This is a genomic window from Mesorhizobium sp. WSM4830 (genome assembly GCF_055811495.1).
Genome location: NZ_JBVVQI010000002.1, coordinates 168661 through 223918, shown reverse-complemented (window position 1 = coordinate 223918; position 55258 = coordinate 168661). Strand labels below are relative to the sequence as shown.

The 55258-nt window shown below is 62.8% G+C and carries 58 protein-coding genes and 1 tRNA gene (1 of these 59 cut by a window edge); 25 read left to right on the top strand and 34 right to left on the bottom strand.

Annotated elements, in window-relative coordinates:
• From AC0L2Y_RS03920 to AC0L2Y_RS03905, 4 genes are all read left to right on the top strand, one after another.
• Nucleotides 1–564 carry the end of an ABC transporter ATP-binding protein gene (locus AC0L2Y_RS03920; protein WP_473553963.1) on the top strand. Its footprint begins 1296 nt before the window's first position, so the window shows 564 of its 1860 coding nt (coding positions 1297–1860); its start codon lies off the left edge, out of view; its stop codon occupies nt 562–564.
• A gap of 20 nt (nt 565–584) precedes the next feature.
• Nucleotides 585–1409: a 4-hydroxy-tetrahydrodipicolinate reductase gene (gene dapB / locus AC0L2Y_RS03915; RefSeq protein WP_473554193.1), complete on the top strand. Its 825-nt coding sequence runs from the start codon at nt 585–587 to the stop codon at nt 1407–1409.
• Between the two features lie 72 nt (nt 1410–1481).
• On the top strand, nt 1482–2102 hold the full coding sequence (locus tag AC0L2Y_RS03910) for a 2,3-bisphosphoglycerate-dependent phosphoglycerate mutase (protein WP_352491217.1): 621 nt from the start codon (nt 1482–1484) through the stop codon (nt 2100–2102).
• Between the two features lie 73 nt (nt 2103–2175).
• Nucleotides 2176–2260 (top strand) — tRNA-Leu (locus AC0L2Y_RS03905).
• Nucleotides 2261–2388: 128 nt separating this feature from the next.
• On the opposite strand, the gene AC0L2Y_RS03900 is transcribed toward AC0L2Y_RS03905, so the two are convergent.
• The 11 genes from AC0L2Y_RS03900 to AC0L2Y_RS03850 all read right to left on the bottom strand — a co-directional run bounded on the left by AC0L2Y_RS03900 (nt 2389) and on the right by AC0L2Y_RS03850 (nt 12105).
• Complete coding sequence (locus AC0L2Y_RS03900; protein WP_473553961.1) at nt 2389–2760, bottom strand: DUF4087 domain-containing protein; 372 nt, start codon at nt 2758–2760, stop codon at nt 2389–2391.
• A gap of 88 nt (nt 2761–2848) precedes the next feature.
• Nucleotides 2849–3349 carry a hypothetical protein gene (locus AC0L2Y_RS03895; RefSeq protein WP_473553960.1) on the bottom strand — a complete coding sequence of 167 codons (501 nt, stop codon included), beginning with the start codon at nt 3347–3349 and terminating at the stop codon, nt 2849–2851.
• Between the two features lie 92 nt (nt 3350–3441).
• Nucleotides 3442–5319 (bottom strand): M60 family metallopeptidase, encoded by a 1878-nt coding sequence (locus AC0L2Y_RS03890; protein ID WP_473553958.1) that lies wholly within the window; start codon nt 5317–5319, stop codon nt 3442–3444.
• 15 nt (nt 5320–5334) lie between these two features.
• Nucleotides 5335–5751: a lysozyme inhibitor LprI family protein gene (locus AC0L2Y_RS03885; RefSeq protein WP_352491221.1), complete on the bottom strand. Its 417-nt coding sequence runs from the start codon at nt 5749–5751 to the stop codon at nt 5335–5337.
• 90 nt (nt 5752–5841) lie between these two features.
• On the bottom strand, nt 5842–6828 hold the full coding sequence (locus tag AC0L2Y_RS03880) for a hypothetical protein (RefSeq protein ID WP_473553956.1): 987 nt from the start codon (nt 6826–6828) through the stop codon (nt 5842–5844).
• 209 nt (nt 6829–7037) lie between these two features.
• Nucleotides 7038–7556, bottom strand: coding sequence for a hypothetical protein (locus AC0L2Y_RS03875; protein WP_352517663.1), 519 nt, complete (start codon nt 7554–7556; stop codon nt 7038–7040).
• A 61-nt stretch (nt 7557–7617) separates the two neighbouring features.
• The gene (locus AC0L2Y_RS03870) at nt 7618–7983 is read right to left on the bottom strand and encodes a hypothetical protein (RefSeq protein WP_473553954.1); all 366 of its coding nucleotides are present in this window, start codon (nt 7981–7983) and stop codon (nt 7618–7620) included.
• A gap of 106 nt (nt 7984–8089) precedes the next feature.
• The gene (locus tag AC0L2Y_RS03865) at nt 8090–8500 is read right to left on the bottom strand and encodes a hypothetical protein (protein WP_352491225.1); all 411 of its coding nucleotides are present in this window, start codon (nt 8498–8500) and stop codon (nt 8090–8092) included.
• A 51-nt stretch (nt 8501–8551) separates the two neighbouring features.
• Nucleotides 8552–8899 (bottom strand): EF-hand domain-containing protein, encoded by a 348-nt coding sequence (locus AC0L2Y_RS03860; protein ID WP_473553952.1) that lies wholly within the window; start codon nt 8897–8899, stop codon nt 8552–8554.
• A gap of 23 nt (nt 8900–8922) precedes the next feature.
• Nucleotides 8923–9168 (bottom strand): hypothetical protein, encoded by a 246-nt coding sequence (locus tag AC0L2Y_RS03855; RefSeq protein WP_292658193.1) that lies wholly within the window; start codon nt 9166–9168, stop codon nt 8923–8925.
• A 939-nt stretch (nt 9169–10107) separates the two neighbouring features.
• A complete protein-coding gene (locus AC0L2Y_RS03850) occupies nt 10108–12105 on the bottom strand; it encodes a transcriptional regulator (RefSeq protein ID WP_473554191.1) in 1998 nt (665 codons plus the stop codon).
• 247 nt (nt 12106–12352) lie between these two features.
• On the opposite strand from AC0L2Y_RS03850, the gene AC0L2Y_RS03845 reads away from it, so the two are divergent.
• Both AC0L2Y_RS03845 and AC0L2Y_RS03840 read left to right on the top strand, forming a co-directional pair.
• Nucleotides 12353–13438, top strand: coding sequence for a PLP-dependent cysteine synthase family protein (locus tag AC0L2Y_RS03845; RefSeq protein ID WP_473553950.1), 1086 nt, complete (start codon nt 12353–12355; stop codon nt 13436–13438).
• A 25-nt stretch (nt 13439–13463) separates the two neighbouring features.
• Nucleotides 13464–14993 carry a pyridoxal phosphate-dependent decarboxylase family protein gene (locus AC0L2Y_RS03840; protein ID WP_473553948.1) on the top strand — a complete coding sequence of 510 codons (1530 nt, stop codon included), beginning with the start codon at nt 13464–13466 and terminating at the stop codon, nt 14991–14993.
• Between the two features lie 144 nt (nt 14994–15137).
• On the opposite strand, the gene AC0L2Y_RS03835 is transcribed toward AC0L2Y_RS03840, so the two are convergent.
• From AC0L2Y_RS03835 to AC0L2Y_RS03800, 8 genes are all read right to left on the bottom strand, one after another.
• A complete protein-coding gene (locus AC0L2Y_RS03835; protein WP_473553946.1) occupies nt 15138–16778 on the bottom strand; it encodes an ABC transporter substrate-binding protein in 1641 nt (546 codons plus the stop codon).
• A 179-nt stretch (nt 16779–16957) separates the two neighbouring features.
• Nucleotides 16958–17950: an alpha/beta hydrolase gene (locus AC0L2Y_RS03830; RefSeq protein WP_473553944.1), complete on the bottom strand. Its 993-nt coding sequence runs from the start codon at nt 17948–17950 to the stop codon at nt 16958–16960.
• Nucleotides 17951–17966: 16 nt separating this feature from the next.
• Nucleotides 17967–18644 carry an isochorismatase family protein gene (locus tag AC0L2Y_RS03825; RefSeq protein WP_352491231.1) on the bottom strand — a complete coding sequence of 226 codons (678 nt, stop codon included), beginning with the start codon at nt 18642–18644 and terminating at the stop codon, nt 17967–17969.
• 301 nt (nt 18645–18945) lie between these two features.
• On the bottom strand, nt 18946–20250 hold the full coding sequence (locus AC0L2Y_RS03820; RefSeq protein WP_473553942.1) for a M24 family metallopeptidase: 1305 nt from the start codon (nt 20248–20250) through the stop codon (nt 18946–18948).
• 146 nt (nt 20251–20396) lie between these two features.
• Nucleotides 20397–21374: a GlxA family transcriptional regulator gene (locus tag AC0L2Y_RS03815; protein ID WP_473553940.1), complete on the bottom strand. Its 978-nt coding sequence runs from the start codon at nt 21372–21374 to the stop codon at nt 20397–20399.
• 328 nt (nt 21375–21702) lie between these two features.
• The gene (locus AC0L2Y_RS03810; RefSeq protein WP_473553938.1) at nt 21703–22884 is read right to left on the bottom strand and encodes a cystathionine gamma-synthase; all 1182 of its coding nucleotides are present in this window, start codon (nt 22882–22884) and stop codon (nt 21703–21705) included.
• Nucleotides 22881–24305 (bottom strand): pyridoxal-phosphate dependent enzyme, encoded by a 1425-nt coding sequence (locus AC0L2Y_RS03805; protein WP_352491235.1) that lies wholly within the window; start codon nt 24303–24305, stop codon nt 22881–22883. Before AC0L2Y_RS03805 ends, AC0L2Y_RS03810 begins: the two co-directional genes overlap by 4 nt.
• 186 nt (nt 24306–24491) lie before the next feature.
• Complete coding sequence (locus AC0L2Y_RS03800; RefSeq protein WP_473553936.1) at nt 24492–24890, bottom strand: RidA family protein; 399 nt, start codon at nt 24888–24890, stop codon at nt 24492–24494.
• 176 nt (nt 24891–25066) lie between these two features.
• Between AC0L2Y_RS03800 and AC0L2Y_RS03795 the strand changes: the two genes are divergently transcribed.
• Both AC0L2Y_RS03795 and AC0L2Y_RS03790 read left to right on the top strand, forming a co-directional pair.
• A complete protein-coding gene (locus tag AC0L2Y_RS03795) occupies nt 25067–25396 on the top strand; it encodes a hypothetical protein (protein WP_352491237.1) in 330 nt (109 codons plus the stop codon).
• Nucleotides 25393–26040 carry a cysteine hydrolase family protein gene (locus AC0L2Y_RS03790; RefSeq protein WP_473553934.1) on the top strand — a complete coding sequence of 216 codons (648 nt, stop codon included), beginning with the start codon at nt 25393–25395 and terminating at the stop codon, nt 26038–26040. Before AC0L2Y_RS03795 ends, AC0L2Y_RS03790 begins: the two co-directional genes overlap by 4 nt.
• A gap of 113 nt (nt 26041–26153) precedes the next feature.
• Here the strand turns inward: AC0L2Y_RS03790 and AC0L2Y_RS03785 are convergent, their stop codons facing one another.
• From AC0L2Y_RS03785 to AC0L2Y_RS03770, 4 genes are all read right to left on the bottom strand, one after another.
• Complete coding sequence (locus AC0L2Y_RS03785; RefSeq protein WP_473553932.1) at nt 26154–26507, bottom strand: winged helix-turn-helix transcriptional regulator; 354 nt, start codon at nt 26505–26507, stop codon at nt 26154–26156.
• 151 nt (nt 26508–26658) lie between these two features.
• Nucleotides 26659–28005, bottom strand: coding sequence for an FAD/NAD(P)-binding protein (locus tag AC0L2Y_RS03780; protein ID WP_473553930.1), 1347 nt, complete (start codon nt 28003–28005; stop codon nt 26659–26661).
• A 49-nt stretch (nt 28006–28054) separates the two neighbouring features.
• The gene (locus AC0L2Y_RS03775) at nt 28055–28507 is read right to left on the bottom strand and encodes an RrF2 family transcriptional regulator (protein ID WP_352565527.1); all 453 of its coding nucleotides are present in this window, start codon (nt 28505–28507) and stop codon (nt 28055–28057) included.
• 147 nt (nt 28508–28654) lie between these two features.
• The gene (locus AC0L2Y_RS03770) at nt 28655–28846 is read right to left on the bottom strand and encodes a hypothetical protein (protein WP_473553928.1); all 192 of its coding nucleotides are present in this window, start codon (nt 28844–28846) and stop codon (nt 28655–28657) included.
• 341 nt (nt 28847–29187) lie between these two features.
• Here AC0L2Y_RS03770 and tauA point away from each other — a divergent pair, with 341 nt between their 5' ends.
• The 4 genes from tauA (at nt 29188) to AC0L2Y_RS03750 (ending at nt 32145) form a co-directional block, all read left to right on the top strand.
• Nucleotides 29188–30201, top strand: coding sequence for a taurine ABC transporter substrate-binding protein (gene tauA / locus AC0L2Y_RS03765; protein ID WP_473553926.1), 1014 nt, complete (start codon nt 29188–29190; stop codon nt 30199–30201).
• Between the two features lie 112 nt (nt 30202–30313).
• Nucleotides 30314–31087: a taurine ABC transporter ATP-binding protein gene (locus AC0L2Y_RS03760; protein WP_473553924.1), complete on the top strand. Its 774-nt coding sequence runs from the start codon at nt 30314–30316 to the stop codon at nt 31085–31087.
• Nucleotides 31084–31950 carry an ABC transporter permease subunit gene (locus tag AC0L2Y_RS03755; RefSeq protein WP_473553923.1) on the top strand — a complete coding sequence of 289 codons (867 nt, stop codon included), beginning with the start codon at nt 31084–31086 and terminating at the stop codon, nt 31948–31950. Before AC0L2Y_RS03760 ends, AC0L2Y_RS03755 begins: the two co-directional genes overlap by 4 nt.
• 6 nt (nt 31951–31956) lie before the next feature.
• Nucleotides 31957–32145, top strand: coding sequence for a hypothetical protein (locus AC0L2Y_RS03750; protein WP_352565536.1), 189 nt, complete (start codon nt 31957–31959; stop codon nt 32143–32145).
• Nucleotides 32146–32204: 59 nt separating this feature from the next.
• Here AC0L2Y_RS03750 and AC0L2Y_RS03745 read toward each other — a convergent pair whose 3' ends face one another.
• Nucleotides 32205–32390, bottom strand: a complete 186-nt coding sequence (locus AC0L2Y_RS03745) for a hypothetical protein (RefSeq protein ID WP_292659638.1) — start codon at nt 32388–32390, stop codon at nt 32205–32207.
• A gap of 305 nt (nt 32391–32695) precedes the next feature.
• Here AC0L2Y_RS03745 and AC0L2Y_RS03740 point away from each other — a divergent pair, with 305 nt between their 5' ends.
• The 3 genes from AC0L2Y_RS03740 (at nt 32696) to AC0L2Y_RS03730 (ending at nt 35416) form a co-directional block, all read left to right on the top strand.
• On the top strand, nt 32696–33055 hold the full coding sequence (locus AC0L2Y_RS03740) for a septal ring lytic transglycosylase RlpA family protein (RefSeq protein ID WP_473553921.1): 360 nt from the start codon (nt 32696–32698) through the stop codon (nt 33053–33055).
• Between the two features lie 253 nt (nt 33056–33308).
• A complete protein-coding gene (locus AC0L2Y_RS03735) occupies nt 33309–34586 on the top strand; it encodes a polyhydroxyalkanoate depolymerase (protein WP_352565542.1) in 1278 nt (425 codons plus the stop codon).
• A 212-nt stretch (nt 34587–34798) separates the two neighbouring features.
• Nucleotides 34799–35416, top strand: coding sequence for a transglutaminase-like cysteine peptidase (locus AC0L2Y_RS03730; RefSeq protein WP_473553919.1), 618 nt, complete (start codon nt 34799–34801; stop codon nt 35414–35416).
• Between the two features lie 9 nt (nt 35417–35425).
• Here the strand turns inward: AC0L2Y_RS03730 and AC0L2Y_RS03725 are convergent, their stop codons facing one another.
• From AC0L2Y_RS03725 to AC0L2Y_RS03710, 4 genes are read right to left on the bottom strand one after another with little or no spacing between them, the layout of a single operon-like run.
• Nucleotides 35426–35794: a helix-turn-helix domain-containing protein gene (locus tag AC0L2Y_RS03725; protein WP_352473989.1), complete on the bottom strand. Its 369-nt coding sequence runs from the start codon at nt 35792–35794 to the stop codon at nt 35426–35428.
• Nucleotides 35795–35832: 38 nt separating this feature from the next.
• On the bottom strand, nt 35833–36369 hold the full coding sequence (locus AC0L2Y_RS03720; RefSeq protein WP_473553918.1) for a Smr/MutS family protein: 537 nt from the start codon (nt 36367–36369) through the stop codon (nt 35833–35835).
• Complete coding sequence (mltA, locus tag AC0L2Y_RS03715; protein WP_473553916.1) at nt 36366–37472, bottom strand: murein transglycosylase A; 1107 nt, start codon at nt 37470–37472, stop codon at nt 36366–36368. The genes AC0L2Y_RS03720 and mltA overlap by 4 nt, the downstream gene beginning before the upstream one ends.
• Before the next feature lie 23 nt (nt 37473–37495).
• Nucleotides 37496–38203, bottom strand: coding sequence for a Tim44/TimA family putative adaptor protein (locus AC0L2Y_RS03710; protein WP_473554189.1), 708 nt, complete (start codon nt 38201–38203; stop codon nt 37496–37498).
• Nucleotides 38204–38402: 199 nt separating this feature from the next.
• On the opposite strand from AC0L2Y_RS03710, the gene AC0L2Y_RS03705 reads away from it, so the two are divergent.
• Both AC0L2Y_RS03705 and secB read left to right on the top strand, forming a co-directional pair.
• Entirely contained in the window at nt 38403–38894 is a 492-nt protein-coding gene (locus tag AC0L2Y_RS03705) for an FxsA family protein (protein ID WP_473553915.1), read from the top strand.
• 113 nt (nt 38895–39007) lie between these two features.
• On the top strand, nt 39008–39511 hold the full coding sequence (gene secB, locus AC0L2Y_RS03700) for a protein-export chaperone SecB (protein WP_292659655.1): 504 nt from the start codon (nt 39008–39010) through the stop codon (nt 39509–39511).
• Nucleotides 39512–39695: 184 nt separating this feature from the next.
• On the opposite strand, the gene dnaQ is transcribed toward secB, so the two are convergent.
• The 5 genes from dnaQ to AC0L2Y_RS03675 form a co-directional block, all read right to left on the bottom strand.
• Entirely contained in the window at nt 39696–40415 is a 720-nt protein-coding gene (dnaQ, locus tag AC0L2Y_RS03695) for a DNA polymerase III subunit epsilon (RefSeq protein ID WP_473553913.1), read from the bottom strand.
• A gap of 85 nt (nt 40416–40500) precedes the next feature.
• A complete protein-coding gene (gene coaE, locus AC0L2Y_RS03690; RefSeq protein WP_473553911.1) occupies nt 40501–41103 on the bottom strand; it encodes a dephospho-CoA kinase in 603 nt (200 codons plus the stop codon).
• On the bottom strand, nt 41100–41942 hold the full coding sequence (locus AC0L2Y_RS03685; RefSeq protein ID WP_473553908.1) for a shikimate dehydrogenase: 843 nt from the start codon (nt 41940–41942) through the stop codon (nt 41100–41102). The genes coaE and AC0L2Y_RS03685 overlap by 4 nt, the downstream gene beginning before the upstream one ends.
• Entirely contained in the window at nt 41935–42534 is a 600-nt protein-coding gene (locus AC0L2Y_RS03680; protein ID WP_473553906.1) for a Maf-like protein, read from the bottom strand. The genes AC0L2Y_RS03685 and AC0L2Y_RS03680 overlap by 8 nt, the downstream gene beginning before the upstream one ends.
• 195 nt (nt 42535–42729) lie before the next feature.
• Complete coding sequence (locus AC0L2Y_RS03675; protein ID WP_352458816.1) at nt 42730–43548, bottom strand: pyruvate, water dikinase regulatory protein; 819 nt, start codon at nt 43546–43548, stop codon at nt 42730–42732.
• A gap of 401 nt (nt 43549–43949) precedes the next feature.
• On the opposite strand from AC0L2Y_RS03675, the gene hemE reads away from it, so the two are divergent.
• The 3 genes from hemE (at nt 43950) to rho (ending at nt 46958) form a co-directional block, all read left to right on the top strand.
• Nucleotides 43950–44978, top strand: coding sequence for a uroporphyrinogen decarboxylase (gene hemE, locus AC0L2Y_RS03670; protein ID WP_473553904.1), 1029 nt, complete (start codon nt 43950–43952; stop codon nt 44976–44978).
• 50 nt (nt 44979–45028) lie between these two features.
• Nucleotides 45029–45526, top strand: a complete 498-nt coding sequence (hemJ, locus tag AC0L2Y_RS03665) for a protoporphyrinogen oxidase HemJ (protein WP_473553902.1) — start codon at nt 45029–45031, stop codon at nt 45524–45526.
• A 166-nt stretch (nt 45527–45692) separates the two neighbouring features.
• Nucleotides 45693–46958, top strand: coding sequence for a transcription termination factor Rho (gene rho / locus AC0L2Y_RS03660; RefSeq protein ID WP_023675925.1), 1266 nt, complete (start codon nt 45693–45695; stop codon nt 46956–46958).
• A 173-nt stretch (nt 46959–47131) separates the two neighbouring features.
• Here the strand turns inward: rho and AC0L2Y_RS03655 are convergent, their stop codons facing one another.
• Nucleotides 47132–49147 carry a thioredoxin domain-containing protein gene (locus AC0L2Y_RS03655; protein ID WP_473553900.1) on the bottom strand — a complete coding sequence of 672 codons (2016 nt, stop codon included), beginning with the start codon at nt 49145–49147 and terminating at the stop codon, nt 47132–47134.
• Nucleotides 49148–49207: 60 nt separating this feature from the next.
• Between AC0L2Y_RS03655 and mnmE the strand changes: the two genes are divergently transcribed.
• From mnmE to AC0L2Y_RS03630, 5 genes are all read left to right on the top strand, one after another.
• On the top strand, nt 49208–50536 hold the full coding sequence (gene mnmE, locus AC0L2Y_RS03650; protein ID WP_473553898.1) for a tRNA uridine-5-carboxymethylaminomethyl(34) synthesis GTPase MnmE: 1329 nt from the start codon (nt 49208–49210) through the stop codon (nt 50534–50536).
• A gap of 329 nt (nt 50537–50865) precedes the next feature.
• Entirely contained in the window at nt 50866–52749 is a 1884-nt protein-coding gene (gene mnmG / locus AC0L2Y_RS03645) for a tRNA uridine-5-carboxymethylaminomethyl(34) synthesis enzyme MnmG (RefSeq protein WP_473553896.1), read from the top strand.
• On the top strand, nt 52746–53387 hold the full coding sequence (gene rsmG / locus AC0L2Y_RS03640) for a 16S rRNA (guanine(527)-N(7))-methyltransferase RsmG (protein ID WP_473553894.1): 642 nt from the start codon (nt 52746–52748) through the stop codon (nt 53385–53387). Before mnmG ends, rsmG begins: the two co-directional genes overlap by 4 nt.
• Before the next feature lie 33 nt (nt 53388–53420).
• Nucleotides 53421–54221, top strand: coding sequence for a ParA family protein (locus AC0L2Y_RS03635; RefSeq protein ID WP_084642633.1), 801 nt, complete (start codon nt 53421–53423; stop codon nt 54219–54221).
• A gap of 40 nt (nt 54222–54261) precedes the next feature.
• Entirely contained in the window at nt 54262–55143 is an 882-nt protein-coding gene (locus tag AC0L2Y_RS03630) for a ParB/RepB/Spo0J family partition protein (RefSeq protein WP_292659678.1), read from the top strand.
• The last annotated feature ends 115 nt before the right edge of the window (nt 55144–55258 follow it).

Below are 55258 nucleotides of genomic sequence, written 5' to 3'. Positions count from 1 at the left end.
CAGCAGCCCTATCTGTTCGAAGGCACCATCCGCGACAACATCCGCTACGGGCGGCTGAGCGCCACCGACGCCGAGATTGAACGCGCCGCGCAACAGGCTGCGGCAGACGATTTCATCCGCCAGCAGCCGCAAGGCTACGACACGCCCGTCGGCGAGAACGGCGTGACGCTGTCGGGTGGCCAGCGCCAGCGCGTATCGATTGCCCGCGCTATCGTTCGGCAGGCGCCGATCCTGCTGCTCGATGAAGCCACCTCGGCGCTCGACAACGAGGCCGAGGCCCGCGTCCAGGAAGCGCTGACCCATGTCATGGAAGGGCGCACCACCATCGTCATCGCGCACCGGCTGTCGACGGTGGTCAATGCCGACCATATCATCGTGCTGGAGCAGGGCCGGCTGGTCGAACAGGGCACGCATGCCTCGCTGATGGCCGACCCGCACAGCGTCTATGCGCGGTTCCACCGGGTGCAGGGCAGGAAAGGGCTGGGGCTTGTCGATGACGCCAAGCCAATCCAGACTGCGGCGCAACATGTCCGCGCGAAAAAGGCGGCCGGGAGACATTCATGAGTGACACGCCGACCGTCAACATCAATGAAACGGGGGAAATGGGCCTGGTGGTGGTGGGCGCGGCCGGCCGCATGGGCCAGGCGCTGATCCGCGCCATCCACACGATACCGGGCGCCCGCGTTGCCGGCGCGATCGAGCGGGCCGGTTCGCCCCATATCGGCAAGGATGCCGGCGAGCTCGCCGGCGTCGGCAGGCTCGAGGTGGCGATCGGCGACGATCCGCTGCCGGCCTTCGCCAAGGCCGATGGCGTGCTTGATTTCACGAGCCCGGCGGCGACCGTCGAATTCGCCGGCTACGCGGCGCAGGCGCGCATCGCCCACATCATCGGCACCACCGGCTGTTCAGCGGAAGACGATGCGAAAATCGCGGCGGCGGCGCGCCACGCGACGATCGTCAAGTCAGGCAATATGAGCCTCGGCGTCAATCTGCTGGCGGTGCTGGTGGAGCAAGCCGCGCGCGCGCTCGATGCCGACGATTTCGACATCGAGATCCTGGAAATGCACCACCGGCACAAGGTCGATGCGCCGTCGGGCACGGCGCTGCTGCTCGGCGAAGCCGCCGCTGCCGGGCGCGGCGTAGTACTTGCCGGCAACGATGTTCGCGTGCGCGACGGCCATACCGGCGTGCGCAAGGCAGGCTCGATCGGTTTCGCCAGCTTGCGTGGCGGCTCGGTGGTCGGCGACCACAGTGTGGTGCTGGCCGGTACCGGCGAGCGCATCACGCTTGCCCATCATGCCGAGGACCGAGCGATCTTTGCCCGCGGCGCGGTCAAGGCAGCCCTGTGGGCGCGCGGCCGCAAGCCGGGCCTCTATTCGATGCGGGACGTGCTCGGCCTGACAATCTGATCAACAGAATTGGCTGATCAACAGAATTGGCTGATCCACAAAATTTGATCCACAAAATTTGAAGGAGCAAATATGTCGAGAACTCTCGTGCTCGTGCGCCACGGCCAGAGCGAATGGAACCTGAAGAACCTTTTTACCGGCTGGCGCGACGTCGACCTGACCGAACTGGGCCATGCCGAGGCCAAGCAAGCCGGCGCCAAGCTCAGGGCGCGCGGCATGAAATTCGATATCGCCTTCACGTCGTCGCTGATCCGGGCGCAGAAGACCTGCCAGCATATTCTTGACGCCGTCGGCCAGAGCGACCTCGAGACCATTCGCGACCAGGCGCTGAACGAGCGCGACTATGGCGATCTCTCCGGCCTCAACAAGGATGATGCGCGCAAGAAATGGGGCGAGGAGCAGGTGCATATATGGCGCCGCTCCTACGACGTGGCGCCGCCCGGCGGGGAAAGCCTGAAGGACACCGGCGCGCGCGTCTGGCCCTATTACCTGCACGATCTGCAGCCGCATGTGCTGCGCGGCGGCACCGTGCTGGTGGCGGCGCACGGCAATTCGCTGCGCGCCCTGATCATGGCACTGGACGGCAAATCGGGCGAGGAGATCGTCAAGCTCGAGCTCGGCACCGGCGTGCCGATCATCTACACGCTCAACGCCGATTCCACGGTGGCGTCGAAGGAAGTGCTGGAGCACTGAGCCGGAGAAGCAACGCGGCTTTCAAAAAAGCGCGTTGACACTTATCCCTCGCCCGCTTAATGAGCGCGCACCAGCCCAGATGGCGGAATTGGTAGACGCGCACGGTTCAGGTCCGTGTTCCGCAAGGAGTGGAGGTTCGAGTCCTCTTCTGGGCACCAAATTCCCGTTTCGAACTTTTTGATGAGGTTCAGAAGTCCTTAAAAAGCCCGGTTTTGCCGGGCTTTTTTCTTGAGCTGATGCCTAGGTCGTCCGCCGTCGCCCATGGCATCCACAAGATATCTAACAATTACCCGCCCGGGTTAGGCAGCGATCTGTCGTTGCGGCAGCGCACCAGCGGAAGGATTTGGCCCGAGATCACTCTGGTGATCTTTTGCTGCTTGGCGTTGGTTACGACGTTCATGCACGCACATCCGTAGCCGTGACCCGAACCAGGCACATTGGTCTCGACGAATTGCCGCTCGTCAAAGGCCGGCACATTGTCGATGCCTTTGGGATCCGGTCGTCCCTGCATCTGGATCCACCAATCCCCGTCACTGTCGGTCAGGACGAGGTTGCCGGGTGTCGGGCTGGAGTACCAGCCACAACGGCGCTCGGCATGGGCGGCAGCAGACAAGGACATGGTGGCCAGGCAGAAACAGATTGCGAACAATGGGCGCATGAGAATCTTCACCTCCCTTGAGTAAAGCAGGTCATGCCGCCGACAATCTGCGTTGGCGCCGGTAACGAGGCGGCATGATTTTGTAGCCTTATGGCCTCAACTTCGTGTCCACATTTTCTTCGATCAATCCGCAATGAAGCGTCACAGGCTTCCTTTGGACATCGCTTAGTGGACCGTCGATGAAATCGCAGCTGAGCAGATTGTCCGGACTGCTCTTGCGCGCCGACGCAACGTTGACGTTGACCTCGGGAGGCCCGGCAAGCCAGTCGAGACGCTTCGTGTCGACCTTTGTGCCGCTGATGCGGGCGTGGCCCGCTGTGCCCGCTATTTCGACCTCTTCGTCCTGCGGCGTGAGATCGATCTGGCCGACTTCGTTGGCGTGCTTCTCGGCGCTCCGCTTCGGGTCACCGTAATAGGAGACGAGGACAACGATCCCTTCCTTTTCAGCCGCCAGCTTGGCGGCTGCTTTTTTGGACAGCGTGACGTTGACGTCGAATCCGAGGTCGCCCTGGGCTGTCGCCGGCACAGCACATGCCAACAGCGCAGATCCCGTAATCGCCATTGCGAGCGACGATTTATAGCGTTTCACGATCACCTCCTTCGGGTCCCTCATTCAATGATGATGTCCCGCGCATGCTTCATGTCAGGTGCCGACATCGCGCTCGCCGCCGGCTTCATTATTCAATTTCCTCGTGATGCAACATTCAGAGCAACGCGCGACAGTTGAGGATCTGCTGGAGGCAGATTCAAACGCTTCAATCTGTCGGCGGTTTCCTGCTCGATGTGCAGCCCCCAATCAGAAAAGAACCGGGTCAGGTCCTGATTTGCGACCGTGCTGGCACGCAGGATGAAGGTTTGTACCTTGACCGTATCCTGCTCATTGGCATCATCCAGTGGATGCTCGCGATAATATCGGTGAAGCTTCGGATAGAAATCCTCGCCGAGACCCCGGCGCAATTGATCGAACATGACCAGCCGCGCCCAAAGCTCATCGTCGTCATCCGCGTTGACACGCATCTGTTTTTCATTGTCGAAATCGCGCGTCTTCCGCGCCAGATATCGCGCCGCCAGATCCAGCGGCGTCTTGCCGGTAGAGTCGTCGCGCTCTTTCAAGCGGGACGGATGGCCAAAATGTGCTTGGGCATTGAGCGAATAGATATTGACCGTGGTTTCTACGATCTCGCCCCAGGTCCAATCTTGCTGCTGGTACATATGGCCGGTTTCATGCCAGATCGACCACGCTTGCCGCAGCTTATTCACGTCCAGCAAATCACCCATGTTGCTGCCGGGGACACCTATGAAATAGTTACCTGCGTACATGTATATGCCATCGTCGAAGACCTTCGCCGGTGTCACCGTGTCCTGCTGATAGTGCATGCGCAAACGGGATGCCCGATGCAGTTTGGAGGAACCGTCGAGGCCGGATAGCGCATCGTACCAGCCTAGAATTTGCTCGATTGTGTCGAGAATTTCCGCAGGGTCGTCCTGAGGCGCCCTCATATAGACTTTGCGGGTCGCGGTAATGGCAGCACGCTCGCTTATCATCTCGACGAATGGCGCACCGGGTATGTTAGCGAGCATTTCTTGCCAGTCTTCGAAGCTTGTTCTTCCCTTGACGTAGAGAGGGATCGGACTGCCGCCACGCGCAATTGCCACGTCGATCGGAGGCAGAGCCGCACTGAAGCCGCTCTCGGCGTAGCGGAAATAGATCAGCCCGTCGCGCTTCGCCGTGAAGTCGGTGCGCCCTTCCTTGGCAATGACCAATTGCGGGTCATCCTGGGGTCTTTCGTCATAGAAGCTGTTCATCGGGCCGATCATGATCATCAAGCCGTCGGGCGAAGGCGGCAGGCCTTCGGCCGTAACCGATACTGCCTCTCCCTTTTTCACGAACACACCGCTTGGCTGATCGTCCATCAGCTTCGTGCGTCTGAGCCTATTGGCTTCGGGTGTGGCTGCGGGCATCGGAGCAAGGCGATAGCGTTTGTTCAGATTGTCGAATTCCGACACCGCTGCCGACGCCGCTGCCGGTCGGTCGCCATTGCCGGCCGGATAAAGCAACCACTGGGCATTATCGTCCAGGCTGGCATCATAGACGATGATCCGAGCGTCGTCCGCACGTTCATTGGCCCTGACGTTGAGCGTCGTGCCGCTGTCATCCAGCTCGATGCCATAGCCGTTCAGATGCGGCTTGAAGCGCCACCCTCCAGCGGACTGCTCATCCTCGAGGACGACACTCGTATTCCCGTTTTCGTCTTCGTCGCCGCCGGCGAGATACGTTCCGTATCGTCGAGACCGGATTTGATAGGTTGCGCCGTTCGTTTCCCCGGTCGCCCTGGTGATGGTCCACAGCTGCGCGGGACCATCCTTGGGTTTGCGAGCGGACTGACCAAGCACGATGTCGCCATGCCTGCCTTCAAAGGCGGTGAGCGCTTTGTAGGAATGCTTCGCGACGATGTAATAGTCCCCTTCGGGGATCTCAGCGGCACTTGCGACCGTAACAACTGCCGCCAGCAACAGCCCAGCCATCAAGTGCACTGCAGATACGATGAAGGTCTTCATCCCGGCACCGACGTGTCAATTCGCGGCCGGAACGGGACAACTCATCGGATCGCCCTGCTTGCCGCATTTCAGGTAACCCTCGAAGTCTTTGACCCGGGATTGCGCCAGGCTGTCCATGCACTGCGCGGTGAGCATCGGCATTACGCTTCCTCCGGCCGCTCCTGAAGTCTGGAAACTGCACTCGGCGTCGCGAAATTTGTCCCAGTCCCGTTGAGCTTGGACAAGAAGCTTCCTGGTATCCGCATCGTCCTTGAGACGGACTTCGATCTGCTTGTAAAGCTCATTGAGCTTCTTGTCGGATTTCTTGAACGCGGCATCGGCGCACGCATTCAGCGAGGCCTGATCCTTGGCGGCGGCGTAGCACTTGTCCTGGGCAAAGGTGAAATTCGGCATGGCCAGAACCACGGCAGCAGTCAGTATTGCGGTTTTCATCGATTGTCCTCCGTTCAGATTCCACCGATTGACGGGCGGTGGTTTATCCCGCCGTTCACTTGAGATATCCGTGGCTGGCGGGGCCAGCCACTAGTTGGAATCATCATCATCCGATCCATTACTGTCGTCGCTACTGTCATCCGACGCATCGTCATTCGTGCTATCGTCGTCGGTGTCGGTGCTGTCTTGATCATCATCACCGGCCGTTGAGTCTTCATCGTCGTTCTGATCGGTCGAATCGTCCTGATCATCGGAATTATTGTCGTCGGTATTGTCATCCGAGCTATCGTCGTCGGTGTTGTTGTCGTCATCACCATCATCGTCATTCTGATCGCTCGAATCGTCTTGATCATTGGAACTGTCGTCGTCGGTGCTGTCGTCCGAGCTATCGCCATCGGTGTCCGCGTTGTTGTCGTCGGAATCGTCATCAGCATCGGAAGGAGTCGCGTTGGCATCTGGACTGGCGTCGCCGGGCAGCGAGTCGTCTTCGCGATAGCTTGTGTCTTCGAGGCTTGTCTCCATCTCGTCGTCGTACTGATCGACGATCTGCGTCCACTCCTCATGGTTATCGACACTCGTCCATTGCGAGATATTGTTGACCGAGATGTTGGTATTGAAGTTGTTTACGGTGATGTTGGTATTGACCTCGACGACATCTGCGACTTCTGTTCCGCGGTTCACGCCAAACAGAAAACTGGTAGCGCTCACGGCAAGAGCGGCCCAAACGAGTCGGTCGACATCGGTCGGCGTCGAAATCGGTTGATGCCGCACTGTGGCAAGCACGTCACCCGGCCGGATGCCTTGCCGCGCGGCAACGCCATGGGGTGCAACGGCCAAGACATACACCCCGCGAAGCTTGGGCGGGATCTGATAGCGGTGCCGAGAGGCGTGGTTGATGGGTATCAAAACCGCGTTAAGAGCCCGGGAAACATAGGGTTTCGGCAGATCATATTTGCTGGCATACGCAACATTGATCGTGTGCGGGACGGCAACGCTGACGACAGCCACCATTTTCACTGAAGTTGCCAACGCACGGGCGAACTGCACGATCAGTCTGGATTTTCGAAGAGCGAGCATTTTTCTACATCCTTCCGCAGGCGCCGGTGGCTAGAACAAGACGTCGAGCTTGGGTTGAAGCCGATCTCGTGGACGCCCGAACTGGCCTAGGAGACGCCCAAGGCTCCGGTCTCAGTTGCGTCGAGATCGAGGCCCCGCTTTTCTGATCGTCGTGAAGGGCTGAACCCTGTTGCGGGAAATGAACACCGGCCTTCCTTCCTCTATCGACATCAGTCGTTAATGGCGGTGATCCTGATCGTCTGCTGTTCGCAGGCTTGGTTGCTGCAAATGCCGCTGAACCAGATTTCTCCATCGCCGATGGAAACGCCCTGCCAGTTCGCAAAAAGCGTCGCGTAGGTTTGCTTGGTCACAGCACCCTTCACCTTCGGGGTGATAATCTGGTCGTAATCGGTCAAGAACTGCTTCTGATCCTTGATCTTCAGGGCCTTTCCCTTGATGCGGGCCTGGAACGGATAGGCGACCAATGCGGCAACGGTCGCCTTGTCATCGGAACCGACCGCTTTTTTCAACTTGTCGAAGAAGGTCTGGTACGGAGCATGACTTCCGAACAGCGTGTCCAGGTTGCCGTTCACCTCCGCAGCCGATTGCGCGGACGCTGATCCGGTGCTGATTGCTGAGATCATCCCCAACGCAAAGAGAAAAGCGTGTCTTCTGGCCATTGTTCGAATCTCCTCGATGTGTGAACCCTTGACGGTCATGCAGTCCTTGATCAGTTTCTGCTGATCCATGCCTTTTCGATGCCATTTGCTATGCCGGCGCCACCGCGGTGATCGCCAGCGATCATCACCGTCATTCCGTAACTTCGTCGGCAAAACACTTTGCCAGGTCTTGCGGCGCTCCGAGTTTCTTTGCCCAGGATACGAGTTCAGGCTTTTCCGATGGGTCGGCATAGCCGCCCCATACATCGCGAAACTGCTTCATTCCGTTGACTGTCTGGAAGAACATCACGCCGTCATCGCTCACCGGCGTGGAGACGTAGGCGGCGCTCCAGTTGCCGTTCTCCATGATCGTGATGAACTTCACCCGAGCGGGCTTGACCTTGTTGTCCAACGCCGAGGCAACGAGGGGGGCATACTCCTGCTTGCGCGCCTTCGTCACTTCGACCTTTACACCGTCACAGGCGCTATTCGCGGCGAAAGCGGATGTCAGCGTCATTCCCAGCCCCGCAAGGCCGACCATGACGATTTTGGCACGCCGACGGATGAGACCGTTCAATTCAGACATGAGTGGCTATCCTCTTCCTTGTTCGTTGCAGGGGCCATCAATCGGAATCGTCATCGCCCGATGAACTATCGTCGTCCGATGACCTGTCATCGTCTGGCGCATCGACCTCGCAGCCGATGCCGCGGCAGCCTTGGTAGTTGCCTTGGGTATCGAAGTTCGGATTGCCTTCCTTATCGTACTGCGGCCTGTCGTCGATGCTTTGATCCCCGTCATCGGGATCGTCGACCTTACATCCGAGCCCATGGCAGCCGATGTAACGGCCCCTGGTATCGAAGTTGGGATTGCCGTTCCTGTCGAACTGCGGCCGGTCGTCTATCTTCCGGTCCCGTTTATGAGGCCGATCAACCAGGCAGCCCGACCCGCGGCAGCCATCGTAGCCGTCGTCGGTGGTACATCCGGCGATCGCCATCAAAGCAGTGGCCAGGGTCGCATAGATTACGAATTTCATGGTTCATTCCTCCGACTGCCTGGCGGCTGGGCGATCGTTCGTATCCGAAGACTATTGCAGGCGGCGGTCCCCGCTCTTATCGGCCGCCGCGAAGTCCTTCATCACCCGGTTCATGAATTCGTCCCGACTGACACGGCCGTTCCCGTTCGCATCGGTCGCTGCGAACTGATCGGCGTTCAGGACGTCGGCGGTTTCGGCTTGGCTGAGAGCGCCGTTATTGTCGGCGTCCAGCTTTTCGAAGGCCCTGGGCATGAAGGCCTGATACTCCTGTCGGTTCACCGCGCCGTTGTCATCGGTATCAAGTTGGTCCTGGTGACCCTCGTACATGGACTGCTGTGCCGTGGCCGCGCCGGCGCAAAGCAGGAGCAAGGAAGCTGTGGTCGCGATTATGGATTTCATTGTCTTGTCCCTTTCTTCTCGTCTCAGCCGCAGGCAAGACGATTGCCGAGGTAGCCACCACCGCCGATGCCAATCGCGGAACCGATCACACGTCCGGTTCCACCACCAATGGTGCTGCCGATCAGGCCGCCCACGATCGCGCCACCGACAGTACCGGCGATGCAGCCGAACTCGCTGTTGCGCGCCTGAACTTCCGGGTTGGATGACGACTGGCACGCCGTAAGCGCGAAAGTGCCTGCGAGCACGATTGCCAAGGTTGATTTCCTCATCGCTCTTTCCTGATCTGATTGCTGATTGGCGCCATCCGCGGAGGACAGAGCTTCGCCGGCCTCGAAAGAGCCAGACCGTGGCCCATGCATTCGAAGACTTAGTGGCTGGCTGTCGTGATCTCTTACGTCGAGGGGAAACGCTCCCCACGGGGGGCCGCATTAGCGAATATCGATTTCCCTCTCCATGCTTCGCGCCCGTCCGCCCAAGCATGCCAGCAACCAACTAACGCGGCTGCTGTTGCCAGAAAGTTGCATCCGAAGTCGGCGTATGGCAAGGAAAAATTGCAGTATTGCGGGTTTGAATTTTGCAAATGCTTAATAATTCAGAACCAATGCCGGCTATCTTAGCAGATACTGAAATTCGCTTCACAGCAATGTACCAGCACAGAAAATCGACTTTATTCCATTGGCTGTATGTTGTTATAAGTAATATCCCACGTTGTTATGCGTTTACGCAGATCGAAAAAAGCCAATGGCGAAATCGCTTCTTATACGATTGCCTGTGTCCTGATCTATTGTCGGTATCTTTTTTTTAACCGAGCCCACCCGCTTGCGCAGGTCGAAAGAAACGCTGCTCACTTATTCGAGTTTTTTCAACGCTGCGGCGTGCCACATAGAGGCGCAGTGGGGGTGCCGCGGCCGCGTTTTGAGCATCTTCCCAGCCGGATTGTCATCGGGTAGCGTGCAGGGGCGGCACGTGAAGGCGCGCTCTTTGGCGAACGCGCTGCTGCACCTTCAGCCGTTGCCCGTCAGAAGATGGGGCTGGTGCTGCCTCGTGGGCACCGACGGCAACGTTAAATCGGTTGAGCCTGTCTGATCCGCTCTGGTCGACGAATTCGCAACCAATCTGACGATGCGCCTTGGCTGCGGACATGACGATGTTTGGGGCGGCCAGCCGCGATGAGCGGTTTGGAGAGCCTGGCTAACCGCGCGCGTGCCTCACCCCAGCCCGATCCGCTTGGCGCCTTGCCGGAACAGCGCCTCGGCGCCCGGCTCGAAGCGGAAGGTGCCGATGAAATCGTCGGCGCAGTAGTTCGGCAGCATCTTGCGCAGCCCAGCGGCGAAACTTCGTGCCTCGTCCAGCCGCCCCGCCAGCGCAAGGCAATGCGCGGCAATCGCCAGGATGATGGCATGGGCGTTGGGACGCGCGGCTGCTTTCAGCGCCCATTCGGCGGCCTCGTCGAACTGGCCAAGCCGGACATGCGACATCGCCCTGGCGCCCAGCATGCCGAACAGCAGCGGATCGAAGGGGCTCAGATGCCTGGAATGGTCGGATGAGCCGATCGCGGCCTGCGGATCGCCGGACTGCGAGTGGACGAAAGAGAGCGCATAGTGACCGAGCGCGAAATTCGGGCTGAGGTCGACGGCGCGTTCCAGCTCAATGAGGGAGCCGTCCTGCTCGCCGCGCAGCCACAGCGCCCGCCCCATGGCCCAGTGAGCGGCCGGATTGTGATCGTCGACGAGCAGGCTCTGGCCGGCTGCCTCGAAGGCCAGGGCGCTTTCCTGGTCACGATCGCCCCAACGCTGGAAGGCATTTTGCCAATGGGTGAAGGAGAGCCCGGCATAGGCGCGGGCGAACGTCGGATCGAGCTTCAAGGCTATGTCGAAGAAATGCCGGGCCTGCTCGTTTTCCGTGCGGGTGAAGCGATACATGTGCCAGAGACCCCGGTGGTAGGCTTCCCAGGCGTTCAGCGAATTGGGCGCCTTCAGCATGGCGCGATTGCGCTCGACCGTCTCGATCTCGGCCGAGATCGACGAGACGATGCTGTTGCCGATGTCGTCGAGGACGGCAAAGATGTCGTCCGGCTTGCGCTCGAACGTCTCGGCCCAGACGATCCTGGCGGTGCGCACTTCGACCAGCTCGACCGCGACGGTGACGCGGCCGGCCTGGCAGCGCACGGTGCCGGTGGCGACATAGTCGACGTTGAGCCGCCGGCCGGCATCTTCGGGCGCGATGTTTTTCTCCGCCAAGGCAAACACCGAGCCGCGCGCGATGACGAAGAAATCCCTGAGCTTGGCCAGGCGGGTGATGATGTCGTGGGTGAGGCCATCGGCTATGCCTCCGCGTGGGCCGCCGCCAGCCGCCTCTTCGGCAAACGGCATCACCGCGAGCGAAGCCTTCTGTGATGCAGCGGTATCGGAACGGGAAAGCATAATTGACGCGTACGGTGCCGCGGGTACGACTGAAGGTCGGGCCCAGAGCGTTGCTGCAGGTCGTTCGCCGCGGATCGTGCGCCATGCCTCACGAACGGCTCCGAAATCCAGATCCTCCGAAGCAAACAGCCGCGCCGCGGAAGCGAGATGTTCCTCGCCGGCGTCAAACTGGCCGCGCTGCGCCAGCCTGGTCAGAAGAGCCACATGTGCGCGCCCGTCGAACGGAGCGAGTTCCAGCCATTTGTCCAGATGCGAAGACATCTCGTCGGCATCCGCCGGAAGCTTGTTGACGAGATGTTCCAGGATGGCGGCGTGCCACGAGGTGAAGCGACGGCGCTGAGCGATCAGCCAGCTGTTGAAATGCGGGCTGCGGTCGATCTCCAGCCCATCGAGAAAGTCGCCGGCAAACATTCCGGAAAGAGCCTGCAGCCGCTCTAGACCGAGCGTCTCAACGCCCTTGGCGGCGGCCGAGGCTATGTCGACAGCGTCGACGGAAGCACCTCTCAGATCAAGCGCGATCGTGTCGCCTGGTGTCTCGACCCTGCGATGATGCGGTTCATCGAGGATGCCTCTAAGCTTGCTCAGGCACCAGCGAAGCTCGCCGCGCGGGTCGTTCGGCACATCCCACAAAAGCTCGCAGAGGCGGCTGCGGCCGACCGGATGCGGCGCCAGCGCCAGATAGGCGAGCAGCGCACGCAGTTTGCGCGACTTCGGAAGCTCGACGGAGGTGCCGTCGCGGATAATCGTCAGCGGTCCGAGCAGACGCACGGAAAGACCGGCCATCTCGCCGCCGAGGCTCGATCGGGCGGATTCCACGTAAATTTCCACGCCTGCTCCCACGCTGGCCAGTCGGCCTTTGTTTTATCACCAAACGCGACACGGTGCATCCGGCAGCGAATTCCCGCGCCGGATGCTGGCATTGCCGGGAGGCAAATGTAGCGCGGCAAGGTCTCGAAACCTCGCCGCCCAAGCCACCGGTCTGTAACCGGCCCGTGACGACAAGAGACAACGAGAAAGCGAGGAGCTCGACATGTTGCATCAACAGAAAATCAGAACCACCGCCGGGCGCGGCCGTCTGTTCGACAGCATTCTCGACACGGTCGGCGATACGCCGGTGATCCGCATCAATAATCTCGGACCGAACCATGCCACGATCTATGTGAAGGCCGAGTTCTTCAATCCCGCCGCCTCGGTAAAGGACAGGCTGGCGCTCAACATCATCGAGGAGGGCGAGCGCAGCGGCGCCTTGAAGCCGGGCCAGACCGTCGTCGAGGCGACCAGCGGCAACACCGGCATCGGCCTTGCCATGGTCTGCGCCCAGAAGGGCTATCCGCTGGTGGTGACGATGGCCGACAGTTTTTCCATCGAACGCCGCAAGCTGATGCGCATGCTGGGCGCCAAGGTGGTGCTGACGCCGCGTGCCCAGAAGGGTTTTGGCATGTACAAGAAGGCGGTGGAGCTCGCCGAAGCCAATGGCTGGTTCCTGGCCCGCCAGTTCGAGACCAAGGCCAATGCCGCCATTCACGAAGCGACGACGGCGCGCGAGATCATCAACGATTTCGCCGGCTCGCGGCTCGACTGCTTCGTCACCGGCTACGGCACGGGCGGCACCGTCGCCGGCGTCGGACGCGTGCTTCGCCGCGAGCGGCCGGAGACCCGGATTGTGCTCGCCGAACCGGCCAATGCGCAGCTGATCGGCAGCGGCAAGCCGCAGCAGCGCGGCGCCGGCGGCGCGCCTACCGCCAGCCATCCGGCGTTCGAGCCGCATCCGATCCAGGGCTGGACGCCCGACTTCATTCCGGACGTGCTGCAGGAGGCGATCGACGCCGGCCTCTATGACGAGGTGGTGCCTATTGCCGGGCCCGAGGGCACGAAATGGGCCAAGGCGCTGGCGCAGAAGGAAGGCATTTTCACCGGCATCTCCGGCGGGGCGACATTTGCTGTCGCGCGGCAGATCGCGGAAAAGGCGTCGCCCGGCTCGGTGATCCTGTGCATGCTGCCCGACACCGGCGAGCGCTACATGACGACGCCGCTGTTCGACGGCATCGAAGCGGAGATGGACGCCGAGGAGACTGCGCTTTCGCAGTCGACGCCCGGCTGCCAGTTTCCGGCGTGACGGCGGCAAATCGGGAGCGGCCTGCATGGACACGAAGCCTGGACTGGCCGTCACGGCCACCGAGGAAACGCTTGACCCCTCGAACTGGGCCGACGTGCAGGTCTTGTCGCATCGGATCGTCGATGATGCCGTCGCTTACCTGCGCGATGTCAGAGAGCGTCCGGTGTGGCAGGAGATGCCGGTTGATGTGAGGACCTTCTTCACATCGCCGCTACCGCGTTCGCCGGCGCCGCTGGCAGAAATCTATGGCGACGTCACCAGGAGCTTGATGCCCTATGCGATGGGCAACATCCATCCCCGCTTCTGGTCCTGGTACATGGGCTCGAGCAATTTCACCGGCGCGCTCGGCGATTTCCTGGCGGCGATTCAGGGCTCCAACCTCGGCGGCGGCAACCATGCCGCGGCATTGATGGACAACCAGGTCGTCGACTGGTGCAAGGAAATGATGGGCTTTCCGCAATCGGCCAGCGGCACGCTGGTCAGCGGTGGCTCGATGGCCAACATCATCGGGCTGACCGTGGCGCGCAACGCCAAGGCCGGCATCGACATACGCGAGCACGGCGTTGCCGGCATCGACAAGCCACTGCGTTTCTACGGCTCCGACCAGCTTCACTCCTGTCACCGCAAGGCGATGGAAGCGCTCGGCCTCGGCAACCGGGCGCTGCGCCGCGTCCCGAGCGATGCCGGGCTGCGGATCGACATCGCTGCGTTGCGGGCGGCGATCGCCGAGGACCGTGACGCCGGTTTCAAGCCGGCCTGCGTAATCGGTACGGCCGGCACAGTGAACACCGGCGCAATCGATGATCTGCAAGCGCTGGCTGACCTGGCGGCAAAAGAGGATCTGTGGTTTCACGTCGACGGCTGCATCGGCGCCTTGCTTGCGATTGCGCCGGACAATTCGCATCGCGTCGCCGGCATCGAGCACGCCCACTCAATCGCGCTCGATCCGCATAAATGGCTGCACGCGCCCTTCGAGGTCGGCTGCGCGCTGATCCGGGATGCCTCCGCGCATCGCGGCACGTTCGCGGTGACGCCGGAATATCTGGAATCGACGCCGCGCGGCCTGGCCTCCGGCCAATGGCTGCACGATTACGGCCTGCAGACGACGCGCGGCTTCCGGGCGCTGAAGGTGTGGATGGCGCTGCGGGAGCACGGCATCGAAAAGTTCGGCCGGCTGATCGACCAGAACATCGCGCAAGGGCATTATCTCGGCGCGCTGATCGCGGCCGAACCGGCACTCGAACTGGTGGCGCCGGTGAACATCAACATCGTCTGCTTTCGCTACCGCGCCGATGGGTTGGACGCTGAGCGCCTGAAAGCGCTCAATACCGAGATCATGCTGAGGCTGCAGGAAGAAGGCATCGCCGCCATTTCCGACACGACGGTGCATGGCCAGCATTGCCTCAGGGTGGCGATCAACAACCACCGCACCCGGCGCGACGATCTGGACCTGCTGATCCGGGAAACGGTGCGGCTCGGGCAGGAGATTTCAGGGACGGGCGTGGCTCTTCCTTCTCCCCTTGTGGGAGAAGGTGGACGCGAAGCGGCCGGATGAGGGGTGTTCCAGCTTGGTACCGACGACGATCCTTCCAACACCCCTCAACCGTCTTGGCGCTGCGCGCCAATCCACCTTCTGCCACAAGCAAGGGGAGAAGGAAGAAGGAGCGGCGCTGGCCCCGACAATTGGTCGTCTGCAAGGCTACGTCTCGAGCCAGACCTTCTCGAAATGCTGCTCGAGCGACTGGTGTTGCTCGCAGCCATGCACGCCCTTGCGATAGGTGCGATAGACCGAGCGCCAGTAGGGCTGGATGATGACGCCGGAATCGCGCAAATTCTGTTCGATCTTGGCCATGAGCTCTTTGCGGGCGCCGGGATCGGGCATTGCCAGCGCCTTGTCGAGCAGAGTATCGAATTCCGGATTGGCATAGGCGCTCTCGTTCCAGGCGGCGCCAGACTTATAAGCGAGCGCCAGCACCTGGACGCCGAGCGGCCGGCCGAGCCATTCCGTGCAGGAGAAAGGATATTTGCTCCAGTCGTTCCAGAAGGTGGCGGCCGGCAGCACTGTGCGCTTGATCTTCAGCCCTGCCTCGCGCATCTGCGCGGCGATGGCGTCGCCGGTGCTCTTCTGCCAGTCGACATCGACCGAGATGAGTTCGTATTCGTGTTCGGCCTTGCCGGCCTCGGCGAGCAGGGCCTTGGCTTGATCGATGTTGCGGACGGCCGGGCCGATATCGGCATATTCGGGATGCATCGGCCCGACATGATGGTTCTCGGCAGGCTTGCCGCGGTTGTCCATGCCGATCTTCAGCACGGCGGCGTTGTCGACGGCCAGTTGTGCGGCGCGCCGAACCTTGATGTCGTCATAGGGCGGATTGCCGATATTGAAACGCGCGACGATCGTCGAGCCGGTGGCGATCTCGGAATTGCTCAGGCCCATGGAGTCCGTCTGCGCAACCGTGTCGGAGGCGGTTTCATGGTCGGTGTCGACCTCGCCCGATTCGAAGGCAGACAGCATGGCGTTGGGATCGGAGCCGTAGTCGACCCATTTGATGCCGTTGAGATAGAACTCGCCCTTCCACCATGGCTTGTCCTTGCGGCGGACTTCGGCGCCGACCTCGGCATCCCATGCGACGAGTTCGCAAGGCCCGGTGGTGATCGCCAAGGCCTTCAGCGGATCGCCGTCTCCGTCATAGCTGCGATGCATGATCAGCGCCGGATAATCGGCCATGCCGGCAATCAGCGAGATGTCGGGCTTAGGCAAATTGAGCCGGACGGTGAAATCGTCGACGCGCTCAATGCCGCCGTCGACGACCTTCTTGGTATCGGCGTTGACCAGTGCGCCCATGCGCGCGGCGACCGAATTGCCGGCGACGGACGCATCGCACCAGCGCGTCAGATTGTGGATCACGTCGTCGGCGTTGAAGGTGTCGCCGTTCGACCAGGTGATGCCCTTGCGGACATGCAGCGTCAGCACGCGGGCGTCGTCGCTGGTTTCCCAGCTCTCGAGCAGCCATGGCTCGAAGGTGAAGTCGCGCTTCCAGCGCACCAAATATTCGTTGCACTGGCGGGCGACGTTGGACATCTCGACGCCGTCGAAGGTGCGCGGGTCCTTCCAGCCCTTGACGTTCATGGCGACACGCAAGATGCCGCCGCGCTTCGGTTCCTCGGCCCTGGCCGGTGACGGCGCAAGCCCACCCAGCGCCAGCGCGCCGGCAGCGCTGACGCCGAGCGCAGCCATGGTGGCGAGATATTCGCGCCGGTTCATCTGGCCTTTCTTGAAGCCGTCCGCGACGGGCTCGGCCTGCGGATGCAGTTTTCGATCGGTCAGCATGAACTTCATCGTCGTCATTCCCCTGTTGTTGGGCACCTCTGCCGATCGCCAAACGCGGGGGACGGAAGCGATCGCCGGAGCGCCATTGCCTCGGGGGATGATAGGGCGAGCTCCCGTAGGGGAGTGTTCGGGTTTCCGCAGTTGTTGTGCGCGGTTCCGCGACAGTGGCGCTTGGAGGACGGTCCCCGTCACTCAGGCCAGTCACCTCCGCCCAGCGCGGCTATTGCCGCCACGATGCGATCAAAGGCCTCGCCGGCGCGCGGCACGGTCTTGCGGGCGCGCAGGAAGCTGTGCACCAGCCGCGGCTCTTCGCGCCACCATGCCTTGCCGCCGGCGGCAAGGATGCGGTCGCGATAGGCTTGGCCGTCCGCCGACAGTGGGTCGCATTCGGCAGTGACGATGACCGTCGGCGGCAGGCCGGAGAAGTCGGTATCGCTAAGCGGCGAAAATGTCGGGTCGTCCGGCGACTGTCCCTTCCCTGCCCGGATATGCCGATAGAATTCGACATCGCGCAATGTCAGCAGCGGCGCCTCGGCGTGCTCGACATAGGAGCTGGTGCTCTCTTTGCTATCTAGCTCCAGCTCGTCACCGCCGAGCTCGGGATAGATCAGCACCTGGCCGATCGCATGGTGAGGATGGCGGCGTGTCGCCTGTGCCACCGCAGCGGCCAGGTTGCCGCCGGCGCTTTCGCCGCAGAGCACGATCGGCAGGCCGGTCGTTGCCGTCGCCCATTCGAATACGGCCAGCGCATCCTCGAAAGCCGCCGGATGGAGATGTTCCGGCGCCAGCCGATAGTCGGCAGACAGAACGGCAAAGCCGGTGCCGGCGCAAATCTCGGCGCAGATGTCGTCATGGCTGTCGAGCCCGCCAAGCACGAAGCCGCCGCCGTGATAATAGACAACGATCGCTTGTGGCGCCGTGCCCGCCATTTGGTAATGCCGGACTGGGATCGCATGGTCGCCGACGCTGCTGTCGCTGGCCTTGACACCGGGTGGATAGGGCTCGCGAAACGCCCGGCACATGGCGTCATAGACCGCCCGTTGCCGCTCGATCGGCATGTAGACGATTTCGGGCGGATACCACTCGTTGACCCTGTCGATATAGGCCCACAGTTCCGGATCGAGCAGCGTTTGGTACTTTCCGCGGTCTGTCGTTTCGGGTCGCTCGGCCTCGGTGATCATCGCTTCGCGATCCCGCTCAGAGCTCGGCGTAGAGCCGGGCAGCATTTTCATAGCTGAAGCGCAGCGGCACCGAGCCCTCGACCTGCCAGGCTTCGACCGTCTCGCCGGCCAGCAGCCGGCAGGCGCCGTCGGTGCTGGTGACGGCGCCGCCATAGAGCCGGTTGGCGAGATTGAGAATGGCCGTCTGGTGCATCGCCGTGCTGCCGCTGCCGCAGGCATCCTTGACCAGCAGCACGCGAAATCCGAGCGCCACCGCATCCTTGACGGTGGCATCGATGCACGCCTCGGTCCAGACGCCGGCAACGACCAGCCACTCGATGCCGTCGACCTTCAGCCGTTCGGCGGCAGGCCCCGCGCGGAAGGCGCTGGCGTCGGTCTTGATCAGCATCGTCTCGCCTGGCAACGGGCCGACCTCTGGACAGATCGCCGTCAGCGGATCGTCCTTGTCGGAAAACGCCGACTTGCCGTTGGCCTCGACCGGGTGGAACGGCCGTGCCGTGGCGAGATCGACGATATAGGCCCAATGGTAGAGCGGAACATCATTGGCGCGTGCCGCCGCCTGCAGCCGCTGGACGTTGGCGAGGATGTCGCCATAGCCTTCGACCAGATAGCGCTTGTCCCGCCGATGCTCCTCCTGGAGATCGATGAACACCGCCGCCGCCGTACCGCGCTTGATCGAGATCGGGCTTTTCATGCGGATGGTTTCCCGGCCGACACCTTCCTTTTCGGTGCGCTACCGCAAGCCGTGGAGATTGGCCGGAGCCTCCCCAACTTCGTCATCCCAGGGCGAAGCAGGAGCGAAGCTCCGTCGCGGAGACCCTGGGATCCATCCCGTGACGTTAGGCGTGGAGCGCAGGGGAGCGAAATCTGCATCGTGGCAGCGCGCTGGAGTCGCGGCATGGATCCCAGGGTCTGCGCCGCGTCGCTGCGCTCCTTGCTTCGCCCCAGGATGACGAAACGATGGGCGTCCGCGCTCGTCTCCAAGGGATCCCGGGTCAAACTTGTTTCTCCAGAAAGTCGTCCTCATAGGGGAAGCGCGACAGAAGTTCGGTGCCGGTCTCGGTGATCAGGATCTCGTCCTCCAGCTTGACGCCCTCGCGGCCGCCCTTCTCGCCGATATAGCTCTCGACGCTGACCACCATGCCGGGCACGATGACCCCGTCGCGGCCATAGGTTTCGTAATCCATGGCGTGCGCGATGAACGGCGTCTCGCCATGCATGCCGACGCCGTGCATGACCGAGGTATAGCGCTGGTCGACGAAGCGGTCCGGGATCTTCCAGGCCTTTTCGGCAATCTCGCGAAACGCCATGCCGGGGCTTACGATCGAGATATTGTGCTGAACCTGGTCGTGCGCCATGCGGTAGAGCGATTTCTGGTAATCCGTCGGCTTGCCCGGGCCGCAGCGGAAGGTGCGGGAAAAGTCCGAATAATAGCCGTAGCAGCCGATCGTATCGGTATCGAGTGCCAAAAGTTCGCCTGGCCTGATCTTGCGGCCGCTCGCCTCGTTGAACCATGGATTGGTGCGCTGGCCCGAGGTCAGCAGCCGGGTTTCGATGAACTCGCCGCCCTGCCGGATCACCTCGCCATACATGATGGCGAACAGCTCGTTTTCGGAAACGCCGGGCTTGATCGCCTCGCGCACCGCATAGACCGCAGCCTCGGCGCCAGCCATCGACACCTGCAGGCATTTTACTTCCTCGGGCGTCTTGACCGCGCGCACCGCCAAAATCTCGCCCTGGCAATCCCGGACCTCGCAGCCGCGCTTTTCCAGCGCCAGTGCCTGCAGATGGCTGCAGCGGTCGAGCCCGACCTTCATCGAACCGCCGCCATGCGCCTTGAGCAATTCGGCGATCTCGTCGGCGAACGGGCCGGCGGTTTCGTCGTCACGGCCCGACACCGATGACCACACCAGCTTCGACGGCCGCGCCTCGTCGATCGTGTCGAGCACCATCGAGACATGGTAGCTCTGCGGATATTCGAACAGCACGATTGGCCCTTCGGTCGGGATGAAGAAGTAGCGCGTCGAGTTGCGCAGGAAATAGCCGAACATGTTGCGCGAGCCGGTGGCGTAGCGCTGGTTGTAGGGATCGAACAGAACGACGCCGCCATAGCCGGCCTCGCGCATCCAGGCGCGCAGCCTGGCCAGCCGCCCCTTGCGCAGCGCATCAGCGTCGATGAAGGACGGCTCGGTGTCCGACAGCCACATGCCGCCGGCCGGATCGGCCGCCGCCGGATGGCGCATGCGATCCCCAAAGTCGACATCCTCGGTGCTGTCGGGGTCAAAAACGACAATGCTCATGGGTGCCTCCTGGAAGGCCCTGAGCATAGTCGTGCGCTAGATAAAGTGTGTGCGGAAAACCGCAGATGTCGTGCGACACACCGCTAGGCGCGCATTCCGTAGCGATCCTTCGCGCCCCCCTCTGTCCCTCCGACGTCTCGCAAGACCTAATGCCGCCGCAACACCTTCGGCGCGTGGCCATGTTCTTCCCGGAACGCCCGGGCAAAGCTCGACATCGAGGCAAAGCCACAGGCCAGCGCGACGTCGCGCACCATCAGCGTCGAATGCGCCAACAGGTCGGCGGCGCGCTTCAGCCGCAGGCGGCGGTAGTAGCCGTTGGGCGAGATACTGAGTTCGGAGCGGAAATTGCGTTCGAGCTTATCGGAGGAGACACCAAGCCGCCCCGCCAGTTCCGCCATGCCGAGCCGCTCTTCGACCGCATCCTCCATTATGGCGATGGCCGACAGTACCAGTTCGTTCTGCACGCCGGTGCGCAAGCGCAGCGGCATCAGCTTGCGGTCGACGCTGGAGCGCAGCGGGCTGTGCACGAACCATTCGGCGACGCCGGCCGCGAGTTCGGCGCCATAGTCGTTGGTGATGATTTCCAGCATCATGTCGAGACTGCCGACGCCGCCGGCCGAAGTGAAGCGCTTGCGATCGATGACATAGAGATCGCGCCTCAGCTCGATATCCGGAAACGCTTCGGTGAAGGCCGCCTGGCTGGTCCAGTGCAAGGTGCAGGCATGGCCGTCGAGCAGGCCCGCGCGGGCGAGAAAGAATGCCGCATCCGCCACCGCGCCGATATGGGCGCCGCCGCGCAGGCTCTTGCGGATCCAGCTCTCGGCATCGTGCGCGACGAGATGATCGGCATCGCCGCCCGAGCAGACGACGATGCGATCGACTTTCGGTGCGTCATGGGCGGCAAAGCCTGGCTGGATGACGACGCCGTTCGAAGCCTCCACCGGACCTTCCGTGGCGCCGACGATGATCCAGCGATAGCAGTCCCGCTTGGTCAGCACATTGGCGGCGCGGAGCGGTTCGATGACGGAGCTGAACGCCATCATGGGAAAGCCGGGGAAGACCAGGACGGCGAAGGTGAGGGGAGCGTCGCTTGCCGGCGGTTGGTTGCGTTGTCGGTTGTTCATAGCTTCCGGAGTCCGGTAGGTGGATCAAGAGGCTACAATTCTGCCGGACGGCACCAAGGTCAAACAGAATAGAATTTAAAACACCGGAGGCGATGCAGAGCAAGCGCCGCTCGTTGGCGATCCTTCACGCCCCCCTCTGTCCTGCCGGACATCTCCCCCACAAGGGGGGAGATCGGCCGTTACGGCCGTTTTCGTCAATCTTCCAATATTGTAGGAATGTGTGCGGAGCGCTGAAGCTGCCAATCTCCCCCCTCGTGGGGGAGATGCCCGGTAGGGCAGAGAGGGGCGCTGTCCCGCCGACGTCTCGCAAGCTTTCTTGCTATCGGGCTCAACCCCCCAGCGCCTGATCCAGATCCGCGATCAGATCGTCACCGTCTTCGATTCCCGCCGACAACCGCACCAGCGAATCTGAAATCCCGATCTCGGCGCGTTTTTTTGCCGGGATCGAGCCGTGCGTCATCAGCGCCGGGTGTTCGATCAGGCTTTCGACGCCGCCGAGGCTTTCGGCCAGCGTGAACAGTTGCGTGTGTTCGAGGAAGCGTTTGGTGCCGGCGAGGTCACGGTCGAGCTCGACTGTGATCATGCCGCCGAAGGCGTGCATCTGCCGCCTGGCGATGGCGTGCTGCGGATGGCTGGGCAGGCCGGGATAGATGACACGGCGGATGTCGGGGCGGCTCTCCAGCCAGTGCGCGATCTTCTGGCCGTTCGATGAATGACGCTCCATTCTCAGCGCCAGCGTCTTCAGTCCGCGCAGCGCCAGGAAACTGTCGAACGGCCCTGAAATGGCGCCGATGGCGTTTTGGAGGAATTTCAGCCGCTCAGTGAGATCCTTGTTGTCGCCGACCACGGCGACGCCGCCGACCATGTCGGAATGGCCGTTGAGGTATTTCGTCGTCGAATGGACCACGATGTCGATGCCGAGCTCCAGCGGCCGCTGCAGATAGGGGCTGCAGAAAGTGTTGTCGGCGACTGAGAGCACGCCTTTGCGCCTGGCCAGCGCCGCGACGCCTTCGAGGTCGACGACACGCAGCAGCGGATTGGTCGGCGTCTCGACCCAGAGCAGCTTGGTGTCCGGGCGGATCGCCGCCTCGACCGCGGCAAGATCGGTGAAGTCGACGAAGTCGACCTGCAAATTGGCCGAGCGCTTGCGCACCCGTTCCAGCAGCCGGAACGTGCCGCCATAGATGTCGTCGGTAGCGACGATATGCGCGCCAGAATCGAGCAGTTCGAAAATGGTTGCGATCGCCGCCAGCCCTGAAGCGAAGGCGAAGGCGGCTGCGCCGCTTTCGAGGTCGGCCACCGCGCGCTCGAAGGCGAAGCGGGTCGGGTTCTGGCTGCGGGCATATTCAAAACCCTTGTGCACGCCCGGGCTCTGCTGACCGTAGGTCGATGTGGCATAGATCGGTACCATCACCGCGCCCGTCGTCGGGTCGTGGCTCTGGCCGCCATGGATGGTGCGCGTCGAGAAGGCGAGGCGGTTTTTGCCCGACACTGTGGCTTTGACGGTCATCGGGCGCGCCTCAAATGGTTGATCAGGTCGATGCGGGTTATCAGGCCAATGAATTCGTCGCCGTCGAAGACGATGGCGACCTCGTTGCGGTCGAACACCGGCAGCAGCGCATCCAGCGTCTGGCTGGCCTGCAGCGTGTGCAGATTGGTGGTCATCGCCGTACTGACCGGGGCCTTGAAGCGATCCCAGCGGCTGTCATAGGGCCCTTCGACCTTGGCGAGGATATCGCTTTCGTCGATGATGCCGACGAGCTTGCCCTCGTCCAGCACCGGCAGTTGCGAGACATCCGAGCGGCGCATGCGGCCATAGGCATTGAGCAGGCTTTCGTCGGGGCCGACGGACACGACATCGCCGGTGCGGAGCGTGCGCATGACCAGGTCGCGCAGATCGCCATGCTGCTCCTGCTCGGCCAGGCCCTGCTCGACCAGCCAGAAATCGTCGAAGACTTTCGACAGATATTTGTTGCCGCTGTCGCAGACGAATGTGACGACGCGCTTCGGCACGGTCTGCTCGCGGCAATAGCGAAGCGCTGCCGAAAGCAGCGTACCGGAGGACGAGCCGGCGAGGATGCCTTCCTTCGATAGCAGGTCGCGCACCGCAAGCATGCTCTGCTTGTCGGGGATGGAATAGGCCTTCCTGACCAGCGACAGATCGGCATTGGGCGGCACGAAATCCTCGCCGATACCTTCGACGGTCCAGCTTCCGGCCTCTACCATCTTGCCGGTCTTGATCAACGGTGCCAGCACCGAGCCGACCGGATCGGCCAAAATCATCTCGGTCTTCGGCGAGACTTTCGCAAAATAGCGGCCAAGTCCGGTCAGCGTGCCGCCGGAGCCGACGCCGACGACCACCGCATCGACATCGCCTCCGAGCTGCTGGAAGATTTCCGGCCCGGTCGTGGTTTCGTGGGCCAGCGGATTGGCCGGGTTCGCAAACTGGTTGGCGTAGAAGGCGCCGGGCAGCTCGGCGGCGATCTTTTCGGCCATGTCCTGATAATATTCGGCATGGCCCTTGCCGACGTCGGAACGCGTCATGCGCACTTCCGCGCCGAGCGCGCGCAGATGCTGGATTTTTTCGCGCGACATCTTATCGGGCACGACGAGGATGATGCGGTAGCCCTTGGGGATGCCGACCTGGGCGAGACCAAGACCGGTATTGCCGGCGGTCGCCTCGACGATGGTGCCGCCGGGCTTCAGTTTGCCCTGTTTTTCGGCGGCGGCAATCATCGACAGCGCGATGCGGTCCTTGATCGAGCCGCCGGGATTCTGGCTTTCGAGCTTGATGAACAGCCGGCACTTGCCGATGTCGAATTTGGTCAGCTCGACGACCGGCGTCTGCCCGATCAGGTCGAGAACCGACGCATAGGGCGGGCGCAGGCGGGACGATGCATCGTCCGGTGCCACGATCTTGTGCTTGCTCATGTCAGATGCTCCGTTGCCAGAATGAGCAACCGCCCTGGAAGACGGCAACCTACCGTCTTTTCCAGCCGTTTGCAGTTGGAAAGAAGATAGATCGTGCCAATCCGGCCGCCAGCAGGGGAATGGAATTTCGCGAAAGCTTCGCCGGCCTCCAGGCAGGGCAAAAGATTTGCAGAACCTGTTTAGGGTTCAGGCGATCGCCGCCTTGGCTTCGATCTCGATCAGAAAATCCGGATTGCCGAGGCCGGCGACGCGCAGCACCTTGATGATCGGCGGCGCGCCGCGGTTTGCCCAGAAGGCCATCCAGGCGCCGAAGGCCGGCCCTATATCCAGGTCGCCGGCGATATAGACCGAGAGGCTGACGAGGTCTTCAGGCTTTGCCCCACCGGCTTCGAGCACCTTTGCCAGGTTGGAAAGCGCCTGAGCGGTCTGCGCAGCGAGATCGTCCCTGGCGACGATCCGGCCTTGCGCGTCGACGCCATTCTGGCCGCCGACCAGCACGATGCGCGCGGATGCCGGCAGCGACACGCCTTGCGAATAGGCCGGATTGCTGTGCATGCCCTCCGGGTTCAGCCTTTCGATGGTCACCGCGCTTTTCCTCCTCTTCGGCAAAAATTATCCCGCGGCCGCCCGGCCGCCCATAGGGATCGCGCGGCACAGAACGGCAATCGTGCGGCCGCTTCAACGCACCATCTCGTTCGTTGCGGTCCCCGATTCCGCCATGCTACCCGGCGCTGGACGAACAGCAATGCAAGGAATGGCCGATGAAGATTCTTGCCTATGACAATTTCAGGCCCGGCGTCACGCTCGACGACCTGCGGCCTTATCTGCGCGACGAAGTTTCGAATGTCTGGCGGCTCTGGAAGGCGGGGATCGTGCGCGAGAATTATGCGCGCGGCGATATTGGCGGCGTCATCATCGTCTTCGAGCTCGACAGCGTCGAGGAAGCGCGGCGCTACACCGAGGACTTCCCGCTGTCCAAGGCCGGGCTGCTGGAATGGCATTTCATCGCCTTCGACGCGCCATTGCCGCTGGAATTCCTGTTCGACCCGACCGTCGATATCGCCAAGCCATGGGACCGGACGGCGGCATGATCCGGTCGAGCGACGGGATCGAAATCCCGGCCAGCCTGACTGAGTGGTGCGATCCGCGCCGCACGGCGCTGGTGGTCTACGACATGCAGGTCGGCATCTGCCGCCAGGTGGCCGGCGGCGCGACCATCGTCGAGCGCACCGGCACGGCACTGGAAGCGGCGCGCGTAGCCGGAATGCGGGTGGCGTTCACGCGCCATCTATCGCTGCCACGCAAGTGGATGGGCGCGACGCAGCTGCGCACCGCCATGGCCTGGCAGCGGCGCGACAGCCCCGACACCGTTGAGCCGTGGTTCCTGCGCGACGCCGAAGCGACGCGGATCGTGCCCGAGCTGGAGCCCCGCCATGACGAAGCGGTGTTCGACAAGCTCACGATGTCGGCCTTCGATTCCACCGCGCTCGGCTTTGCCTTGCGCGATTGCGGCATGCGCACGATAGCGCTCGCTGGCATCGCCATGGAGATCGGCATCGAGCCGACCGTTCGCCAGGCGACCGACAATGGCTTTGTCGCCGTAGTAATCGAGGACGCCTGTGGCTTCGGCAACCGCGAAGCGCGCGACCGCTCGATGGCGACGCTACGCTTCCTCGGCGAAGCCGTCGTCACCGATGTCGCAAGCTTCTGCGGCGCGCTGGCCGATGCAGGTTGAGGGCAATCGGGTTGCTAGTGCGACCCACCTTTTCACGCAAACGCCGAACCGCTCCATCGCTTGTCTTCACGCATTACGGACGGAAACCGCTCCGCGCTTTTCCCGGAATTGATCTAGGTGGTGGCTGCGCTGTCGGTGCGAAAACGCACACCCTCGGCGCGGCCATGCATGCTGCCCCAGTCGTAGAGCGCCTGGAGCGCGGCGGCGAGATCTTCACCGCGCCCGGTCAAGGCATAGCGCCCCTTGCCGTCGGGCGACGTCTCGAGCGTGACGAAGCCGATCTCGACAAGCTCGGCCAGCCTCTGAGTCAGCATCTTGTCGGAGAGCGAGGGGATCAGCCGGCGCAGGTCGGAATAGCGCATCGGCTGTTCCTTGATGCGCGCCAGGATCACCGTCTTCCATTTGCCGCCGAGCGCGTCGAGAGCGAACTCGACCGGGCAGCCGTAGAGTCTTCCGCGTTGCGTCATGCGCCCATCGTAGGCAACGCACGGTGGCGACGGAAGCAGAATTTGCCCGGTCATCTGGCCAGGGTCGCGGCTCGCTTCCTGGCGCGGTCGAGGTCTTTCCCCCCCGACGGCGGCGATCCTGGATCCGAAATTGCGTCGAGACAAAGGGGCCTTATCCGAGCAACCGCTTGCTCAGCCGCGCGCACTGCACGCGAATATCGGGAATGGCGTCGATTTCGAAGAAGGTGCCGCGCGTCAGCGGCCCGACGGCGAGGATCTTGGCCGATACCGTGCCATCGCCGGCGATGACCTCGCAGTTCGCGGTCACGTCGAGGCCGAGGCGCAGCGGATCCGGCCGTGCCAGTCCACGGTCGACCAGCGACCGTACCACGCTGTTCGAGGTCGTCGAGATGTCCCTGGCGATGCCTGTGCAATCATAGATGCGGGTGACGTCGAACCTTTCGAGGCGCTGCGTGTGGCGCGACTGGACCTGTACCCTGAAGCCGTCGCCGCCGGCGATCTCGACGACGCGCCCGGCGACAAGGCGGATGCGGCCCGCTTGCACCGCCTCGGCAACGCGGGCGTAGACTTCCGGCGCCATGCGATGGCGATGGATGTCCCACCAGGCCTTGGTGTGCTCGACAAAGCGGCGCTTGGCCGAGGACGGCCAGTTCTGCCAGATCTTCTGGTTGAAGGGTCTCAGACCGTCGACGACGTCGCGCCAGTCGATGCCGGCCTTCTGGTTTTCCCGGATCAGGTCGCGGAACCAGCCGACGAAATAGGAAAGCTGGGTGCCGAGCGGAATATCGGCGACGTCGAGCTTGATCGGATTGCCCTTGCGATGCGGCGAAGGCAGCAGGCCGCGCCGCGACACCGCGACGATATCGCCGCGATGCCCGCGCTTTTCAAGCGACAGGAACGCATCGACCATACTCAAGCCGGTGCCCAGCACCAGGACTCGGGCTTCGGGATCGAGCGGCGTGTCGGCCTCCGACCCCATCCTGATCGCGTGGCCCTGGCCTGCACCCGGCTCCTCGTCATGCCCGGTGGCGAGCACGGCAAGGTGCGCAACCACGCTGGTGCCGTTGGCCAGCGCCACTTCGACGCCTGACGCGGTCGGCGAGATCGACAGGCTCTCCTCGCGGATCAGGCGCAGCCGGCCCGTCTCCCGCTCACGCGCCTCGAGCTCGTCGAGCAGCTCCTTGAGATAGCGGGCGTAGACGCTGCGCGGCGCGTAGACCGGCGCCTGCTCTGGCGTCGCCAGGCCGCGTTCAAGCAGCCAGCGCGCGAAATTGCCGGGATCGTCGGCATAGGCGCTCATGCCCAACGCGCTGACATTCAGCACATGCGCCGACAGCAACGTTGAATAGGCCATGCCTTGCCCAAAATGCGGGCGTTTTTCGACCAGGCTGACGCGGAGATCGGGATTGGGCGACTTCAGCAGATGCGCGGCAAGCACGACGCCGCTGGCGCCGCCACCGACAATGATGATCGAACTTGGCGTAGCGCGCCCGGTCATGCGCACACCAGCTGTCCTGGCAATCGTCGCCGGCTCAAGGGAGGGTGGTTCAGGCCTGCACTTTCAACGCCGCCGAAAGGTCCTCGTCGCCGGCGATATCGCGCATTTCGGCGAGGCTGCGCTGGTCCAGCACCTCGGCGATGGCCTGCCGGACCTCCAGCATCAGGTGTCGGACTTGGCATGTCGCCTCGTTGCAATCTTCGCAGCGCTGATACTGGGTGCGGCTGGCGCAGGGAATGGGGGCAAGCGGCCCGTCGAGCACGCGCACGACGTGGCCGACCTTGATCTCGTCCGCCGGGCGTGCCAGCCGGTAGCCGCCCTCCTTGCCCTTGCGGCTCTGGACGAACCCGGCATTGCGCAATTCGCCAAGAATGGCATCGAGGAACTTCTTCGGAATATTGTTTCCTGTGGCGATGTCGTTGACGAAGGCGAGCTGTCCAACCGGCAGGCGCGCCAGATGGATGAGCGCCTTGAGGCCGTATTTACCTTTTTTCGTGAGCATAACCCGAACGTTTCTCTGTCATGCGATGGCGCAAGGCCACCGGTTGCGAAACGCCTGGCGTGCCTCCCCGCCGCGTCCAAGCTGCCACTACAGATAAATTCTAGTGACATGATATACAAGCCGAGAAACGTTGATTTTGCTTCGTTTTCAAGCCGCAATGGCCATTTTGGCAGGGGCTTGTGCTCTTGGAAGCACAGAAGCCGCCGCCAATGGCACATCGCCAAACTGGCCGGCGGCAGGAATGTCCCGATCGGCGAGAATCCGGACAGCAGCTTCTGCCCCTGAATTTGAAGGCCAAAGCATGCCGCGCGCGGCAACAAGGAGGGTGGCGTCGCTCATCGTCCTCTCCAATCCTTCAATGTCGATAAGGATACTAGACTTAACCGCGAACACAGGGAACTTGTTTCCAATTTCTTGGCTATCCACAGCATGAATTTGCCGATGCAGGGGCGAACGCGGGAAAATCCTTGCTGCGCGCATGGACGACGTGGAAGCGGTTCGGGCAAGGACGACGGTTCTCACCGGGCCATCACCCAGAAGCGTGCGAATGGCAACTGCCATAGCCAGATGACTTTTCTAACAAGACCGAACCGATTGGAAGGATTTAACTCTACAAGGACGATAGAGTTAAGTGACTATGAAACGCAACCCGGTTTTTTCTCGTTTCCAAGGAGCCTTTCATGTCCACCATTTCGCGACGTATCGTTCTCTTGTCCTCGGCGGCCTTGGCTGGTGCCGCCTTTCTCGGCCCAGCCGATGCGCAGGACTTCAAGATCACTATCGGCTACCAGACGGTCGTCGAACCCTCGAAGGTGCCGCAGGCCGACGGCGCCTATGAGAGCGCGACCAAGGCGGCAATCGACTGGCGGAAATTCGATTCCGGCGCCGACGTAATCGCCGCCATCGCTTCCGGTTCGGTCGACATCGGTTATGTCGGCTCGAGCCCGCTGGCGGCGGCGGCGAGCCGCGAGCTTCCAATCCAGACAATCTTCATTGTCGGGCTGATCGGCGAATCCGAGGCCCTTGTCGCCCGCAACGGCGCCGGCATCGAGAAAACTGCCGACCTTGCCGGCAAGAAGGTGGCGGTGCCCTTCGTTTCGACGACGCATTACAGCCTGCTTGCCGCGCTGAAGCATGAGGGTGTCGACCCGAAGTCGGTCGACATTCTCAATCTGCGGCCACCGGAGATCGCGGCGGCATGGGCGCGCGGCTACATCGACGCCGCCTATGTCTGGGATCCGGCACTCGGCCAGATCAAGACGACGGGCAAGGTCGTGCTGGATTCCTCGCAGGTCGCCGCCTGGGGCGCACCGACCTTCGACGCCTGGATCGTGCGCACCGACTTCGCCGAAAGGAACCCGGAAGCGGTGCGCGACTTCGTCAAAGTAACGGGCGCTGCCTATGCCGACTTCCTGGCCAAGCCGGATCAATGGTCGGTGTCCTCGCCGCAAGCGGCCAAGATCGCCAGGATCACCGGGGCCAAGCTCGAAGACGTGCCGCAACTGCTGAGGGGCTATGTCTTCCCGACGCTCGAGGAGCAAGCCTCGGACAAGTTCCTCGGTGGCGGCACTGTCAAGGCGGTCGAGGCGACATCGGCCTTCCTCAAGGAGCAGGGCAAGATTGACGCCGTGTTGCCGGATTATTCGAAATACGTGTCGTCGAAATATGTCGGCGAGGCGCTGGCCTCGAATTAGCGGCGGCTCAATACGCGCGTCCTCCCTTCCCTGACACGCGCGTTGCCTGCCCCGGAGCCGCTGACGAGGAACGGCTTCGGGGCAGGCAAATTCACAATATCGGCGACCCCACATGACGCATCTCGTGCTCGACCAAGTCTCGGTTCATTATGACGGCCAGCCGGCGCCGGCCGTCGAACGCGTGTCGATTGACATCGCCAAGGACGACTTCGTTGTCCTGGTCGGCCGCTCCGGCTGCGGCAAGACCTCGTTGCTGAACGTCGCCGCGGGCCTGGTCGAGCCTGTGCGCGGACGCGCCACGATTGGTGGCAGGCCGATCACGGCGCCAGGCTCGGACCGCGCCGTCGTGTTCCAGAACGACGCGCTGTTTCCGTGGCTGACCGCGCGGGAAAATGTCGCCTTTGCTCTCAGGCTGCGCGGTGTCAGGGCAGCCGAACGGGCGCGGACTGCCGACGACCTTCTGGCGCGGGTGAAGCTCGACGGTGCCGGCGACAAACGCATCTGGGAGCTTTCCGGCGGCATGCGCCAGCGGGTTGGCCTGGCCCGGGCGCTGGCAGCTGAGCCGCAATTCCTGCTGCTCGACGAACCGCTGGGCGCACTCGATGCGCTGACACGCGAACGCATGCAGACAACGCTGCTCGATCTGTGGACGGCAAGCCAGGTCGGCGTGCTGATGGTCACGCACGGCATCGACGAAGCGCTGGTGCTCGCCACCCGCATCATTGTGCTCGCTCCCGGCCCTGGCCGGGTGGTGCGGAGTTTCGAGGCCGGTTTCAGCCGGCGCTATGCAGCCGGCGAGGCCATTCGCAGCATCAAGGCCGATCCCGCCTTCGCCGCGGCGCGCGGCGAGCTGACCGACGCGATCTTCGAAGGGGAGGCAGCATGACCGTTACCTCCTATACCGAGCGGCCGCGGCGCTCCAAGGTCGACGACGGAGCCGACGCGCTGTCAGTGCCACGGTCGCGGCCGCGGCCGAGACGCAGCCGCGTTTCGGCCCGCGTGGTTAGCGCGATCACCATTCTGATGGTGCTGGCAGTGTGGACAGTATCGGCCCGCCTGCAATTGGTGTCGCCGGCTTTCCTGCCGTCGCCTGTGGCAGTCTGGAACAAATTTGTCGTCGTCGCCGGTGACGGCTTTGTCGACGCGACGCTGCTCCAGCATATCGCCGCCAGCCTGTGGCGGGTGTTTGCAGCGCTGATCGCGGCCGTTTTCGTCGGCGTTCCCATCGGGCTGGCTATCGGCATCAGCACTACAGGGCGCGGCATCTTCGATCCGCTGCTCGAATTCCTGCGGCCGATCCCGCCGCTCGCCTATCTGCCGCTGATCATTATCTGGTTCGGCATTGGCGAGCCGTCCAAGTTCCTGGTGATTGCGATTGCCATGCTGGCACCGGTTGCGCTGTCGACGGCATCGGGTGTTCGCGGCGTCTCGCAGGAACGCATCAATGCAGCGCGCTCGCTTGGCGCCACGCAGCGCCAAGTGATCGGGCACGTTATCCTGCCCAGCGCGCTGCCCTCGATCCTGACCGGTCTGCGTATCGCGCTTGGCGCCGGCTGGTCGACGCTGGTTGCCGCCGAGCTGGTGGCGGCGACGCGCGGGCTCGGATTCATGATCCAGTCCGCTGCCCAGTTCCTCGTCACCGACGTGGTGGTGATGGGCATACTGGTGATCGCGGCCATTGCCTTCGTGCTCGAATTCATCATCCGCAGGATCGAGCGGGTGCTCGTCCCGTGGGCGGGGCGAGAGTGACCGACAATGCGCCATTCCATCACTGTATTGTTTGTGCATTTCGGCCATTGGCTCCGCCTGATCAAGGACGGGGACAAACAGCCGCCTGACGGCGAACGCAAAACGCCGACGCCCGTGCAGCTGGACGCGGAGCGCAACCGCCTGCCGCCGCGCGACGAAAGTTTCTACTGGGGCTGGCAATACTGGTCGCGGTGACCGACCGCCACGGGTCCGCTGTGCGCTGCTCTGGCGGGAGCCTGAGCATGGACGCCCGTTCAAATGCGCGAGCGGTTTGCCCAGGCCAGGCCGCCCAAGCCGACCAGCACCGTCACGATGCCGACATAGAGCCATTGCGACTGGCCGGTCATGAAGCTGCCGCGGATGAAGCCGATGCCTTGCAACGTCCACAGCATGCCGATGGCGAGCACAATCAAGGCCAGCAGATTTTTGATCAATCTCATTGCCGAAACTCCTTTCCAAGTCGATCATCAGCCCGGCTCCGGCCGGAATGGAACAGCGAAAAGAAGCCGCTCGACTACACCAACTTCTACTTAGATGCTAACCTCCGATCTTGCGCAAGACACGCGGAGATCGGTGCAAAGACCATCAAGGAAGCTGTGCCGCTCTGCGGAAAGTCTCTGACAAATTGTTTCGCGCCGACTCCAAACGTGTAACATTGCCATGGAACCGACAGATCATTGCCGCATTTGCTGCCTCATTCGTCCCTAACCGCTGCGGGTCTGTCAACGGAGCCAGTCCCCAACACATGAACAAAAGCAACCAGACCGCGCTTGTCGCGGCCACGATCGCGGCTGGCCTGATGGTCGGCGCGTCCAGTGCCAGCGCCGCCGCCCAATGCGGCCGTGCCTCCTGGTACTCATTGCACTCCAGAACCGCTTCCGGCGAGCGCATGAACCCGTCGGCGCTGACCGCAGCGCATCGCAGCCTGCCGTTCGGCACCAAGCTGAAGGTGACCAACCGCAACAATGGCCGCAGCGTCGTCGTGCGCATCAACGACCGCGGCCCGTTTATCAGGGGCCGGATGCTCGATCTGTCAAAGGGCGCAGCCAGTCAGCTCGGCTTCATCAGCTCGGGCCATACCGCTGTCTGCATGGCACGCGTCTAACGGTCGCGACGGCGGACGCCGCCTCCGACGGTTGTACCGATGACCGTGCCCTCTGCTACTCCTTCGCAGGTGCACATTGAGCCGGCTGTTGCCGTTCCAGGCGGATTCTCAACGCCTTGGACGAAAGAACGAGCATAAATCACGCAAGTTGACGTATTGCATCGCAGCAGATTGTTGCTAACTTCCCCCCAAGGCATTCAAGGCTCGGCGCTGCTCGTCGGCCCTTCCATCGCAGTCGGCAGCGGGGTTCTCGATGTTCTACCAGCTCTACGAACTGAACCACGCCGCCTTGCAGCCGGCGCGCCTCTATGCCGATGCGGTGCGCCTGTTCTACTCCAATCCGCTCAATCCGGTCTCACACACCTCCTGGGGCCGCTCGGTTGCGGCAACGGCCGAACTGTTCGAGCGCACGACGCGCCGCTACGGCAAGCCGCAATTCGGCCTGACCAAGACCGTCGTCGACTGGAAAAACGTTGAGGTCAGCGAACGCACCGTCTGGTCGCGGCCATTCTGCAACCTGGTTCGTTTCGAGCGCGCAGTTCCGGCCGGGCGCCGGCCGGATCCGAAGCTGTTGATCGTCGCGCCGATGTCGGGCCACTACGCGACGCTGCTGCGCGGCACGGTGGAGGCGATGCTGCCCTATGCCGACGTGCATATCACCGACTGGGTCGACGCCCGCATGGTGCCGCTGGCCGACGGCAGCTTCGATCTTGACGACTATATCGACTACATCGTCGACATGCTGCATGCGCTGGGCCCCGACACCCATGTGATGGCGGTGTGCCAGCCTTCGGTTCCGGTGCTGGCGGCGGTGGCACTGATGGAAGCCAAGGGTGATCCGTTCGTGCCCTCGACGATGACGCTGATGGGCGGCCCGATCGACACCCGCCGCAGCCCGACGGCGGTCAATCTCCTGGCCCAGGAAAAGGGCATCGACTGGTTCCGCGACAACGTCATCATGCGCGCGCCCTGGCCGGTGCCGGGCTTCGGCCGCGAGGTCTATCCCGGCTTCCTGCAGCTTTCGGGGTTCATGAGCATGAACCTCGACCGCCACATCATCGCCCACAAGGACTTCTTCATGCATCTGGTGAAGCATGACGGCGACAATGCCGAGAAGCACCGCGAGTTCTACGACGAATATCTGGCGGTGATGGATCTGACGGCGGAATTCTACCTGCAGACCGTCGACACCGTGTTTGTCCGCCAGGCCTTGCCGAAGGGCACGATGACGCATCGCGGCGTGGCGGTCGACCCCTCGGCGATCCGCAATGTCGCCCTGTTTACGGTCGAGGGCGAGAACGACGACATCTCCGGCCTCGGCCAGACCAAGGCCGCGCACGATCTTTGCATCAACATCCCGACCGACAGGCACGCCCATTACATGCAGCCGGCGGTCGGCCATTATGGTGTGTTCAACGGCTCGCGCTTCCGCTCCGAAATCGTACCGCGCATCGTCGATTTCATTACCAGCTACGGCCGTCAGAACCGTGTTGCGGTGAAACCCAAGCTGGTCAGGACCGGCAAGAAATAGGCGACCAGTGATGATGCCCGTCAATCCGCATCAGGTCGGTCAATGCCAAAATCGTCGCTTGGCGGGGCCGCCGGGCTGGTCGACCTGTTGCACAATAGTCGCGTTGGCGCCACGCGGGTAACCATGCCGCAAAAATCAATCCATCCTCATAATTGACACGGACTGTAAATACCCCTTAACGTTTCGTTAACAACAAGGGACAAGCGGGGACAATGATTTCCTCACCAATGGCGAGAACGCTGCGCCTGTGCGCGCTGGCTGGACTTACTGTGGCGGCAGGTTGGGCCGGTTCGGCCTCGGCAGCCAGCCCGATGATAACAGGCGGCCCGACCTCGCAGCCGATCGGCCATTACGATTTCTGCAAGAGCTACGCGTCCGAATGCTCGATCCGCCCGAAGGATCTGTCGCCCGCCAGCCTGACCGGCTCGCTGTGGCGCAAGCTGCTCAGCGTCACGACAAAGGTCAACGCCGCCGTCAAGCCGGAGAGCGACTTCGACATCTACGGCAAGGACGAGGTCTGGGCCTATCCCGACAAGGGCGTTGGCGATTGCGAGGACTATGTCCTGGAAAAGCGCCGTGAGCTGAACCGGCTGGGCGTCTCGTTTGCAGATCTGCTGATGACAGTCGTGCGCAAGCCGGATGGCGAGGGCCACGCCGTGCTGACGGTGCGCACCGACAAGGGCGACTACATCCTCGACAATCTGACCGACCAGGTCCGTTCCTGGGACCAGACCGGCTATCGTTTCCTCAAGCGGCAGGCGATCGACAATACCGGCCGCTGGGTCTCCATCCGCGGCGGCCAGCAGGTGCTGGTCGGCTCGGTCCAGTAACAAAGCAGCTCATTTCGGCCGTGCCAGTGCGGCGCGGAGCGACGCAATGATGCGGCGAAGCTCGGCTTCGTCGAGCTTTTCGATGTTGTCGGCCAGGAGATTGGCAAGCTCGGTCGCCGCCGGGCTAAGGCCCGACGTGTCGAGCTTGACACGCGGATGTGAGGTTTCGGCCAATCGCGCCAGTTCCTCGGCGTCGTCCCAAATGATGTTGAAATAGCCGATGATCTTCTGGATCAGCGTCCAGCTCGGCGCACCGCGGCGGCCGTGTTCCAGCGCCGAGAGATAGGCTGCGCTGACGCCGATCGCCTTGGCCATGTCCTTCTGGCTGACGCCGCGCTCGTTTCGCAGCACGCGAAGCTTTTCGCCGAACGGGGTCACAAGCGCACCTTCATGGATGCATCCTCATGGGCGTGTCCTCATGAGCGCGCCCGCCGCAAGCGGACATAGAGCGCACCCGAACCGCCATGGTTGCGGGCTGCATGGTCGTGACTGGAGACGAGGGGCCGGAAGGCGGGTGTCGACAGCCATGACGGCACGGCGCGCCGCAAGACGCCATCGCCGCCCGAGGAAGAGCCCTTGCCGGTGATCACCAGGACGTAGCGGATGCCGCCGGCATGCGCCCGGCGCAAAAAGGAAAACAGCAGCGAATAGGCTTCGTCCTGGGTCAGGCCATGCAGGTCGACGCGGCCCTCAATCGGCAGCCGGCCCTTCGATAACTTGTCCAGCGTCGGTTCGTCGAGTGCGTGGGAAACATGCTGCGCCTTCGGCTTTGCGGCCATGGCAGCATTGCCCGCGACCTGTGCCGGCGGCGGCGTCTGCCTGGTCTCGTCGATCTCCCGCCCGACGTCGGGAATTTCGACGGCGATTTTGCCCTTCAGCGGCTTTGCCGTGCGCGCCACCAGGTTCCACAGCACCCGGTCGTCCGCGCTCAGCCTGTCGATGCGCCGGGTCATCGGTCTGCTCCTGCAACCAGCGAGCGGGGGACCAGCACATAAAAGTCGGCGACGTTGCGGACAACGCCGGCGATCTCGCCGGCCGCATCGCCCGACCCGGCAAACAGATCGCCGCGGGCCGGTCCGGTGATCGCCGAGCCGGTGTCCTGCGCGATCATCAGCCGCCGGAACGGTTTCCCGTCGAAGGCGGTCAGCGACGGTGCATCGATATGGAAAGGCGTGCCGAACGTGTGCAGCAGCCGGTCGACGGCGATCGAGCGGCCGGGTGTCAGCGGCACTTTAGCGGCAGCAATGGGGCCGAGCTCCCGGTCGTCGACGCCCATCTCGCGGAAGAAGATGTAGGAGCGGTTACGCCAAAGGATCTCGTCGGCGCGTTCCGGATGCGCCTTGAACCAGGCACGGATCGACTGCATCGTCACCTTCTCCAGCGGGATCTCGCCTTCCTCGCTCAGGATCTTGCCCGGCCCGGTAAAGCGCTGGCCGGATTTGGCGGCATAGGTGATGCGGCGAAGCCTGCCGTCGGTCATGTTGAGCCGTGCCGCGCCCTGCACGTGAATGAAGAAGGCGTCGACCTTGTCGGCGAGCCAGGCGATTTCCAGCCCTTTTCCGGCAAGCGCGCCGCGTTCGATCTCGCCGCGGTCGAAATATTCGACCGGGCCGTTCGGCGCGGCACGAGCGAAGGCGAGATAGGGATCCGGGCCGGAAGGACGATTGCCGTCATCGATGTCGACAAGGTCGGCCGGGCGCGACAGCAACGGCACCGAAAACCGTTGCGTGCGCACCGGCGAGGCTTCGACCTCCGGTTCATAAAAGCCGGTTACCAGGCCGGGACCACCATCTTCGGCATCGATACGAGCCGGAACGAAATGGCGTTCGAAAAAGCTTCTGGCCTGCAACCGATTCGCCGGCGAAACGGTGCGCGCTTCGGCATAGGCGTCGGCAAAGCCGTTGTAATCGACGCCGAGCGCGCCGGAGCGGTAGGGTTTGGTCAGGATATGAAAGGCCGAGCGGCGAAAGGCGTCAAAGGCAGGGAGATGGTCGTCCTCGCCCCAGCCCGGCAATTCGCCAAAGGATTTTTCGCTGAAAGCTCCAGAAAGCGACACGACAGCCCCCGCCGCCGTCCAGTTCAGTCTTCTTCTTCGGTGGCGACGAGCTTCCAGTTCGGATCGCGCGAGCGCGTGTCGCGGGCGAAGGTCCAGACATCCTTGACCTCGGCGACGGTCTCGGGATCCCCGTCGATGACGGCGCCGGCCTTGTCGCGGGTCGCCGAAATCAGCTCGCTGACGATGCGCAGCGTGATGTGCGCCTCGCTGCCCTTCATTTCGGCCGAAACGATGTCGGCCTTGTCGATGCCGACGAAGGAGGACTGGATCTTTTCGGCTTTCGCCTCACGGTCGCCGATGGCCGCGACGAAGCCGTCATAGACCTCGCGCGACAAAAGGTTCTTCAAGGTTTTGCGGTCGCCATCGGCGTAGGCCATGACGATCATCTCATAAGCCATCTTGGCGCCGTCGACGAAGGTCTTCGGATCGAAGGTCGGATCATTGTCCTTGATCGCCCGCAGGCCCCGGTTGAGATCGGTGTCGGGCTTGGCAAAGGCATCGATCGCCACATAGGTGTCGGCCGCCGGCTCTCCCGCCAGCCGCTTGCGCGGCAGCGAAACCACGTTCTCAGGTTTCTGGGCGGCATCCTTGTCGTTTTTGCGCGCTGCCGTATATGGATCGAAGGGCGGGCGCTCGTTGCCCGTGCGTCGGCCAAGCACGTTGCGCAGCTGGAAAAAGATCACCACCGCCGCAATCAGAAAGAAAATCGTGCCGAAGTCGAAGAAGCCCATATCTTGCGCCAATCAATCCCTGCTTTGGCCGGACCAGCGGCCAAGCAAGGGCCGCGATCACATAGCGTTCAGTATCCAAAGCATATAGAACGCATGGCGCAATCATTCAAATCAAAGGCAGCCATACCTATCTAACAGCTCTGGTGCCAGCGGCGATTGCTCGCCGGCCGGCACAACATCGAAAACGATCGGTCAAGATTTGCGTATCCCGCTGCTTCCCCTGTTCATTCTCGCGCTTCCGCTGCTGGAGATAGCCGGTTTCGTCATTGTCGGCCGCCAGGTCGGCGCGCTGGCGACAGTTGGCTTGGTGCTGGCCTCGAGTGTCGCCGGCGCCCTGCTGCTGCGGCACCAGGGCTTTGGCGTCATGGCCAGGGTCCGTGCCGAAATGGATGCCGGGCGTGACCCGAGCGGCCAGCTTGCGCATGGCGCCATGATCGTGCTGGCAGCGATCCTTTTGATCATCCCCGGCTTCATCTCGGATATTTTCGGCATTCTGCTGTTCCTACCGCCAGTGCGCGATTTTGCCTGGCGGATGCTGAAAGGCCGCATCGTGCTGGCAACCGATTTCGGCGGTGGTTTGCGGGCAAGGCAACGCGGCAAGACCATCGATCTCGACGACGGCGACTATTCGCGCGCCGACGACCATACGCGCGGACCGGATTCTCCCTGGCGCCGCCTCAAGGACGAGTAGCCGCGAGGCAACCGGCGTCTTTTGCAAACTTGTCTTGTCGTGCCGGCCATGATAGCGAACGCCCGAATTTCAATCCGGTCAGCAACGCTGCCCAGGCAAAAGGACCACAGCTTATGGCCAGCAACGACGACGCGCCGACCGGCGCAGCCAACGGTAATGGGAATGCGGCGCAGCCTTCGCTCAACGTGCTTGCGCAATATGTGAAGGACCTGTCCTTCGAAAGCCCCGGCGCACCGAACTCGTTGCGCGGCCGCGACAAGGCTCCCGGAATCGCCATCAACGTCAACGTCAACGCCAACCCGCTTTCGGACAAGCAGTTCGATGTCAATTTGACGCTGAACGCAAAAGCGTCGTTCGACCAGGAAGTGCTGTTCAACGTCGAGCTGGTCTATGGCGGCGTCTTCGCCATCAGCGGCTTCCCGCAGGAGCACATGCTGCCGATCCTGTTCATCGAATGCCCGCGGCTGCTGTTCCCGTTCGCCCGGCAGATCATCGCCGAGGCAACACGCAATGGCGGCTTCCCGCCGCTGATGCTAGATCCGATCGATTTCGCGCAGATGTTCCAGCAGAAGCTGGCCGAGGACCAGGCTGCCGCCGCCAAGGTCAAGGTGAGCTGAAGGCGGCGTCACTCCGTCGTTGAAAAGCCCGGCCTCGCGCCGGGTTTTTTGTTTGAGACGCCGGCGGGACAGGCTGTGCTCTCATCGGGACGGAACGCCGGTGACTCCTCTTCAGTGGCAAATCTCGAAGCTTGGCGACTTCCACCGAACGGGACTATCGACGTTAGCTGCCGATCGGCAATAACTATGCCGCGGAACTCGCTTCCGGGGCGACGCGTAGCCAGAGCGCCTTTTCGCCCAATGTGCCAACCATGCCCGCGTGCGCTGCGCGCTCGGCGTCGGTCAGGCGCGACGGCAAGGCGATCGGCCGCACACCGATCGAAATATCGATATCGTCGACATTCTGTCTGCCTCCCGCCGGCGTCATGATGCTGTCGAGGATGAGGCTGGCCTGCTTGCCGCCGATAAGCTCGATATAGACCTCGGCCAGCAATTCCGAATCGAGCAGCGCGCCGTGTTTGGTGCGGCGGCCGTTGTCGATGCCATAGCGGCGGCAGAGCGCGTCGAGCGAATTGGGGCCCATCGGATGCTTGCGGCGCGCCAGCGCCAGCGTGTCGACGATCCGTCCCGGATCGATGGCCGGATGGCCAAGCCGGCCGAATTCGAGATTGAGGAAGCCGATGTCGAAGCCGGCATTGTGCGCGACAAGCTTGGCGCCGTCGATGAAGGCGAGGAACTCCTCGGCGATCTCCATGAAAGTCGGCTTGCCCTGAAGATCGGCGGCGCTGATGCCGTGCACGGCCTGCGCCTCGTGATGGATCTGGCGGCCCTGCGGGTTGATATATTTGTGGAAGGTTCGGCCGGTCGGGAAGCGGTTGACCAACTCGACGCCGCCAAGCTCGATGACGCGGTCCTCGCGCGTGTCGAGGCCGGTGGTTTCCGTATCGAAGATGATCTCACGCATCGAATCAGTCCACTGGTTCCGGCATCATTCTAGCCGAATCACACCCGGAACAAAATGGCAACAAGTAATGTGGGCTGCAAGCCTATTAACCAGGCCTGGCTGCCTTATCCACGACTAGTTCGGCAATGATGGCCTTGACGGCCGCGCGAGCGGCGTCAAAGCCTCGACCGGTGTCGATGACGAAGTCGGCGCGACGGCGCTTTTCGGCGTCAGGAACCTGCCTGGCCAGGATCGACGCCAGTTTCTCCTCGTTCATGCCCGGCCGCGCCAGCACGCGGGCCTGCTGGACCTCGGGCGGCGCGGTGACGACCACGACCTTGTCGACGCGGTTCCGGCCGCCGGTCTCGAACAGCAGCGGTATATCGAGCACGGCAAGCGGCGCGCCGGCGGCACGATTTTCAGCCAGGAACGCATCGGCATCGGCACGGACCAGCGGATGGATGATAGCTTCCAGCCGTTTCAGGGCGGCGCCGTCGCCGAGCACCCGCTCCGCCAGCTTTGTGCGATCGACCGCACCGGATCGGGTAGTCCCGGGAAAGGCCGCCTCGATCAAGGGCGCGGCCTTGCCGGCATAAAGCCGATGCACCGCCTCGTCGGAATCATGGACCGGCACGCCGGCTTCGGCAAACATCTTGGCCGTGGCCGACTTGCCCATGCCGATCGATCCGGTGAGGCCGAGCACGATCATTTTATCGCGCCGATATCGGCAATGATCATTTGCCGCAGTTCGGCTGTGACTTCTGGCCTGATGCCGAACCAGCGCTCGAAGCCGGGCACCGCCTGGTGCAGCAGCATGCCTAGCCCGTCGACGGTTCTCAGGCCGCGCGCTATGGCCGAGGCAAGCAGCGGCGTCTCCAGCGGCACGTAGACGATGTCGGTGACGATGGCGCGGTCCGGCAGTCTGTCCGGATCGGCGGACAGGCCATCATTGCCATGCATACCGAGGGCTGTCGTGTTGACCAGCAGGCCGGCATCCTCGAGCAATTCGCCGGTCGCCGCGATGTTGTGTGCGGAGACGCCTGCACCGAAGCGGTCGCGCAGCTCCTGCGCCCTCGCAAGCGTTCGGTTGACGATGCGGATGTCGCTGACGCCGCGTTGCCTCAGCGCATGAATAACCGCGCGAGCGGCGCCGCCGGCGCCGAGCACCACGGCGGGGCCGTTGGCCGCCCAGCCCGGTGCATACTCGTCCAGATTGGCGGCAAAGCCATGCGCATCGGTATTGCCGCCGCACAATTCGCCATCCTCGAACCAGAGTGTATTGACCGCACCGATCTGTTCGGCCGCGTCGTCGCGGCGCGCCACCAGTGCGAAGGCGGCTTCCTTGTGCGGGATGGTAACGTTGCCGCCGCGATAGCCTTGTGCCTGCAGCGTCTGCAGGAATTCGGCAAACGCTTCCGGTGCAACGTCAATGGCCTCGTAGACGCCGTCGATGCCGTATTTCGCCAGCCAGTAGCCGTGGATCTTCGGGGATCTGGAATGCGCGATCGGGTGGCCGGTGACGAAGGCTTTTTTCGAGGCCTCAGCCATCGATCGCCCCGAGCTCGCGCAGCTTGGCCAGCACCGGCAAAAGCGGCAGGCCGACAATGGTAAAATAGTCGCCTTCGATTTTTTCGAACAGCTGGATGCCTTCGCCTTCGATCTGGTAGGCGCCGACGCTGGACAACGCCTTGGCGCCGACGCGCGCCAGATGGCGGCCGATGAAGGCCGGATCGAGCTTGCGCATGGTCAGGCTGGCGATGCCGACATGCCGCCACAGGACCTGGCCGTCACGGGCGAGCACGACGGCGCTGTTGAGGTGATGCGTCTTGCCGGACAGCGCCAGCAGATGACGGCGCGCCCCTTCCATGTCGGCCGGCTTGTGGAACAGCTCGTCGCCGAGCGACAGCGTCTGGTCGCAGCCGAGCACCAGAGCGCCGGGCTTGCGCTCACTGACGTCGGTGGCCTTGGCTTCGGCGAGCACCAGGGCGACGTCCTCCGGCGACACCCCGCTATTCTGCAGCGGCGCCTCGAGCGCGCGCTCATCGACAGAAGCCGGAACCGCTTCGACAGTGACGCCGGCATTGACGAGCAGCGCCTTGCGGAACGGGCTGCCCGAGGCAAGGATAATTTTTTCGGCCATTCTTTTCGCCTGCTCTTGCCTTCTCCCCTTGTGGGAGAAGGTGGATTGGCGCGCAGCGCCAAGACGGTTGAGGGGTGTTGGAAGGATCGCCGTCGGTGCCAAGCTGGAACACCCCTCATCCGACCGAGCTTCGCTCGGCCACCTTCTCCCACAAGGGGAGAAGGAAGGACCACCCACAGCGCAAGCGCCCAAACCCTAGCGCGTCTTGCCGCGCAGGGCAACGATCGCCGCCGCCGTCTCCTCGATCGAACGGCGGCTGACGTCGATCATCGGCCAGCCATGCCGCGTGCATATCTGGCGGGCATAGGTGAGCTCTTCGGCGATCGCGGCGCGGTCGACATAATCGGTCGGCTCATAGGCGCTCGTGCCGAGAATGCGGTTCTGCCGGACCTGCGAGATGCGTTCGGCGGTGGCGACCAGGCCGACGATCAGCGGCCTCCTGGCATTGACCAGGCTTTCGGGCACCGGCACGCCGAGCACGATCGGAATGTTGGCGGTCTTGATGCCGCGATTGGCGAGATAGATGCTGGTCGGCGTCTTCGAAGTGCGGGAGATGCCGACAAGCACGATATCGGCATCGTCCATATTGGCCGGCAGCTGGCCGTCATCATGCTCCATCGTGAAATTGAGCGCGTCGATACGGCGAAAATATTCAGCGTCCAGCACATGCTGGGCGCCGACGCGGCGGCCGGCCGGCGTGCCGAGATAGGACTGGAACACCGTCAGCACCGGCTCCAGCACCGAGACGCAAGGCAGGCCCATCGCCGCGCAGCGTTCGTCGATGCCACGCGCAAGCTTCTGGTCGACCACCGTGTAGAGGATGATGCCCGGCTCCTCCTCGATGTCCTCGAACACCTTCGTCACCTGCTTTTCGGTGCGGATGAGCGGGTAGATATGTTCGATGGCGCGCGCGTCCTTGTATTGCGCGGAAGCCGCGCGGCCGGCTGCCAGCAGCGTTTCGCCGGTGGCGTCGGAAATCAGGTGAAGGTGAAAGAAGCTCTGCGGTTTGTTCACAGGATACATTCCAGGCTGTGGGCCGATGTGGATAAGCCGGGCGGAAAACTCGGCCACCGCGAAGCGACTGTATCAGATGCCGGTTTGTCCACAATTCGATGTGCTGTCGGCTTCTCCGGACGGTTGGGGACAAGTCCGGGGACGGAGCTTTTTGCCTTCGCGTCATCCACAGGGGCAATTTCCCCGGCCTGGCGGCAACGCATTGACTCCAGTCGTAAATTCCCGACTTTCCACAAAGTCCTGCAATCCCATTGGAGAAGCGCGCGACAATATGCTGGCTGGTCTTTTCCAAGGCAAAGCGGGACAGGAGACAACCACCACAACCAACAGACTCTTAGAATCATAAGATTCCTAAAAATAGAATATTTAATTATAGGGAAGCCTGGAAAGGCGAGCGCTCAATGCCTCAAGACCGGATCGTGCTGGACGTGTTGAGAGGCAAGGCGGCGTTTCCGCCACCGGTCTGGATGATGCGCCAGGCCGGCCGCTACCTGCCGGAATACCGGGAGACAAGGAGACGGGCCGGATCCTTCCTAGATCTTTGCTACGACCCGGATCTCGCCGTCGAAGTGACGCTGCAGCCGATCGAACGCTTCGGCTTCGATGCATCGATCCTGTTTTCCGACATCCTTGTCGTGCCGCATGCGCTTGGCCGCGACGTGCGCTTCGAGGAAGGACGCGGCCCGCTGCTGACGCCGATCACGGCTACGGAAATTGCGGCTCTCGACGGCGAAGCGTTTCACGTGAATCTCGAGCCGGTCTACGAGACGGTGCGGCGCTTGCGCGCCAGACTGCCTGATGAAACGACGCTGATCGGCTTCTGCGGTGCGCCCTGGACGGTGGCGACCTATATGATCGCCGGCCATGGCACGCCCGACCAGTCACCGGCCAGGCTGTTCGCCTATCGCGAGCCGGCGGCCTTTCTTCGGCTGCTGAAGGTGCTCGCCGATCATTCGGCTGCCTATCTGATCCGGCAGATCGAAGCCGGCGCCGACGTGGTGCAGATCTTCGATTCATGGTCCGGCGTGCTCGACGAAGCGTCTTTCGAGTTGTTCTGCGTCGAGCCGGTGGCCGAGATCGTCCGGCAAGTGAAGGCTGTCCATCCCAATGTTCCGATCATCGGCTTTCCCAAGGGTGCCGGAGATCACTATCGAAGCTATCGCCAGAAGACCGGCGTGGCCGGGCTAGGCCTCGACTGGACCGTGCCCTTGTCGACGGCGAAGGAATTGCAGCGTGACGGCGCCGTGCAGGGCAATCTCGATCCGCTGAGGCTTGTAGCCGGCGGCAAGGCGCTTGCCGACGGCGTAGCGGCGATCCTGGAGGCGCTGGGCGACGGGCCGCTGATCTTCAACCTCGGCCACGGCATCACGCCGGAGACGCCGCTGGCGCATGTCGAGCAGATGGTCAAACTGGTGCGGGGCGCATCGTGACGATGATGGGCGCAGACAATGCGAACAGCACCAAAAGCGGTCGAGGGGCGATGCGCCGCGCGGCAATTGCGATCGCCGTCTTCCTGGTGCTGGCCGGGCTGCTGTTTCTCTTCGGGCCCGATGATTTCTATCCCTGGGCGAAGGCGATCCATGTGATTGCCGTCATCTCCTGGATGGCGGGCATGCTCTATCTGCCGCGCTTGCTGGTCTATCATGCCGATGCCGAAAAAGGCTCCGTCCAGTCGGAGACTTTCAAGGTGATGGAGCGCCGCCTGCTGCGCGGCATCATCAATCCGGCAATGGTGATCACCTGGGCATTCGGCCTGTGGCTTGCCTGGAAAGGCTTTGGTTTTCAAGGCGGCTGGCTGCATGCCAAGATCGCCGCGGTGGTTGGCCTGTCGGCCGTGCATGGCTATCTCGCCGGCGCCGTCCGGAAATTTGCCGAAGACCGCAATGAAAAATCGGCAAGGCACTGGCGGATCGTCAATGAGATCCCTACATTGCTGATGATCGTCATCGTCGTCCTGGTTATCGTGAAACCGTTCTGACGTCTTCGGTTGCCCGCAAAAGGCGGCTTGCTCTTTCAACCGACCGACGATAAAAGACGGGTCTTCCTTCCCGTCATGCGCCGCCCATTTATCGCTTCGGCCGCGCCCGGCATTTGTCGCATCCCGCCGATATTTTTCCCAAAGCTTACTCAGAGTCCGTCTAATGATGCAAGAAATGAAACTCACAGAGTTCAAGAACAAGAAACCACCAGAGCTGATCGCTTATGCGGAATCGCTCGAGGTCGAGAACGCCAGCGTCATGCGCAAGCAGGAGCTGATGTTCGCGATCCTGAAGAGACTGGCGACCCAGGATATCGAGATCATCGGCGACGGCGTCGTCGAAGTGCTGCAGGACGGTTTTGGTTTCCTGCGCTCCGCCAATGCCAACTATTTGCCAGGCCCCGACGACATCTATATTTCACCGTCGCAGATCCGACGGTTCTCGCTGAAGACCGGCGATACGGTCGAAGGGCCGATCCGCAGCCCGAAAGAGGGCGAGCGCTATTTTGCGCTGCTCAAGGTCAACACGATCAATTTCGACGACCCGGAAAAAATCCGCCACAAGATCCATTTCGACAATCTGACGCCGCTTTATCCGACCTCACGGCTGAAGATGGAAATGGAGGTTCCGACCTCCAAGGACATTTCGGCACGCGTCATCGACCTGGTGGCGCCGCTCGGCAAGGGCCAGCGCGCGCTTATCGTGGCGCAGCCGCGCACTGGCAAGACGGTGCTGCTGCAGAACATCGCCCATTCGATCACCACCAACCATCCGGAATGCTACCTGATCGTGCTTCTGATCGACGAGCGGCCGGAGGAAGTCACCGACATGCAGCGCTCGGTGAAGGGCGAGGTCGTCTCCTCGACCTTCGACGAGCCGGCGGTGCGCCACGTCCAGGTTGCCGAAATGGTCATCGAGAAGGCCAAGCGCCTGGTCGAGCACGGCCGCGACGTCGTCATCCTGCTGGATTCGATCACCCGCCTCGGCCGCGCCTACAACACCGTCGTGCCGTCGTCCGGCAAGGTGCTGACCGGTGGTGTCGACGCCAACGCGCTGCAGCGGCCGAAGCGCTTCTTCGGTGCTGCCCGCAATATCGAGGAAGGCGGCTCGCTGACCATCATCGCCACGGCGCTGATCGACACCGGCAGCCGCATGGACGAGGTCATCTTCGAAGAGTTCAAGGGCACCGGCAATTCGGAAATCGTGCTCGACCGCAAGGTGGCGGACAAGCGCATCTATCCGGCCATGGACATCCTCAAATCCGGCACCCGCAAGGAGGACCTTCTGGTTCCGCGCCAGGACCTGCAGAAGATCTTCGTGCTGCGCCGCATCCTGGCGCCTATGGGAACGACCGACGCCATCGAGTTCCTCATCGACAAGCTCAAGCAGACCAAGACGAACGCGGATTTCTTCGATTCGATGAATACGTAAGGTTGCGGGCCTTCTCCCCCTTGTGGAGAAGGTGGCCGAGCGAAGCTCGGTCGGATGAGGGGTGCTCCAGCTTGGCAACGACGGCACTCCGTCCAACACCCCTCATCCGTCTCGGCGCTACGCGCCAATCCACCTTCTCCCACAAGGGGAGAAGAGAAAGGGCGCCAGGTCCATCACCGCCGCAATAACCCTTCCAGCTCTTCAGCTTCCGTCACCACCGGCAGGCAGACCTGCCCGGTGCACAGCCAGGCGCCGGGCTCGGCCGTTGGCGGCAGGACGCCACCCGGCAAGGCCGGCAGATTTGTCGCCGCGCCAACAGGCACGACGATGTCCACCCGACGAGGGTCCGGATTTCGATTCGCAACCGGAACAAGCCTTGGATTCTCCGGTGTATCCACGATCACCAGTTTCAGCGGCTCCAGTGCCAGGGCACAGGCATTGACTATTCCGGCCTGGCCGTAGCCCTGGTGCTCCGCCCGCCCGCCCGCGTGCTCTGCGACCGTCCAGGCTTTCTCCCAGAGATCGAGATTGCCCGAAAGCGACGACAATCGGACCAGGGCTTCGATGATCTGGCCGGTAGCGGAAGGAATGGCTTCGTCGACATCGCCGCGGATGCGGATCGGCACATCCGCGCTGTCGGACGCGGTCAGATAGTAGCCGGTCTTGTCGCTGTCCCGGTGCCAGAGATCGAGTTGCTCAATGAAGTTCCCGGCGCGATCGATATAGTCGGGATTGCCGGTCGCCTCGAACAGTGAGATGGCGGCGTTGGCCATGGCGGCATAGTCGCTCGACAGAGCCGGAAACAGCTTCTTTGCGCCGAGCATCGAATGCGGCAGGCGATTGTCACGTCCGGCGCCCGCAATGACGGCAAAGGCCGCCGCCGCCACTTCGATCCAGTCGGATCGGCCAAGCGACCGTCCGGCCTCGGCAAGGGCTGCGATCATCAAGCCGTTCCAGTCGGTCAGGGCCTTGCCGTCACGCCCCGGCCGAACGCGCTGTGCCCTCGCTGCCAGCAGCCTTTGCTTGAGCGGAACCAGCAGGTCACGATCGACGACGCTTTGCGCCTGTTGAGCATCAGTCTGGCAAATGATCGGCTTGCCTTCCCAGCCATGCGGGCCGGCAAGCGTGAAGTATTTGAAAAACAACGCTGAATCGTCGCCGAGGGCTGCTTCGAGCTCATCCCTGCTCCAGGTGTAGAACAACCCCTCCTCGCCCTCGCTATCGGCATCGAGGCTGGCGGCAAAGGCATCGCCCTCGACCCGCATTTCGCGCAACAGCCAGGCAATCGTCTCTTCGATTCGCAGCCGGAACAATTCCCTGCCGGTTGACGCATAGGCCCAATTGCACAAGCGGATGAGCTGGGCATTGTCGTAGAGCATTTTTTCGAAATGCGGGACCAGCCATTCGGCGTCGGTCGAGTAGCGGCTGAGGCCGCCGCCAATATGGTCGTAGATGCCGCCGGCCAGCAACTTTTTGAGGCTGAGGAGAACGGCGTCGCGGTGGGAAGCGGCGCCGTCGTGCAGCCAGGAGAGCCAGAGGCTCTGCATGAAGGGCGCGTTGGGGAATTTCGGCGCACCACGCAGACCGCCCAAATCGCGGTCGATCATGCGGTCAATGCCGTTGGCGAGGTTCGCCAGCATGCCGCGGTCGAGCACGGCGTTGCCATGGCTGCCCGCCAGCCGCGTCTCGACATGCGTAGTCAAACCGTCGGCACTTTGGTTAACGCTTTCTTTCTTCTCGCGCCAGGCCTTGTCGACCGCGTCCAGCACCTGGACGAAGCCTGGCCGCCCGTAGCGGGCCTCGCGGGGAAAGTAAGTGCCGCCCCAGAACGGCTTGCCGTCCGGGGTCAGGAACATGGTCAGCGGCCAGCCGCCCTGCTCGCCCATCGAGGACAGCGCCGCCATGTAGATCTGGTCGATGTCGGGGCGCTCCTCGCGGTCGACCTTGATATTGACGAAGAGACGGTTCATGACGGCGGCGACGTCGTCGTTCTCGAAGCTCTCATGCGCCATGACGTGGCACCAATGGCACGCGGCGTAGCCGACAGAGAGCAGGATCGGACGCTGCAGCGCCTTTGCTTCGGCCAAAGCGGCGGGCGACCATGGCCGCCAGTGCACCGGATTGCCGCTGTGCTGCTGCAGATAGGGGCTGGCCTCTTCGGCGAGCAGGTTTTGTGCAGGCAATGTCAACGGCGCTACTCGATGGCGGATTGAACAGGCATAGCTAGGGCGCTTCGGCAGAGCGGGCAAATGATTTCAAAAGACTCCATCGTGGCGCTGTCGAGCGGGCGCCTGCCGGCCGGCATTGCAGTGATCCGGATTTCAGGACCGCAGAGTCGATTCGCTATCGAAACGATTGCCGGATCGACGGTGCCGAACCGCGTTGCCACCTATCGCAAGCTCCGGGCGCCCGACGGATCGGTGCTGGACAGCGGCCTGGTCGTCTTCTTTGCCGGTCCCGACAGTTTTACCGGCGAGGACGTTGCAGAGTTCCATGTGCATGGCGGGCGCGCCGTCGTGGCGAAGATGCTGGAAACCATCGCATCCTTCGACAGCGTCAGGCATGCCGAGCCTGGCGAATTCACCCGCCGCGCCTTTCTCAACGGCAAGCTCGATCTGGTCGAGACCGAGGCGCTGGCCGATCTCATCAACGCCGAAACCGAGGCGCAGCGGCGCTTTGCCGTGCACAACGCCGAAGGCGTGCAGAGCGACCTCTATCTGGGCTGGCGCCGACGGCTGATCCACGCCCGCGCGATGATCGAGGCCGAGATCGACTTTGCCGACGAGGATGACGTGCCGGGCTCGGTCGCCGATACGGTCTGGTCGGATGTCCGAGCGATGATCGAGGAAATAGGGCGCCATGTCGCCGGCTTCCGCGCTGCCGAAATCATTCGCGACGGGTTCGAAGTCGTGATCCTCGGCGCCCCTAATGCCGGCAAATCCAGCCTGTTCAATGCCTTGGCGCGGCGCGAAGCGGCCATCGTCACCGACGAGCCCGGCACGACACGCGACCTGCTCGAGGTGGTCCTGGACCTGGAAGGGGTGCGGGTCAGGGTAACCGACACCGCCGGCCTGCGCGAGGCGCCCGGCAAGATCGAGGCGATCGGCATCGAGAAGGCCAGGACCAAGGCGCACAGTGCGGATCTGCTGTTGCTGCTGGAGGACCTGGCGGAGCCAGTCGCGATCGGTGTGCTGCCGGGCGACATGCCGGCGCTGAGGGTCGGAACAAAAATTGACCTGTTGGGCGGCAAGTCACCCTCGCCCGCCTCGCACTATGATTTCGCTATCTCGACGCTGGACGGCACCGGCCTGGCCGAACTGCTGGCGGAGATCGGCCATCGCGCCGCGGCGCAGATCGGCCAGGCCGGCGATATCCTGCCGTCGCGGCTGCGCCACGTCGAGCTGCTCAACGAGACGAAACGCTTCCTGGTTGCAGCTGTCACGGGGGGCGCGCGCGGGCAGGAACTGCGGGCCGAGGAACTGCGCCTCGCGGCGGATCGGCTCGGACGAATCGTCGGGGCGGTCGATGTCGAGGACTTGCTCGATGTGATCTTTTCGCAGTTCTGCATTGGGAAATGACTCACGTGAAACATTTGGGAAGCAGCACACCGGCGGTGATTCACGTGAAACACGGCGCAGGAGCAGGGGTGGGTACTGTTTCACGTGAAACGATTCCGCTCGTGCGTCTCCCCTTCTGTGGGAGAAGGTGGCCGAGCGAGGCTCGGTTGGATGAGGGGCGCTCCAGCTTGGCACTCACGGCACTCCGTCCAACACCCCTCAACCGTCTTGGCGCTGCGCGCCAATCCACCTTCTCCCACAAGGGGAGAAGGAGAAGACAGCGACCTCTGTCCTTGACAGCGCGTGTCTCCGGGGACATGTGTCGGTCCACTTGAATTCGGGATTCTGAAATGACCAATCACTATGATGTGGTTGTAGTGGGCGGCGGTCATGCTGGGTGCGAGGCAGCCAGTGCCGCTGCGCGGGCTGGCGCCAGGACGGCGTTGGTGACGCTGCGCTTCGACACGATCGGCGTGATGTCCTGCAATCCGGCGATCGGCGGCCTCGGCAAGGGCCATCTGGTTCGCGAGATCGACGCCATGGACGGGCTGATGGGACGCGTCGCCGATGCGGCCGGCATCCAGTTCCGCCTGCTCAACCGCCGCAAAGGGCCGGCGGTGCGTGGTCCCCGCACGCAAGCGGACAGAAAGCTCTATCGGCTCGCCATGCAGGCGGCAATCCGCCAACAGGCCGGCCTCGATGTCATCGAAGGCGAGGTGCTGGACTTCGAAATCGATGCCGGGGAAATCGGACCCATCGCGGCGGTGCTGCTGGCGGACGGTCGCAGGCTCGCCTGCGGCGTCGTGGTGCTGACGACCGGCACTTTCTTGCGCGGGCTGATCCATATTGGCGAGAAGAAGATCGTCGCCGGCCGCATGAACGAACAGGCGAGCATCGGCCTGTCGGCGACGATGAGCCGCGCCGGCTTCAAACTTGGGCGGCTGAAGACCGGCACGCCGCCGCGGCTGGATGGCAGGACAATCGATTGGGCGTCACTGGAGAGCCAGGCGGCGGACGAAGATCCCGTGCCGTTCTCGCTGCTCACCGAGCGCATCGAAAACCCGCAGATCCATTGCGGCATCACCCGCACGACTAATGCCACGCATGAGCTGATTCGCGCCAATCTCGGCCGCTCGGCCATGTATTCGGGGTCAATCGAAGGCGTCGGGCCGCGCTACTGCCCGTCGATCGAAGACAAGATCGTCAAGTTCGGCGACCGCGAAGGCCACCAGATCTTTCTGGAGCCGGAAGGGCTGGACGACGACACGGTATACCCGAACGGCATCTCGACCTCGCTGCCGGAAGACGTGCAGCTCGACATGCTGATGACCATTCCGGGGCTGGAGCGGGCAACCATGCTGCAGCCGGGCTATGCCATCGAGTATGACCATGTCGACCCGCGCGAGCTCAAGCCAACGCTGGAGACCAGGCGGATCGCCGGGCTTTTCCTCGCCGGCCAGATCAACGGCACAACGGGCTACGAGGAAGCCGGCGCGCAAGGGCTGCTTGCCGGCTTGAATGCAGCGCGCAAGGCGTCGGCGAGCGACGAAATCGTGCTGAGCCGCACCGAAGCCTATATCGGCGTGATGGTCGACGATCTGACCAGCCGCGGCATCGCCGAACCGTACCGCATGTTCACCTCGCGGGCCGAGTTCCGGCTGTCGCTGCGAGCCGACAACGCCGATGAGCGGCTGACGCCGCTGGCGATAAGGCTGGGGATCGCCTCGCCGGAGCGGATGCAGCGGTTCAACAATGTCGTGCAAGGCCTTGAGAAGGCGCGACAGCTCGCCCTCGGCACCACCATGACACCCAATGAGGCGGCGCGCCATGGGCTCGAGATCAACCGGGACGGCGTCCGTCGCTCGGCCTATGAGTTGCTGGCCTATCCCGGCGTCGACATCGCCTGGCTGGCGCGCATCGAGCCGGCTTTCGCGGCGATCGACAGCAAAACGGCCGAACGTCTTGAAACGGAAGCCAAATATTCTGTCTATCTCGACCGCCAGCAGGCCGATGTTTCGCAGATCAGGCATGAGGAGAGCCGGCTTATTCCGGAGTCGCTCGACTTTGCTTCTGTTCCCGGCCTGTCGAACGAGTTGAAGCAGAAGATGCTGGCACGCCAGCCGCGCTCCATTGCCGATGCGCAACGCATGGAAGGCATGACGCCGGCGGCGCTGGCGATTATTGTCGCGCATGTGCGCAATGCCGAGGCGGCCGCGCGAAAGCAGGTCGCGTGAGCGCTGCGTCCTGGGCGAGCCTGCAAGCGGCAGCGGGCCCGGTTTCACGTGAAACATTCGATCGTCTGGTCGAGTTCGAGGCCGTCTTCCAGAAATGGAACCGCCGGATCAATCTCGCCGCGCAATCGACGCAGGACGATGTCTGGCGCCGCCACATCCTCGACAGCGCGCAGCTGGCGCGAATCAGGCCAGAGGCGAAGCGCTGGGTCGATCTCGGCTCCGGCGGCGGGTTTCCCGGCCTCGTGCTGGCCTTTTTGCTTGCCGAGCGGGAAGGCGCCGGTATCGACCTGGTTGAAAGCAACCGGAAGAAAGCATCGTTCCTGCAGGCGGTCGTCGGACAGTTCAATCTGCCCGCCAAGGTCATCGCGCGCCGCATCGATGACAGCTATCCTCTTGTTCCTGCACCGCAAATCGTCACAGCCAGAGCACTCGCCTCGCTGTCCGACTTGCTCGACCTGGCGGCACCGTGGCTGACCAAGGGCGCGAGCGGCCTGTTTCACAAAGGCCGGGATTACCGCGCCGAAGTGGCAGAAAGCGCTCAACGATGGTCTTTCGATCTGGTAGAACATGCCAGTGCAACCGACGCGCAGGGCGTCATTCTCGAACTATCCGACTTGCGACAGCACCCTGGCTTGTGACCGGCGACCCCAATGAATTTCTGGCATAGACCCATGATGAAGAACGGCCCCCGAATCATCACCGTCGCCAACCAGAAGGGCGGCGTCGGCAAGACGACAACGGCAATCAATCTGGCCACCGCGCTGGCGGCCATAGGCGAACAGGTGCTGATCGTCGACCTCGACCCGCAGGGTAATGCCAGCACCGGGCTCGGCATCGACCGGCGCGACCGCACCGTCTCGTCCTATGATGTGCTGACCGGCGAACTCGATCTCGAAGCGGCGGCGATCCCGACGGCGGTGCCAGGCCTGTCGATCGTACCGTCGACGCTCGACTTGCTCGGTATCGAGATGGAAATCGCCTCGGCGCCGGATCGGGTTCTGCGGCTGCGCAACGCGCTGCGGGCCTCGGCCGAGCGCTCGGCCAATTTCGGCTATGTGCTGATCGATTGCCCGCCCTCGCTCAATCTGCTGACACTGAATTCGATGGCCGCGGCCGATTCGGTGTTGGTGCCGCTGCAGTGCGAGTTTTTCGCGCTGGAGGGTCTGAGCCAGCTTTTGGAGACGGTCGAGCAGGTGCGCCGCTCCATCAATCCCGACCTGACGATCCAGGGCATCGTGCTGACCATGTTCGACGGGCGCAACAATCTCGCCAACCAGGTGGTGCAGGATGTCCGGGCCCATATGGGCGACAAGGTCTATGAAACCGTCATCCCGCGCAATGTCCGCGTTTCCGAGGCGCCGTCCTATGGCAAGCCGGCGATCCTCTACGACCTCAAATGCTCGGGCAGCCAGGCCTATCTGCAGCTTGCATCGGAAGTCATCCGCCGCGAGCGCAAATTGCGTGCCGCCTGAACAATAAGCCGATTCGATACCGAAACGATCTGGACGGACGATGAACGAAGACCCTTCGAGAAAAAGACTGGGACGGGGACTGGCAGCGCTGATCGGCGAAATCGATCGCCCGGCGGCACCGGAAAAGCCCGGGCTGGCGGCCGACGGCAAGGTGCCGATCGAGTTCCTCAGTCCCAACCCGAAGAACCCGCGCCGGCATTTTGGCGATGCCGACCTGACTGACCTCGCCCAGTCGATCCGTGAGCATGGCGTGGTGCAGCCGGTGGTGGCGCGGCCATCGAAAACGCAGTCGGGTCGCTACGAGATCATCGCTGGCGAGCGTCGCTGGCGCGCGGCGCAACGCGCCGGGCTGACCGAAATCCCGATCATCGTACGCGACGTCAATGATCGCACGGCGCTAGAGCTGGCGATCATCGAAAACGTCCAGCGCACCGACCTCAACCCGGTCGAGGAAGCATTGGGCTACCAGCAGCTGATCGACGACCACGGCTATACGCAGGCCGATCTCGGCCAGGTGATCGGCAAGAGCCGCAGCCATGTCGCCAATACGCTGAGACTGCTCAAGCTGCCTGACGTCATTCGCGACATGCTGGTCGACGGCGCGCTCTCGGCCGGCCACGCCCGTACCCTGGTGACGGCCGACGACCCGGCTGGGCTTGCCAAGCGGATCATCGACGAGGGGCTTTCGGTGCGCCAGGCCGAAGCTTTGGCGCAGATGCCGGTCGGCGCGCCGGCGGCAAAGCGCCAGCCCGCAGCACCGCCGCAAAAGGATGCCGACACGCTGGCGCTGGAAAAATTGATGACCAATACGATCGGCATGATCGTTACGATCGAGCACAACCAGCGCGGCGGCGTGATCAGCGTCGCCTATCGGACGCTGGAGCAGCTGGATGAATTGTGCCGAAGGCTGAAGCGGGAGTAGTGGGTTGCTAAGACGTCGAGGCCTTTAGCCGGCAAACAAAGTGTGGCTGCCGCCGCGCCGGTGATTGGCGAAATCGTCGAAGTAGTTAATCTCCCCTTGCGGGGGAGATGGCCGG

What these genes read in the sequence shown, in the direction of transcription:
- AC0L2Y_RS03910 (WP_352491217.1), top strand. Translation starts at nt 1,482, where the DNA reads ATGTCGAGAACTCTCGTGCTCGTGCGCCACGGCCAGAGCGAATGGAAC.
- AC0L2Y_RS03900 (WP_473553961.1), bottom strand. Translation starts at nt 2,760, where the DNA reads ATGCGCCCATTGTTCGCAATCTGTTTCTGCCTGGCCACCATGTCCTTG.
- AC0L2Y_RS03890 (WP_473553958.1), bottom strand. Translation starts at nt 5,319, where the DNA reads ATGAAGACCTTCATCGTATCTGCAGTGCACTTGATGGCTGGGCTGTTG.
- AC0L2Y_RS03885 (WP_352491221.1), bottom strand. Translation starts at nt 5,751, where the DNA reads ATGAAAACCGCAATACTGACTGCTGCCGTGGTTCTGGCCATGCCGAAT.
- AC0L2Y_RS03880 (WP_473553956.1), bottom strand. Translation starts at nt 6,828, where the DNA reads ATGCTCGCTCTTCGAAAATCCAGACTGATCGTGCAGTTCGCCCGTGCG.
- AC0L2Y_RS03875 (WP_352517663.1), bottom strand. Translation starts at nt 7,556, where the DNA reads ATGGATCAGCAGAAACTGATCAAGGACTGCATGACCGTCAAGGGTTCA.
- AC0L2Y_RS03870 (WP_473553954.1), bottom strand. Translation starts at nt 7,983, where the DNA reads ATGACGCTGACATCCGCTTTCGCCGCGAATAGCGCCTGTGACGGTGTA.
- AC0L2Y_RS03865 (WP_352491225.1), bottom strand. Translation starts at nt 8,500, where the DNA reads ATGAAATTCGTAATCTATGCGACCCTGGCCACTGCTTTGATGGCGATC.
- AC0L2Y_RS03860 (WP_473553952.1), bottom strand. Translation starts at nt 8,899, where the DNA reads ATGAAATCCATAATCGCGACCACAGCTTCCTTGCTCCTGCTTTGCGCC.
- AC0L2Y_RS03855 (WP_292658193.1), bottom strand. Translation starts at nt 9,168, where the DNA reads ATGAGGAAATCAACCTTGGCAATCGTGCTCGCAGGCACTTTCGCGCTT.
- AC0L2Y_RS03850 (WP_473554191.1), bottom strand. Translation starts at nt 12,105, where the DNA reads ATGGCCGGTCTTTCCGTGCGTCTGCTCGGACCGCTGACGATTATCCGC.
- AC0L2Y_RS03845 (WP_473553950.1), top strand. Translation starts at nt 12,353, where the DNA reads ATGTTGCATCAACAGAAAATCAGAACCACCGCCGGGCGCGGCCGTCTG.
- AC0L2Y_RS03840 (WP_473553948.1), top strand. Translation starts at nt 13,464, where the DNA reads ATGGACACGAAGCCTGGACTGGCCGTCACGGCCACCGAGGAAACGCTT.
- AC0L2Y_RS03835 (WP_473553946.1), bottom strand. Translation starts at nt 16,778, where the DNA reads ATGAAGTTCATGCTGACCGATCGAAAACTGCATCCGCAGGCCGAGCCC.
- AC0L2Y_RS03830 (WP_473553944.1), bottom strand. Translation starts at nt 17,950, where the DNA reads ATGATCACCGAGGCCGAGCGACCCGAAACGACAGACCGCGGAAAGTAC.
- AC0L2Y_RS03825 (WP_352491231.1), bottom strand. Translation starts at nt 18,644, where the DNA reads ATGAAAAGCCCGATCTCGATCAAGCGCGGTACGGCGGCGGCGGTGTTC.
- AC0L2Y_RS03820 (WP_473553942.1), bottom strand. Translation starts at nt 20,250, where the DNA reads ATGAGCATTGTCGTTTTTGACCCCGACAGCACCGAGGATGTCGACTTT.
- AC0L2Y_RS03815 (WP_473553940.1), bottom strand. Translation starts at nt 21,374, where the DNA reads ATGAACAACCGACAACGCAACCAACCGCCGGCAAGCGACGCTCCCCTC.
- AC0L2Y_RS03810 (WP_473553938.1), bottom strand. Translation starts at nt 22,884, where the DNA reads ATGACCGTCAAAGCCACAGTGTCGGGCAAAAACCGCCTCGCCTTCTCG.
- AC0L2Y_RS03805 (WP_352491235.1), bottom strand. Translation starts at nt 24,305, where the DNA reads ATGAGCAAGCACAAGATCGTGGCACCGGACGATGCATCGTCCCGCCTG.
- AC0L2Y_RS03795 (WP_352491237.1), top strand. Translation starts at nt 25,067, where the DNA reads ATGAAGATTCTTGCCTATGACAATTTCAGGCCCGGCGTCACGCTCGAC.
- AC0L2Y_RS03790 (WP_473553934.1), top strand. Translation starts at nt 25,393, where the DNA reads ATGATCCGGTCGAGCGACGGGATCGAAATCCCGGCCAGCCTGACTGAG.
- AC0L2Y_RS03785 (WP_473553932.1), bottom strand. Translation starts at nt 26,507, where the DNA reads ATGACGCAACGCGGAAGACTCTACGGCTGCCCGGTCGAGTTCGCTCTC.
- AC0L2Y_RS03780 (WP_473553930.1), bottom strand. Translation starts at nt 28,005, where the DNA reads ATGACCGGGCGCGCTACGCCAAGTTCGATCATCATTGTCGGTGGCGGC.
- AC0L2Y_RS03775 (WP_352565527.1), bottom strand. Translation starts at nt 28,507, where the DNA reads ATGCTCACGAAAAAAGGTAAATACGGCCTCAAGGCGCTCATCCATCTG.
- AC0L2Y_RS03770 (WP_473553928.1), bottom strand. Translation starts at nt 28,846, where the DNA reads ATGAGCGACGCCACCCTCCTTGTTGCCGCGCGCGGCATGCTTTGGCCT.
- tauA (WP_473553926.1), top strand. Translation starts at nt 29,188, where the DNA reads ATGTCCACCATTTCGCGACGTATCGTTCTCTTGTCCTCGGCGGCCTTG.
- AC0L2Y_RS03760 (WP_473553924.1), top strand. Translation starts at nt 30,314, where the DNA reads ATGACGCATCTCGTGCTCGACCAAGTCTCGGTTCATTATGACGGCCAG.
- AC0L2Y_RS03755 (WP_473553923.1), top strand. Translation starts at nt 31,084, where the DNA reads ATGACCGTTACCTCCTATACCGAGCGGCCGCGGCGCTCCAAGGTCGAC.
- AC0L2Y_RS03750 (WP_352565536.1), top strand. Translation starts at nt 31,957, where the DNA reads ATGCGCCATTCCATCACTGTATTGTTTGTGCATTTCGGCCATTGGCTC.
- AC0L2Y_RS03745 (WP_292659638.1), bottom strand. Translation starts at nt 32,390, where the DNA reads ATGAGATTGATCAAAAATCTGCTGGCCTTGATTGTGCTCGCCATCGGC.
- AC0L2Y_RS03740 (WP_473553921.1), top strand. Translation starts at nt 32,696, where the DNA reads ATGAACAAAAGCAACCAGACCGCGCTTGTCGCGGCCACGATCGCGGCT.
- AC0L2Y_RS03735 (WP_352565542.1), top strand. Translation starts at nt 33,309, where the DNA reads ATGTTCTACCAGCTCTACGAACTGAACCACGCCGCCTTGCAGCCGGCG.
- AC0L2Y_RS03730 (WP_473553919.1), top strand. Translation starts at nt 34,799, where the DNA reads ATGATTTCCTCACCAATGGCGAGAACGCTGCGCCTGTGCGCGCTGGCT.
- AC0L2Y_RS03720 (WP_473553918.1), bottom strand. Translation starts at nt 36,369, where the DNA reads ATGACCCGGCGCATCGACAGGCTGAGCGCGGACGACCGGGTGCTGTGG.
- AC0L2Y_RS03710 (WP_473554189.1), bottom strand. Translation starts at nt 38,203, where the DNA reads ATGGGCTTCTTCGACTTCGGCACGATTTTCTTTCTGATTGCGGCGGTG.
- secB (WP_292659655.1), top strand. Translation starts at nt 39,008, where the DNA reads ATGGCCAGCAACGACGACGCGCCGACCGGCGCAGCCAACGGTAATGGG.
- dnaQ (WP_473553913.1), bottom strand. Translation starts at nt 40,415, where the DNA reads ATGCGTGAGATCATCTTCGATACGGAAACCACCGGCCTCGACACGCGC.
- coaE (WP_473553911.1), bottom strand. Translation starts at nt 41,103, where the DNA reads ATGATCGTGCTCGGCCTCACCGGATCGATCGGCATGGGCAAGTCGGCC.
- AC0L2Y_RS03685 (WP_473553908.1), bottom strand. Translation starts at nt 41,942, where the DNA reads ATGGCTGAGGCCTCGAAAAAAGCCTTCGTCACCGGCCACCCGATCGCG.
- AC0L2Y_RS03680 (WP_473553906.1), bottom strand. Translation starts at nt 42,534, where the DNA reads ATGGCCGAAAAAATTATCCTTGCCTCGGGCAGCCCGTTCCGCAAGGCG.
- hemE (WP_473553904.1), top strand. Translation starts at nt 43,950, where the DNA reads ATGCCTCAAGACCGGATCGTGCTGGACGTGTTGAGAGGCAAGGCGGCG.
- hemJ (WP_473553902.1), top strand. Translation starts at nt 45,029, where the DNA reads ATGCGCCGCGCGGCAATTGCGATCGCCGTCTTCCTGGTGCTGGCCGGG.
- rho (WP_023675925.1), top strand. Translation starts at nt 45,693, where the DNA reads ATGCAAGAAATGAAACTCACAGAGTTCAAGAACAAGAAACCACCAGAG.
- mnmE (WP_473553898.1), top strand. Translation starts at nt 49,208, where the DNA reads ATGATTTCAAAAGACTCCATCGTGGCGCTGTCGAGCGGGCGCCTGCCG.
- mnmG (WP_473553896.1), top strand. Translation starts at nt 50,866, where the DNA reads ATGACCAATCACTATGATGTGGTTGTAGTGGGCGGCGGTCATGCTGGG.
- AC0L2Y_RS03635 (WP_084642633.1), top strand. Translation starts at nt 53,421, where the DNA reads ATGATGAAGAACGGCCCCCGAATCATCACCGTCGCCAACCAGAAGGGC.
- AC0L2Y_RS03630 (WP_292659678.1), top strand. Translation starts at nt 54,262, where the DNA reads ATGAACGAAGACCCTTCGAGAAAAAGACTGGGACGGGGACTGGCAGCG.